Source organism: Mesorhizobium sp. ESP6-5, from assembly GCF_020164695.1.
Taxonomy (GTDB): domain Bacteria; phylum Pseudomonadota; class Alphaproteobacteria; order Rhizobiales; family Rhizobiaceae; genus Mesorhizobium; species Mesorhizobium australicum.
Genome location: NZ_JAIUGR010000015.1, coordinates 1 through 56,234 on the forward strand (window position 1 = coordinate 1; position 56,234 = coordinate 56,234).

Annotated in this window: 59 protein-coding genes and 4 pseudogenes (1 of these 63 running past the window's edge); 17 read left to right on the forward strand and 46 right to left on the reverse strand. The window is 60.5% G+C overall.

The annotated features are described in order from the left end of the window. Positions 1-233: 233 nt before the first annotated feature. Positions 234-611 carry an ArsR/SmtB family transcription factor gene (locus tag LB524_RS22885; protein ID WP_224530358.1) on the forward strand — a complete coding sequence of 126 codons (378 nt, stop codon included), beginning with the start codon at positions 234-236 and terminating at the stop codon, positions 609-611. Positions 612-693: 82 nt separating this feature from the next. After that, on the forward strand, positions 694-897 hold the full coding sequence (locus tag LB524_RS22890; RefSeq protein WP_411909932.1) for a MucR family transcriptional regulator: 204 nt from the start codon (positions 694-696) through the stop codon (positions 895-897). Positions 898-1,390: 493 nt separating this feature from the next. Here LB524_RS22890 and LB524_RS22900 read toward each other — a convergent pair whose 3' ends face one another. The 4 genes from LB524_RS22900 to LB524_RS22915 form a co-directional block, all read right to left on the reverse strand. Beyond that, a complete protein-coding gene (locus tag LB524_RS22900) occupies positions 1,391-1,816 on the reverse strand; it encodes a hypothetical protein (protein ID WP_224530361.1) in 426 nt (141 codons plus the stop codon). Further along, entirely contained in the window at positions 1,791-1,964 is a 174-nt protein-coding gene (locus LB524_RS22905; protein WP_411909933.1) for a hypothetical protein, read from the reverse strand. The genes LB524_RS22900 and LB524_RS22905 overlap by 26 nt, the downstream gene beginning before the upstream one ends. Positions 1,965-2,497: 533 nt before the next feature. Further along, on the reverse strand, positions 2,498-2,875 hold the full coding sequence (locus LB524_RS22910; RefSeq protein WP_224530363.1) for a hypothetical protein: 378 nt from the start codon (positions 2,873-2,875) through the stop codon (positions 2,498-2,500). Between the two features lie 547 nt (positions 2,876-3,422). Further along, positions 3,423-3,593 carry a hypothetical protein gene (locus LB524_RS22915; RefSeq protein WP_224530364.1) on the reverse strand — a complete coding sequence of 57 codons (171 nt, stop codon included), beginning with the start codon at positions 3,591-3,593 and terminating at the stop codon, positions 3,423-3,425. 451 nt (positions 3,594-4,044) lie between these two features. Here LB524_RS22915 and LB524_RS22920 point away from each other — a divergent pair, with 451 nt between their 5' ends. Next, a complete protein-coding gene (locus LB524_RS22920) occupies positions 4,045-4,272 on the forward strand; it encodes a hypothetical protein (RefSeq protein WP_224530365.1) in 228 nt (75 codons plus the stop codon). A 243-nt stretch (positions 4,273-4,515) separates the two neighbouring features. Further along, on the forward strand, positions 4,516-4,725 hold the full coding sequence (locus LB524_RS22925; protein ID WP_224530367.1) for a hypothetical protein: 210 nt from the start codon (positions 4,516-4,518) through the stop codon (positions 4,723-4,725). Positions 4,726-5,012: 287 nt separating this feature from the next. Here the strand turns inward: LB524_RS22925 and LB524_RS22930 are convergent. Both LB524_RS22930 and LB524_RS22935 read right to left on the reverse strand, forming a co-directional pair. Then, a pseudogene (locus tag LB524_RS22930) lies at positions 5,013-5,566 on the reverse strand (recombinase family protein). Positions 5,567-5,837: 271 nt separating this feature from the next. Beyond that, entirely contained in the window at positions 5,838-7,094 is a 1,257-nt protein-coding gene (locus LB524_RS22935) for an MFS transporter (RefSeq protein ID WP_224530369.1), read from the reverse strand. A 114-nt stretch (positions 7,095-7,208) separates the two neighbouring features. Here LB524_RS22935 and LB524_RS22940 point away from each other — a divergent pair, with 114 nt between their 5' ends. Further along, complete coding sequence (locus LB524_RS22940; protein ID WP_224530370.1) at positions 7,209-8,183, forward strand: LacI family DNA-binding transcriptional regulator; 975 nt, start codon at positions 7,209-7,211, stop codon at positions 8,181-8,183. A 199-nt stretch (positions 8,184-8,382) separates the two neighbouring features. On the opposite strand, the gene LB524_RS22945 is transcribed toward LB524_RS22940, so the two are convergent. The 4 genes and pseudogenes from LB524_RS22945 to LB524_RS22960 form a co-directional block, all read right to left on the reverse strand. Beyond that, on the reverse strand, positions 8,383-9,270 hold the full coding sequence (locus tag LB524_RS22945) for an NmrA family NAD(P)-binding protein (RefSeq protein WP_224530372.1): 888 nt from the start codon (positions 9,268-9,270) through the stop codon (positions 8,383-8,385). 39 nt (positions 9,271-9,309) lie between these two features. After that, positions 9,310-9,813 (reverse strand): annotated as a pseudogene (locus LB524_RS22950) (lipocalin-like domain-containing protein). A gap of 87 nt (positions 9,814-9,900) precedes the next feature. Further along, positions 9,901-10,428, reverse strand: a complete 528-nt coding sequence (locus tag LB524_RS22955; RefSeq protein WP_224530376.1) for an SRPBCC family protein — start codon at positions 10,426-10,428, stop codon at positions 9,901-9,903. Between the two features lie 64 nt (positions 10,429-10,492). Continuing rightward, complete coding sequence (locus tag LB524_RS22960; protein ID WP_224530379.1) at positions 10,493-11,776, reverse strand: serine hydrolase domain-containing protein; 1,284 nt, start codon at positions 11,774-11,776, stop codon at positions 10,493-10,495. A gap of 135 nt (positions 11,777-11,911) precedes the next feature. Between LB524_RS22960 and LB524_RS22965 the strand changes: the two genes are divergently transcribed. Beyond that, positions 11,912-12,826 carry a LysR family transcriptional regulator gene (locus LB524_RS22965; protein WP_224530382.1) on the forward strand — a complete coding sequence of 305 codons (915 nt, stop codon included), beginning with the start codon at positions 11,912-11,914 and terminating at the stop codon, positions 12,824-12,826. A 367-nt stretch (positions 12,827-13,193) separates the two neighbouring features. Then, positions 13,194-13,502: a hypothetical protein gene (locus LB524_RS22970; protein ID WP_224530388.1), complete on the forward strand. Its 309-nt coding sequence runs from the start codon at positions 13,194-13,196 to the stop codon at positions 13,500-13,502. A gap of 215 nt (positions 13,503-13,717) precedes the next feature. Here the strand turns inward: LB524_RS22970 and LB524_RS22975 are convergent, their stop codons facing one another. The 3 genes and pseudogenes from LB524_RS22975 to LB524_RS22985 all read right to left on the reverse strand — a co-directional run bounded on the left by LB524_RS22975 (position 13,718) and on the right by LB524_RS22985 (position 15,358). Next, positions 13,718-13,975 (reverse strand): hypothetical protein, encoded by a 258-nt coding sequence (locus LB524_RS22975; protein WP_224530392.1) that lies wholly within the window; start codon positions 13,973-13,975, stop codon positions 13,718-13,720. 126 nt (positions 13,976-14,101) lie between these two features. After that, positions 14,102-14,326: pseudogene (locus LB524_RS22980) on the reverse strand (IS5/IS1182 family transposase); the annotation flags it as partial. Between the two features lie 313 nt (positions 14,327-14,639). After that, positions 14,640-15,358, reverse strand: a pseudogene (locus LB524_RS22985) (SOS response-associated peptidase). A gap of 94 nt (positions 15,359-15,452) precedes the next feature. Between LB524_RS22985 and LB524_RS22990 the strand changes: the two are divergent. Continuing rightward, the gene (locus LB524_RS22990; protein WP_224530393.1) at positions 15,453-15,626 is read left to right on the forward strand and encodes a hypothetical protein; all 174 of its coding nucleotides are present in this window, start codon (positions 15,453-15,455) and stop codon (positions 15,624-15,626) included. A 363-nt stretch (positions 15,627-15,989) separates the two neighbouring features. Here LB524_RS22990 and LB524_RS22995 read toward each other — a convergent pair whose 3' ends face one another. Then, complete coding sequence (locus LB524_RS22995) at positions 15,990-16,238, reverse strand: hypothetical protein (protein WP_224530394.1); 249 nt, start codon at positions 16,236-16,238, stop codon at positions 15,990-15,992. On the opposite strand from LB524_RS22995, the gene LB524_RS23000 reads away from it, so the two are divergent. Then, complete coding sequence (locus tag LB524_RS23000) at positions 16,238-16,852, forward strand: response regulator (RefSeq protein WP_224530395.1); 615 nt, start codon at positions 16,238-16,240, stop codon at positions 16,850-16,852. The genes LB524_RS22995 and LB524_RS23000 overlap by 1 nt on opposite strands. A 751-nt stretch (positions 16,853-17,603) precedes the next feature. Here the strand turns inward: LB524_RS23000 and LB524_RS23010 are convergent. Next, complete coding sequence (locus LB524_RS23010; protein WP_224530678.1) at positions 17,604-18,467, reverse strand: RNA ligase family protein; 864 nt, start codon at positions 18,465-18,467, stop codon at positions 17,604-17,606. Between the two features lie 770 nt (positions 18,468-19,237). Here LB524_RS23010 and LB524_RS23015 point away from each other — a divergent pair. Beyond that, positions 19,238-19,429, forward strand: a complete 192-nt coding sequence (locus LB524_RS23015) for a hypothetical protein (protein ID WP_224530401.1) — start codon at positions 19,238-19,240, stop codon at positions 19,427-19,429. On the opposite strand, the gene LB524_RS23020 is transcribed toward LB524_RS23015, so the two are convergent. Both LB524_RS23020 and LB524_RS23025 read right to left on the reverse strand, forming a co-directional pair. Continuing rightward, positions 19,416-19,598 (reverse strand): hypothetical protein, encoded by a 183-nt coding sequence (locus LB524_RS23020; RefSeq protein WP_224530403.1) that lies wholly within the window; start codon positions 19,596-19,598, stop codon positions 19,416-19,418. The two genes, LB524_RS23015 and LB524_RS23020, sit on opposite strands and share 14 nt — an antisense overlap. Positions 19,599-20,032: 434 nt before the next feature. Then, on the reverse strand, positions 20,033-20,254 hold the full coding sequence (locus LB524_RS23025; protein WP_224530405.1) for a hypothetical protein: 222 nt from the start codon (positions 20,252-20,254) through the stop codon (positions 20,033-20,035). Between the two features lie 1,525 nt (positions 20,255-21,779). Here LB524_RS23025 and LB524_RS23030 point away from each other — a divergent pair. Then, positions 21,780-22,529 (forward strand): outer membrane protein, encoded by a 750-nt coding sequence (locus LB524_RS23030; protein ID WP_224530408.1) that lies wholly within the window; start codon positions 21,780-21,782, stop codon positions 22,527-22,529. Between the two features lie 343 nt (positions 22,530-22,872). On the opposite strand, the gene LB524_RS23035 is transcribed toward LB524_RS23030, so the two are convergent. Then, positions 22,873-23,106 (reverse strand): DUF680 domain-containing protein, encoded by a 234-nt coding sequence (locus LB524_RS23035; RefSeq protein WP_224530411.1) that lies wholly within the window; start codon positions 23,104-23,106, stop codon positions 22,873-22,875. Between the two features lie 2,107 nt (positions 23,107-25,213). Here LB524_RS23035 and LB524_RS23040 point away from each other — a divergent pair. After that, a complete protein-coding gene (locus tag LB524_RS23040) occupies positions 25,214-27,235 on the forward strand; it encodes an acyltransferase family protein (protein ID WP_224530414.1) in 2,022 nt (673 codons plus the stop codon). A gap of 353 nt (positions 27,236-27,588) precedes the next feature. On the opposite strand, the gene LB524_RS29130 is transcribed toward LB524_RS23040, so the two are convergent. From LB524_RS29130 to LB524_RS29140, 4 genes are read right to left on the reverse strand one after another with little or no spacing between them, the layout of a single operon-like run. Further along, positions 27,589-27,741, reverse strand: a complete 153-nt coding sequence (locus tag LB524_RS29130; protein WP_411909935.1) for an SHOCT domain-containing protein — start codon at positions 27,739-27,741, stop codon at positions 27,589-27,591. Further along, the gene (locus LB524_RS29135) at positions 27,689-28,162 is read right to left on the reverse strand and encodes a superinfection immunity protein (RefSeq protein WP_411909936.1); all 474 of its coding nucleotides are present in this window, start codon (positions 28,160-28,162) and stop codon (positions 27,689-27,691) included. Before LB524_RS29135 ends, LB524_RS29130 begins: the two co-directional genes overlap by 53 nt. Further along, a complete protein-coding gene (locus LB524_RS23055; RefSeq protein ID WP_224530728.1) occupies positions 28,099-28,434 on the reverse strand; it encodes a hypothetical protein in 336 nt (111 codons plus the stop codon). The genes LB524_RS29135 and LB524_RS23055 overlap by 64 nt, the downstream gene beginning before the upstream one ends. Beyond that, positions 28,367-28,738, reverse strand: a complete 372-nt coding sequence (locus LB524_RS29140; protein ID WP_224530417.1) for a DUF4339 domain-containing protein — start codon at positions 28,736-28,738, stop codon at positions 28,367-28,369. The genes LB524_RS23055 and LB524_RS29140 overlap by 68 nt, the downstream gene beginning before the upstream one ends. Before the next feature lie 88 nt (positions 28,739-28,826). Here LB524_RS29140 and LB524_RS23065 point away from each other — a divergent pair, with 88 nt between their 5' ends. Next, complete coding sequence (locus LB524_RS23065; protein ID WP_224530687.1) at positions 28,827-29,102, forward strand: helix-turn-helix domain-containing protein; 276 nt, start codon at positions 28,827-28,829, stop codon at positions 29,100-29,102. A gap of 393 nt (positions 29,103-29,495) precedes the next feature. Here LB524_RS23065 and LB524_RS29030 read toward each other — a convergent pair whose 3' ends face one another. The 17 genes from LB524_RS29030 to LB524_RS23150 form a co-directional block, all read right to left on the reverse strand. After that, positions 29,496-29,696 (reverse strand): DUF3768 domain-containing protein, encoded by a 201-nt coding sequence (locus LB524_RS29030; protein ID WP_224530420.1) that lies wholly within the window; start codon positions 29,694-29,696, stop codon positions 29,496-29,498. Then, complete coding sequence (locus tag LB524_RS23075; protein ID WP_318012235.1) at positions 29,630-29,875, reverse strand: SOS response-associated peptidase family protein; 246 nt, start codon at positions 29,873-29,875, stop codon at positions 29,630-29,632. The genes LB524_RS29030 and LB524_RS23075 overlap by 67 nt, the downstream gene beginning before the upstream one ends. Before the next feature lie 349 nt (positions 29,876-30,224). Next, a complete protein-coding gene (locus LB524_RS23080; protein WP_224530423.1) occupies positions 30,225-30,389 on the reverse strand; it encodes a hypothetical protein in 165 nt (54 codons plus the stop codon). A gap of 262 nt (positions 30,390-30,651) precedes the next feature. Continuing rightward, positions 30,652-31,512, reverse strand: coding sequence for an ATP-dependent DNA ligase (locus LB524_RS23085; RefSeq protein WP_140793677.1), 861 nt, complete (start codon positions 31,510-31,512; stop codon positions 30,652-30,654). Between the two features lie 392 nt (positions 31,513-31,904). Further along, positions 31,905-33,308, reverse strand: coding sequence for an FAD-binding oxidoreductase (locus LB524_RS23090; RefSeq protein ID WP_224530426.1), 1,404 nt, complete (start codon positions 33,306-33,308; stop codon positions 31,905-31,907). Positions 33,309-33,313: 5 nt separating this feature from the next. Further along, positions 33,314-34,132: an HpcH/HpaI aldolase family protein gene (locus LB524_RS23095; RefSeq protein WP_224530429.1), complete on the reverse strand. Its 819-nt coding sequence runs from the start codon at positions 34,130-34,132 to the stop codon at positions 33,314-33,316. A 17-nt stretch (positions 34,133-34,149) separates the two neighbouring features. Then, positions 34,150-35,100, reverse strand: coding sequence for an ABC transporter permease (locus LB524_RS23100; RefSeq protein ID WP_224530432.1), 951 nt, complete (start codon positions 35,098-35,100; stop codon positions 34,150-34,152). Continuing rightward, on the reverse strand, positions 35,097-36,080 hold the full coding sequence (locus LB524_RS23105; protein ID WP_224530435.1) for an ABC transporter permease: 984 nt from the start codon (positions 36,078-36,080) through the stop codon (positions 35,097-35,099). Before LB524_RS23105 ends, LB524_RS23100 begins: the two co-directional genes overlap by 4 nt. Then, positions 36,077-37,540 carry an ATP-binding cassette domain-containing protein gene (locus LB524_RS23110; RefSeq protein WP_224530438.1) on the reverse strand — a complete coding sequence of 488 codons (1,464 nt, stop codon included), beginning with the start codon at positions 37,538-37,540 and terminating at the stop codon, positions 36,077-36,079. Before LB524_RS23110 ends, LB524_RS23105 begins: the two co-directional genes overlap by 4 nt. Before the next feature lie 18 nt (positions 37,541-37,558). Next, a complete protein-coding gene (locus LB524_RS23115; RefSeq protein WP_224530441.1) occupies positions 37,559-38,587 on the reverse strand; it encodes an ABC transporter substrate-binding protein in 1,029 nt (342 codons plus the stop codon). 403 nt (positions 38,588-38,990) lie between these two features. After that, a complete protein-coding gene (locus LB524_RS23120) occupies positions 38,991-39,752 on the reverse strand; it encodes a GntR family transcriptional regulator (RefSeq protein WP_318012234.1) in 762 nt (253 codons plus the stop codon). Between the two features lie 1,795 nt (positions 39,753-41,547). Beyond that, on the reverse strand, positions 41,548-41,904 hold the full coding sequence (locus LB524_RS23125; RefSeq protein WP_224530693.1) for a chorismate mutase: 357 nt from the start codon (positions 41,902-41,904) through the stop codon (positions 41,548-41,550). 74 nt (positions 41,905-41,978) lie between these two features. Further along, complete coding sequence (locus LB524_RS23130; protein WP_140789289.1) at positions 41,979-43,049, reverse strand: 2-dehydropantoate 2-reductase; 1,071 nt, start codon at positions 43,047-43,049, stop codon at positions 41,979-41,981. Positions 43,050-43,245: 196 nt separating this feature from the next. Beyond that, complete coding sequence (locus LB524_RS23135) at positions 43,246-44,790, reverse strand: class I adenylate-forming enzyme family protein (RefSeq protein ID WP_224530444.1); 1,545 nt, start codon at positions 44,788-44,790, stop codon at positions 43,246-43,248. 37 nt (positions 44,791-44,827) lie between these two features. Further along, the gene (locus LB524_RS23140; protein ID WP_141907300.1) at positions 44,828-45,496 is read right to left on the reverse strand and encodes a CatB-related O-acetyltransferase; all 669 of its coding nucleotides are present in this window, start codon (positions 45,494-45,496) and stop codon (positions 44,828-44,830) included. Positions 45,497-45,672: 176 nt separating this feature from the next. Then, entirely contained in the window at positions 45,673-46,182 is a 510-nt protein-coding gene (locus LB524_RS23145) for a DUF3455 domain-containing protein (protein WP_224530446.1), read from the reverse strand. A gap of 114 nt (positions 46,183-46,296) precedes the next feature. Further along, on the reverse strand, positions 46,297-46,518 hold the full coding sequence (locus LB524_RS23150; protein ID WP_224530710.1) for a BA14K family protein: 222 nt from the start codon (positions 46,516-46,518) through the stop codon (positions 46,297-46,299). Here LB524_RS23150 and LB524_RS23155 point away from each other — a divergent pair. Beyond that, positions 46,477-46,689 carry a hypothetical protein gene (locus LB524_RS23155; RefSeq protein WP_224530730.1) on the forward strand — a complete coding sequence of 71 codons (213 nt, stop codon included), beginning with the start codon at positions 46,477-46,479 and terminating at the stop codon, positions 46,687-46,689. The genes LB524_RS23150 and LB524_RS23155 overlap by 42 nt on opposite strands. Before the next feature lie 444 nt (positions 46,690-47,133). On the opposite strand, the gene LB524_RS23160 is transcribed toward LB524_RS23155, so the two are convergent. The 4 genes from LB524_RS23160 to LB524_RS23175 form a co-directional block, all read right to left on the reverse strand. Beyond that, positions 47,134-47,394: a hypothetical protein gene (locus LB524_RS23160; RefSeq protein ID WP_141907297.1), complete on the reverse strand. Its 261-nt coding sequence runs from the start codon at positions 47,392-47,394 to the stop codon at positions 47,134-47,136. Positions 47,395-47,549: 155 nt separating this feature from the next. Beyond that, entirely contained in the window at positions 47,550-48,545 is a 996-nt protein-coding gene (locus tag LB524_RS23165) for a helix-turn-helix domain-containing protein (protein WP_141907296.1), read from the reverse strand. A 178-nt stretch (positions 48,546-48,723) separates the two neighbouring features. Continuing rightward, on the reverse strand, positions 48,724-49,227 hold the full coding sequence (locus LB524_RS23170; protein WP_224530714.1) for an isoprenylcysteine carboxyl methyltransferase family protein: 504 nt from the start codon (positions 49,225-49,227) through the stop codon (positions 48,724-48,726). Beyond that, positions 49,224-50,276, reverse strand: coding sequence for a type III polyketide synthase (locus tag LB524_RS23175; protein ID WP_224530452.1), 1,053 nt, complete (start codon positions 50,274-50,276; stop codon positions 49,224-49,226). Before LB524_RS23175 ends, LB524_RS23170 begins: the two co-directional genes overlap by 4 nt. A gap of 322 nt (positions 50,277-50,598) precedes the next feature. On the opposite strand from LB524_RS23175, the gene LB524_RS23180 reads away from it, so the two are divergent. Both LB524_RS23180 and LB524_RS23185 read left to right on the forward strand, forming a co-directional pair. Beyond that, positions 50,599-50,985 (forward strand): DUF1127 domain-containing protein, encoded by a 387-nt coding sequence (locus tag LB524_RS23180; protein WP_224530454.1) that lies wholly within the window; start codon positions 50,599-50,601, stop codon positions 50,983-50,985. Between the two features lie 116 nt (positions 50,986-51,101). Next, entirely contained in the window at positions 51,102-52,751 is a 1,650-nt protein-coding gene (locus LB524_RS23185) for a GMC family oxidoreductase (RefSeq protein ID WP_224530456.1), read from the forward strand. Between the two features lie 74 nt (positions 52,752-52,825). Here LB524_RS23185 and LB524_RS23190 read toward each other — a convergent pair whose 3' ends face one another. Both LB524_RS23190 and LB524_RS23195 read right to left on the reverse strand, forming a co-directional pair. After that, the gene (locus tag LB524_RS23190) at positions 52,826-53,788 is read right to left on the reverse strand and encodes a helix-turn-helix domain-containing protein (RefSeq protein WP_224530459.1); all 963 of its coding nucleotides are present in this window, start codon (positions 53,786-53,788) and stop codon (positions 52,826-52,828) included. Between the two features lie 211 nt (positions 53,789-53,999). Then, complete coding sequence (locus LB524_RS23195; protein ID WP_140789513.1) at positions 54,000-54,782, reverse strand: alpha/beta hydrolase; 783 nt, start codon at positions 54,780-54,782, stop codon at positions 54,000-54,002. Positions 54,783-55,176: 394 nt separating this feature from the next. Between LB524_RS23195 and LB524_RS23200 the strand changes: the two genes are divergently transcribed. Continuing rightward, positions 55,177-55,803: a hypothetical protein gene (locus LB524_RS23200; RefSeq protein ID WP_224530462.1), complete on the forward strand. Its 627-nt coding sequence runs from the start codon at positions 55,177-55,179 to the stop codon at positions 55,801-55,803. Positions 55,804-56,021: 218 nt separating this feature from the next. On the opposite strand, the gene LB524_RS23205 is transcribed toward LB524_RS23200, so the two are convergent. Next, positions 56,022-56,234 carry the final stretch of an aldo/keto reductase gene (locus LB524_RS23205; RefSeq protein ID WP_224530465.1) on the reverse strand. The gene runs 816 nt beyond the window's last position, so 213 of the gene's 1,029 nt are visible here — the last part of the coding sequence; its start codon lies off the right edge, out of view; the stop codon is at positions 56,022-56,024.

Consider the following 56,234-nt stretch of genomic DNA (forward strand, 5'->3'; position numbering starts at 1 on the left):
TGAGCATACCTCGGTCGTTGGGTGCAGCAAGCTCCTCAGCTAACTTTCAATACCTGCGGTGTTCGCCGGACGGGTACGAAGAGGCTGCGGAATCAGCCGTGAGGTTTTGGCCGCACTCTCCTGGCCTCCGGCCGGTCAGAAAGCCCGTCGTACAGGCGGGCTTTTTGCTGTGTGGAGTGTTGACACTTGTTTGATCACCAAGGCAAATCGGGCCCTTTGTTGGAGCTCCTCCTTTGGCCTCGTACGTCCGGCAACGCCTTGCGGAAATCAAAGCGGATCCCGCCCTTCGCACCCGCCCCGTTCAGGGAAAACCGTCGCGAGAGCAGCTGTCCGTTGCCTCGCGGCTATTCGCAGCCCTAGGCTTCAGCAAGCGATTGCTGATCGTCGTTCACCTGATGGATGGTGAGAAATCCGTGTCGGACCTACTTTCTCTGGTGGGCGGGACACAGTCCGCCCTTTCACAGCATTTGAGCGGGATGGCCAAACTCGGAATCGTCCGATCCCGTACCGAAGGTAAACGGCGCTTCTATTCCTGTACATCCGAACAGGCGAAGATGGTGGTTGGCTTTCTTAGCGATATCGCCGAAAGCGACCAACTTCCGCTGGGATAGGATCGAGAAAGGGGTCATCTTCTTGGCGCCCCGGCTATGCGAGTCTACCTCTTAGCCAAGCTCTGAAGAGTCGCATCGATCTATGAGACGCCACCTTGGTTTGCTGGGCATGACACCTGACCAGTACAGAACTAAATGGAGTCTCGCAAAAGACTATCCCATGGTGGCGCCGAGCTACGCGGCTCAGCGGTCCATTCTCGCGAAATCCATTGGCCTTGGCCTCAAGAGGATGCCCACCAAAACCGCGCCCAAAAAGGCACGGGCGAAGCGCAAAGCTAAGGCGTAAACACGGGCTGCGACCTGCTCTTCTAGACATCCGCCCCTGACGGACGCATTCTCCCTCGCGGGAGAGGGTTATGGGCAGAGCAGTTCATCCCAAATTGAAGGGACGGCGAATGACATGGTGGCGCTCGCTTCTTGCCGCTCGCCTTCCGCTGGTCCTAGTGCTGCTTGGATTTACCTCCGTCGCCTATGTTGCGACCAACGATCAGCACCAACTCCCGCGGGTTCATACAGGAGGAGGTTCATCAAGTAAGATGGCTTTTCGGAAGGCGGGCTGCGATATCAAGGGGAATATCAATGAGCGCGGCGAGCATATCTATCACATGCCCGGCCAAGCATATTATCTGGCGACGCGCGTGAACCCGGCCCGAGGCGAGCGCTGGTTCTGTTCCCAATGGGAAGCTTGGTGGGCCGGTTGGCGGAAGGCTAAGGTGTGACGGTGGCAACCCCGTTGGAATCTCTTCTTTGTCATTGGCTTGCCTATGCATCAGGAATGATCACGCCGCTTCAGCCATGCATGAGGTCGAAGAGACGCCGAGTACTGCCAGCGCGATTTCAGTTTCGGCGTCGTTGACATGCGCCGTCACCAAGACGATCCCCTCGACAGGATCCGCACCATCTTGCCTCAACGCGGCAGCTGCCATTGATCCGATCAGCCCGCCAGCAATGCTGGCGCAAGCGAGCCCCGCCAGTGCTGTCGGCGAGAACCATGCACCGTGAGGGTCGATCACAAAAGCCACAACCGCGCTTCCGCTGAATACCGTGGCAAGAATGGCAGCTGGAGCGGTCCCAAAGCCAGCGCACTCGTTGCGGTAGGGTCCGATAGCGGCGATTCGTACGCGGCCAATCCCTGCTGCCACGAGGTCGGCTGCGGCTTTGGCTGCTTCGGTCCGGGAGTCAAACAGTCTGCTGAGTGTCGGCATGGTCGGCGACGTTGTCCGGCGATAGATGGTTGACGAAGGTGGCAGCGATAAGATCGTCACCATCGATACGACCTAGTCCGTCCTCCATGATCGCAGCGACCTTCTGGAAGGTCATCAATTCGCGTTCGGTGATCTCGGCCGCCTGCATTCTGGCTCGAAGGCTGGCGACGCGCATCCCCAAGGCAGGGGATGTGACAGTTCCATTTAGTATCATTCGAAAATCCTGTGGATTGGCGGCGGTGTGGGGTGCCGAGGTTGTGATCTGGAATGCCGTAACTTGCGCGGGGATCACTCCGATGAAAACCAGGAATTAGCGCTGCTGGGCCTCAAGCACTGAATCCTGCTCATGCTTGGCGAAGAGTGTGAGCTTGTTGCTATAGGTGATCCGAAACTGGCGTTGACATCTCTCGCAGCGGTGCGAGGAAACGACCTGAAACCAACTGCCTGCCCTCTTCAAAGCGAAACCGAAATGGGGACATTCGAGCGTCATTTTGCACATTAGTAGTCGTCGGGAGAGTGCCATTCGACCACCATCACACGTGAGAAAGTTCCGAGCCGCAACCCAACTTCGCGCAAAGTCGGTGGTTCCGGGTGCTGGGCTTCAGTCGGAAGCAACCGAGACCTAGGTCCGATCACAAGGAGAAGGCATAAAGCCATAGGCCTTCCAACACATCCGATGGTTTAATCGGGAAGAACTTCGCATTTCGGGCCATCTGGACCCGTGCGCTCGGCTTCCCCTTTGCACAAATGATGACGGCTGCGGGCAAGCAGTTCCCGTGGACGCTGAACATTGCGCCGCCTCCCTTTGACGTGAGCACCACGAGCGCGCGTGGCAGGACGCTCCTCTTCGGACGCGTTGGCCGCGCACGTCCGACAGGTCTCAAGCAGGACTCTGATCATTGTCTCGTCTGCCTCGATGCCGGAAAAGGTTTTCGCGAGGTTGCGAGCTTGCTTGTCCCATTCGCATTCGGGGATGTCGCCCTCTGCGATTATGGCTTTCAGAGCGTTTTTCATGACGTCGAAATCAAAGGCTGAGATCACGGGGCGCTTGTGTCTCATATGCTTCTCTCCGTGTGTCCGACGAAGCTGCCGAAGAGCGGATCGGAAGCACCAACTACAAACTCTAATCCGTCACCAACTTGGCGCATTAAACTGCGTTAATGGCTACTCGTAAATTCTGCTCGTGACGAGGAGCAGCGAGGTCGAAACTTAGCTACAGTTCGACCTGCCCGAAGAGTAGGCGACCGACGCCGGGTTGGGGGCGGGTACACCCCGGTCGCCTTTAGGGATGGGGGACCATGGATTCAGCAAACTGCGTTGCGATGTTCCTTGGAAGAGGAAGGAGAGGCGTTTCGCGCAGGAATAGCAATTGCCCTGTCCGGTCTCAGATCTCTCACGGGTGTGCAGCCGTTGCGGTCTAATGGATGGTTTCGCTGGCGCTGCTACTGCTGGGTCGCCACGGCAGTCTGTGCAACGCAGGAACACATTGCACATCTGTCGATTGCCCGATGAAGCACTGGAGGGGAGATAGCTCGTCTCGGCTGACGCCGGGGCGGGCTTTTCCAGCATGGTCACGACGGTCATTCCGATCCAGCGCGCATATCGATCACTTGGGCTCTCTGTTCAGCGCATCGGACACTGTTTGACGCAATTGCCAGCCGTCGATGGACTTCTGCACGTCGAGCGAAATGGCTTGCGCGGTGATCGGCGCGGCCCATGAAACGAGGGCAACGCTGACCGAGAACGAGATCAGCAAAGCGAAGGCGGTCGCGAACAAGACGTGGTCCTCTTTGGAAGCACGAGCTTAACCGCCGCCTATCCGGTTCGTTCATTCACGATCCGCGAGCCTGTGTGTCGTGGTTAATCCATGCTTAACGAGGCCATTGGCAATTTGGCGCGCAGCCTTTTGCCAAACGCGCCAATGGGGCGTAGGCTCGCTCATCGGCCGCCAGATTCGTCGGATGCCGCCGACAGTGAGAGATACATGCTCTTGCCCGATAGGGAGAAGAGCCATGCCTCAATCCACGCTTCGCAACGACGTCTTGAATACCCTCACGCCTGAGGATTTTGGCTTTTGTGGCCATCGACACTGATGCCAGCATGCAGGACTACCGACCGCGAGTTGGAGGAGTTGCTGGCGACCGCATCCCTCGTTCACGGCGTACCAATGGCCTTCGACACAAACTCAGCCGATGGCTAGCCCCCCAGCTCCATCCATAGGTGGCCGGATGCTTGCGTCCGCCCAGAAGGCTGCTTCTTCAGACATTCGCCAAGCGATCATTCGCCAGCTGATCGGTGACATCGGGAGGCCGTGCATCTCGATAGCAGAGGTTATTCAAGCAACCAGACGAGCTTTTCCGGTTTGCGAACTGACGGATTGGGAACTCGGCAACTTCGTTGCGCGAAGCGCGATTGATGCGGGATTTGCAATTGAGTTCGACGCGGCCGTTCCTTGATCGCGAGCTCGGCCGCGCGATTCCCCGACGCATCTGCCAAGAAGCACTCGTACGCTTCGCTCCGTTCCGAAATCGTTCCGGGCGGCAGCGGCAAGTCCGCTGGGGCGGGCGGCCCGTGTACGTGTCTGCTTTCCAGCTTCTCCTAGGCATCAGTCAGGGGTGGCTCAAACGCCGATTCGTTTTTGCTTTGCGTCGAATCTCGAACTGAGATTAGTTTTGCGGCGGTGCAGTGAGGGAAGTTCCATGCCGATCTACCAAAAAGCAACAGAAGCTGGCGTGTTCGAGTCATCCGAAGTGGCCTTGATTGGCCGAGTGTTCGAGAAGTTGAAAACCGAGGGCCAGTCGCCAGAGCATCGTCGAGCGCTCGCTTCTCGTATCATAGCAAACTATCAGGCCGGGATTAGAGACGAGGAAGAACTGATGGCGGTGTCCAAACTACCGCTGGGACGGTGAGATCGGCCCCCGCTTCATGGCTGCGTCGATGCCTATTCTCCGGGCCCGGCATGAGCGAAGCCGAAACGAGCCGCCCAACTTTACGATCCCGACGACCGAAACAGACTCGGCGCCAGTTCTGCGATGGAACCCGACCTGCTCGTCAAGGTGACACGAGACTTCGCAGGCCGGGGGCCATACACCGGCTTGAGGGGACCGGGGCTAGTGGAGCATGCGCCTTCTAGAGCGACAGCGCAAATCGCATGAGCGGAAGCTCAAGCGAAGGCTGCGTCCGTTCCGACAGCAATTTAGCTGGGAACTGTCTTTCCGCATGGGAGGGTGCTCGTTTGGAGAATCCGGTAGACCTGCATCCTTGAGCAGCCGACCGCATTCGCGATCTCCGAGGGACGTTTTCCATCGGAGTGCATCTGCAAAACGCGGTTATAATCGAGCCGCTGTTTGCCGCCCTTGTGCACGCCTTCGCGCTTGGCCTGCTCGATGCCTTCACGCTGCCGGCGCTCCATTTGCGCGACCATGCCCAGCACGGTCAGAACGACATGGCCCATCTCACCCCGGGTCGAAACGTGCGGCTCGAGTACCGTAACGAAGGCGCCCTTCTGCTCGCACTCGTAAATTAAGTTGAGCACGTCACGGGTGTCGCGCCCGAGCCGGTCAAGGCGCGTCACGACCAGTTCGTCGCCCGGGCGAAGGAAATCCAAAATGGTTGCCAGCTCGGCGCGACCGTCGCGGCTGCCGCCCGCTCCGAGCGAATGACCTCGCATCCCTCGGCTTTTAGCTTTGCGAGCTGCGTCTCTAAGTCCTGGTCTACTGTGCTGACGCGAGCGTATCCAATGCGAGCCATTTGGTGTCACCTCAACGTTTTGAGGCTCGATGCTACCTTGCCGCAAATAGTTGAAGTCAAGCTGATCCGCACCACAGGTGAGGGCACAATGCGAATGGCAGTTTTGCGCCCATTCCGGTCGTTCAGACGCCGCGCGCCATGTCCTGAAAGCCGACTGTCCAGCCTTGTCTGGGGCAGAGTCCCGAATGGGGTAGTTGCGGACTGGCGGCTATCGGGCGCGCGCTGCAGAATCGGACGCTTATGCCGCTCATGGATGGGGCGGAGATCTCGATCAAACCCGGCCGATAGGTTCCGGCTGGGCGTTTGGAACTGACTTGTCTCGATCGAGCGAAATCGATTTTGCCATGACCAGCAATCCAACGACCGCGAGCGCCGAGAAGGCTGCTGGGAGCAGAAAAACATGGGGGAGCCCAATCACAGCGACGCCCAATCCGCCAGCCACGCCTCCCAGCGCACTGCTAAGGGCGGTGGAGCTCATGAAGATTGCAGATGCAGTCGCCACGGCCTGAGGCAGTAGCCGCTGGGCGACGATAATGCCCAAGGCGGCAAAAATACCCCAGACGACACCCATGAGAATCTGTCCAGCGAACATCCCGACGACATCCGGCCAGAGAGCGAAGCAAACGTTGGCCAGGACTGCACAGCCGGCGGCAACGGCCATGAGGCGCATGAAGGCGACCCGACGCCCAAGGAGGATGCTGAACGGCATTATGAGTAGTTCGACAAGAGGCTGAATGCCGATAACCGCGCCGCGTATCCCTGCCTCGATGTGAAGGCTCTCCTCCATATAGAGCAGCAGAAAACCGTATTTGATCGATTCCCCCGCATAGACCAGGATGAACAGACCCGTGAAGGCGAGGAGCGGCAGCATGGCTCGCCAATCCGCCGACGTGGCGGCCTGCTTGAGCGGGTCCACGGCGGCCTTGGGATTGGCAATAACCTTCATAGTTCCGAGTGGAAGGATCTGAAGCAAGAAGCAGGCCGCCGTCACCCAGAGCATAGTGCGCAGGCCATATTGTGCCGCGAGCCAGGCCCCCAATACAGGTCCGACTACCCAGCCCGCCGTCAGCGCCATTCGCACGATCGCCACCACGCTGTCGTCATTGCCGCCCGGATTGCGGCTGATGTCGTCATGAAGAGCCGCGAAGACCTGCGAGGCCGCGGCGCCCGAAAAGCCGAGGACGACGGCGCTGATCACGAAGGGCATCCATGCGTCGCTGGCCATGGCGATCGCCGCCCAGCCTGCGAAGCCTGCCAAGGCGCATATGCGGAATAGGCCCAGCCGATTGCCAGTCCGGTCCGAATAGCTGCCGACCAGGTAGCCAGCGATGGGGGCCATGAGGTTCGTAAGATAGAACAGGCCCGCTGCAGGCAACGACACTTGCAGTTCCTTGACGAGAAACAGCACGATCTGCGGGGCCGCAGCTGACGTTCCAAGGCCGGACAGGAACATTGCGATCGTCGCGCCAAGGCAGAGCGGTGAACGCATTACCCGTTCAATGGCAGTTTGAGAGGCTTTGGCTTGCACGACGGACGTCCATCAAGTAACCGGTTACTTAGCCTTATTTCGGCGCCATCGTGTCGTCAACAGTGGAGACCTCTCTTGGGCGGGACAGGGACTGGCGCGAGCAGCATACGAGATGTGGCCGCAGCGGCCGGGGTATCGGTGGCAACAGCTTCGCGGGTCTTATCCAAGTCGGGCTACAAGGTACTGGAAGACACTCGGCTCAAAGTGGAAGAGGCGGCCCGCATGCTCGGCTATGTTCCCAACGCACTGGCTCGTAGCCTTTCCAACGCAAGAAGCGACGTCATCGGCGTCGTGGCGCCAGTTCTGCGCAACCCCTACTATGCCGCAATGGTCGAAGGCATCGACGAGGCCGCCAAGCATCATGGCCTTCTGATGCAGCTTGGCTTGACCGATGGCGATGAGGCCACGCGTGAACGGGTTATCGATCGTCTTCTCGCCCAGCAAGTGGATGGCCTGATCGTCTGTGCTGGTGCGGATGACCATGTTGTCGGTCGAACGCCCGAGACGTCGCCAGTGCCAATAGTCCTCATCGGAACACAGGCCAATCCTGGCTTCCCGTTTATTTTCACAGACAACCGCGCCGCAGGCTGGGCCGCCGGAGAACATCTCTGGTCGTTCGGTCACCGCCACTTCGCTTATCTGACGGCGCATGACACCTGGCATGACTTCCGAGAACGTGGCCAGGGGCTGAAGGAATTCCTTGAGGGCACCAGCGAGCGTTTCGAATTCCAGGTGACTGAGGGATTGTTGGGCGAGGACGATGCCTATCATGCCACCCATGAGCTGGTAAAAGGGACGCGCCCGACCGCGCTGGTGGCCTCGACGGATCGACATGCACTCGGTGCAATGGCCGCACTGGCAGACGCTGGAATCGCGGTGCCGTCCGAGATGTCCGTCATCGGCTTCGACGACTACGTCACGAGCAGCTTTCTGCGGCCTGCCCTCACCACGATGCGGATGCCCGCGGCCGAGATGGGCCGCGAAGCCGTCGGTGTCCTGACCAAACTCCTCGGTGGCAAGCCGGTCGAACAATTGATAGCGATGAAGGCGACCCTGATTGTTCGTTCTTCGACTGGACCGAGGCTGTAAGCCAGACCCTGCCCGTCGGTGGGACTGGTGGCAGCTTCTGGCCTGAGTGAACCGAGCCGCGAATGTCCGATCCAGGATCGGTAGCACCCAGACCGCCTTGCGCCTGATGTCGGCCATTCATCGGTTCTCGGCGCAGTTCTGAAACCAGACATTCGTCAGGTGTCGATGCGCCACTGCCGGAGGCGGCGGTGCTGTTTGATCAGGCTTCCGGTGTCTCCACGCCCGGGGTCGCCCGCATGAGCGCGGTGACGACGTCTGCCGCGCTTGTCCTCCCCTTCAGCACATCGCGATCCTCTTCGGGAAAATCGATCCAGCCTTCGTTGAAGCCGTCGAGCATCCGGATGCGCGGCAGCGGATTGCGCATACCTTGCGCGCGGAATAGTGCGTCCCAGGTCTCGCGCGGCACCGGCGCAGCATGGACCGGCCGGCCCAGTGCGCTCGAGAAGGCGGCGGCGAGATCATTGGGCGAGACGCGGGCTGGCCCCTCCAGCCGGATCACGCGCGCACTGCTCCAGCGTTCGCGGATCAGCGCGGCCGCGGTACGGCCGACATCCTTCGCAGCCACCATCGCGAAACGCTTGTCGAGCGGCATCAGGAAGCTGCGGATGATGCCCTCGTCCCGCGCCGAGGCGAGGTCCCAGGCAGCGTTGTCTAGAAACCAACCCGGACGCAGGAAGGTGACGGGGATCGCCAGCGTGGCGAGCGAGTGCTCCATCAAGGTGCGCTGGGTGAGCAGATTGTCCTGCTCGGCATCGGCGCCGATCGTAGACAGGCAGACGATGCGGCCGGGCCGTGCCCTTTCAAGCGCCGTGCGCACGGCCTCGATGACGCGGCGGGCACCCGGATAGCCCGGTTCCGGGTCGAAGTCGGACGGCGGCAGGATGAACACACCCTCCGCGCCCTGGAAGGCGGCGGCAAGCGCGTTGGCATCTTCCATCTCGGCGATCGCAACCTCGCAACCCCGTTTTTTCCATTCCTTGCCCTTGGCCGCGTCCCGCACGACCGCGCGAACGGGCAGGCCGGCAACGAGCAGCGCCGTCGCCAGCGCGCCGCCGACCTTGCCCGTGATTCCGGTGATTGCATACATGATGATGTCCTCCTCTTGTTGTTCAAGGGTTCGGGTTGTTCAAAGGTTCGGGGCGGCGCGACGCCAGGTGATGCGCGCGGTCTTCATGCCGCCGGCGAACAGGGTCGGCCGATCAGTGGCGAGCACCAGCGTGTCGCCGTCGAGTTCGGGAATGCGCAGCTGGTGCTGGCCCTGCCAATTGGGGAATAGGCTCACGGCCATGCCGTGCTCGACCGTGCGGCTCGCCTCGTCGACCCAATAGGGCCCGGAATAGGCGAGATAAGAAGTGCCCGCCGCGACATAATCCTCGGGCGTGCCCCGATACATGTCGCCGCTGGCGAAATGGGCGCGGTCCGGGCTGCTGAGTTGCGCCGACATCTAGCCGTCCGGCGTATAGAGGATGAAGCCCATCGGATTTGGGCCCATCGGCAGGAAGACCTCGCCGGTCTCGACGTCGGTCTCGACACAGGAGACGAGCCGCCACGCTCCGACGAGCGCCTCGCGCAGCGAGCCGGCCAGGGCTGGGCTGCCCGCGGTGACGACGGTGCTGGAATCTTTGGTCATGATGACGAACTCCTGGGGTTCGGCGCCCGGAAAGGCCGGGCCATCGCTTGGATGCCAGCGCGGCCGAGCTGGAATGTCCGGGCGCGCTCAGCGGCCCTGGGACACCCATTCGAGCGTGGTGAGCCAGAGCGCGTGACCGCGATGCATGCGGCCCTCATCGGCCTTGCGGAAGGCGGCCGCACCGGAGCCGACACCGGCCTCGTCCATCACCACGTGACAGCCATCGCCGTCGGGCCTCAGCAGCCAGGTATGGTAGAAGGCCGGCGCCTCGCCGGGCGCGCTGCCGAACCAGCCCAGGCGGCGGCCGGGGACGAACTCATGCACCCGGCTCTCGATCGTCAAGCCGAAGGTCGTCCAGGTCCACCGGACATCGGGGCCGAGCAATGGCGCACCGTCGAGCAGGGTCACGTCCTGCGCGTTGGGATACCAGGTCGGCCATGCCCGTGCATCGACGATCTGCTGCCACACCGTGTTGCACGAAACCTTCAGCCGGGCCTCGTTGTGAGCGAACAGATCCGCGCGATCCGGCTCGAATCCCGCCGGCCAGTGGATATCCGGGTCACGGGTGGCGAGATCGCTGGTCATGCGGCCTTTCATGTCGATTGGCGTCTTCATTTTCATTCTCCTTTGTCAAGCTGGGTGGAGGAATTTGTCAGGCGGGGTGGAGGAAGCTGCCCGCTCAGGCGCGGCGCAGCCCCCGGTAGAGGCCGCGCTCGAAAGCGCCGTAGAGCGCCACGACGCGCTCGTCGTAAAAGGGCAGTATCTGGGTAAAGAGCGCACCGGTGACCCTGCTTGCCGGATCGAGCCAGAAATAGCAGTTGAGCAGCCCCGCCCAGCTGATACTCCCCGCCGCGCGGCCATTGATGCCAGGCTCGGTGTTGATGTCGAAGGAGAGGCCCCATTTGTGCGGCTGGCCCGGAAACTGGTCGAAGCTGTTCGAATAGGCCGGCTGCGCCGACCGCATCTGGCGCACGTTCAAGTCGCCGATCTGGTTGGTCATCATCTGCGCGACCGTTTCTGGCTTGAGCAGCCGGGCGCCGTTGAAGCTGCCGCCATTCAGCAGCATCTGCAGGAAATTGAGATAATCGCGCGGCGTGCTGAAGGCGCCGCCGCCGCCCGAAAAGAATTCCGGGCGTTGCGGCATTTCGAACGGTGCTGGCTTGAGATCACCGTCCGGCTGGCGATTGGCGAAGGTCGCGAGGCGCCGCTTCTGCGCGCTGCCGATCAGGAAGCCCGAATCCTTCATACCCAACGGCTCGAAGATATTCTCGCGGAAATAGACCTCGAGCGACTGGTCGGTTACTTGTTCGACGAGCTTGCCGACCCAGTCCATGGAGATCCCGTATTGCCAGCGCTCGCCGGGCTCGAACTCGAGCGGCGCGGTGAAGGCGGCGTTCTGGGACGTGGCGATGTCCGCCATGCCCGTCGCCTTCTCGTACCGGGTGAGCGCATCGCTCCAGACGGAATAAGTGTAGCCGGACGTATGGGTGAGCAGGTGGCGCACCGTGATCGGCCGTTTTGCCGGGCGCAGGATTGGTTGGCCGGCACCATCGAAGCCAGTGAGGACCTTCGGCGCAGCCAGTTCGGGCAGGATCTCGGCGGCGGGCTGGTCGAGCCGTATCCGGCCCTGCTCGACCAGCTGCATCGCCGCGGTCGCGGTGAAGGCCTTGGTCATCGACAGCAGCCAGAAGACCGTATCGTTGCGCATCGGCGCGCCGGTCGCAACATTGGCATCGCCGAATGCGCCATCATAGACGATCCCATCGGGTGTCGCGGCCATGGCGGCAACGCCCAGCACGTTGCGGTTCGCCACGGCCTCGCCCAGCGCCGCATCGATGGCGCCAAACCTGCCAGTGTCCCGCGCGTGTGCCGCTACGGGCCGCAAGGCTGTGGTGCCAAGCGCCGCGCCGGCGGCAATCAAGCCCCCACGGGCCAGGAACACACGACGATCCATGTTCTGCATCGGAATTCTCCATTTGGTTGGTCACGACGGGCCTTCCCGGCTCGCTGCCGTTCCCATTTAGCCCATGGCCAACGATGAGTGGAGCGCATAAAGATCAGTGCTATAGTGCCTCAAAATCATCATGGAGGCATGGCGTTGAGCTTCGACGCGCGTATCCTGACAGGTGTTGGGGTCCTGGTCGCGGTGGCCGAGGCCGGCAATTTCGCGCGGGCCGCCGAGGCGTTGGGCCTGACGCCCTCCGGCGTCAGCCGGGCCGTTGCGCGGCTGGAGGCGCGCGTGGGCGTGCGGTTGTTCGACCGCACGCCACGTTCCGTGACGCTTACGCAGGAGGGCCGGCATTTCCATGCCCAGGTGCTGCCGCTTCTCGCCGGGATAGAGGAAGCGGCGGGTGAAGCCGCCGGCGCTGCCGCGACTGTGAGCGGCAAGCTCAGGGTCAATGTCGACCCTTGGTTCGCGCGCACGGTACTGGCGCCCAACCTGCAGCTCTTTCTCGGCCGGTATCCATTGCTCTCGCTCGACCTGATCGTCAGCAATCATCGCGAGGAGATGATGACGGGGGTGGACGTGGCGGTGCGTTTCGGTCCCGCAGACGGCGCCTCACTGGTCGCGCGCAAGATATTGGAGACGCGGGTGCTCACATGCGCGGCGCCGGCCTATCTCGATCGGCACGGAGTGCCCGCGACACCGCACGAGTTGGTCGATCATGAAACGATCCTGTTTCGCGATCCCCGGACCGGCCTGCCCTTTCCGTGGGGTTTCGATCGGAGCGGCGGCCAGTTCGAGGTCGATGTCCGGGGACGGGTGGCGACCGACGACCCATCCACGGCTGTCGAGGCCTGCCTTACCGGACAGGGTATCTTTCAGAGTCTCGAGCTTGGCCTGGGCCGCTGGCTAGAGAGCGGCGAACTCGTCTCGATCCTCACCGACTGGTCGGAGGAGCGCTATCCGCTCTATGCCTATCACCCCTCGCGCCACCTGCCGCCCGCGAAGGTCCGAGCGTTCCTGGATTTCGTTCAGGAGGTCTGTCGCTCCGGGACGGGGCACGGATGACCGCCGCTTTATCCCGAACCGGGCTGATAGCGGTAGAAGCCGGCCTATGGCGGTGTTGCCGCGTCGAGCTAAGGAGTCCATGCGCTCGCTTCAGCGCCGCTGCCATGACGTGATGGAGAGCCGCCACTCGCATGCTTCCAAGATCTGCGCGTTGAATGTGCGCAGACCCTCTTCACGGCAGTGGCATGGATGTCGATGCGATCCCGCCCAGGTGAGCTATGTGAAGGGGGCAGCTCCTGACACTTCTGCCGGGGCGCCTGAAGCGGTGTGCGCGAACTCCGGGCCTACCTCTTAATAGCGGGCCTAAGTCATGCAGGAACCTCCTGGCATGCATCGAGTTGAATGACGTAGCCAAACGGAGCAACTGATGAACGTCGCCAACCTGCAACTCGAGGGGCTGATGATGGCAGTAGCGGCCGTCAACAACGCGCTCGTCCACAATGGGGTGTTGTCGATAGATGCCATCGACGATGCGTTGCGCAAGGCTGAAGCTTCAGTTACAGGCGAAGAGCGGGTCTACGAGGACATGTCGCCGGCCAACAGGGATGCGATCTGCTTCCCGTTGAGGCTGCTGCAGCTCGCCAATCTCTCGCAGGACGAGACCGGGGTGCCGCCCTTCTCGGAGCTGGCGCGGCAGGTCGGGCAGACCAAGGAACCGTACAACGACCAGAGGTAGTTTGTAGGGCCGGCCAACCAAAGCATTGCGCCGCAACAGTGCTTTGTGGGCTGTGTGGTGTCTGTGTAGTTACGTTGGGGCAACCACGTCTTAGGCAGCCACCTTAGCGGGCCGCGACGGGTTGTGAGGCTTGCCACAGGTAACGGCCTAGGCCCGCCAGGTAGGTTGCAGAGGTACCCGGCGGGCATCTTTGCAACGCTCCGAGAAAGAACCGCTCATCCCCTGAACCTTTCGGTGTACCAGGTGATCTTGCCGTCCACCTTCATCGGCTTGTGGATCATCAGACGCTTCGGAAGGTGCTCCGGATGGACTTCAAGGAGCGTGATCTTGATCGATGGCTTGCACCGGTTGCAGTCGAATTTCAGCTTCAAAGGATCAACACCGCCGCCATAGTTGCCGCAGCTGCATTCCACCTTCACAAGCATATTGTGCCGGGTCGCCTTCCCCAGCGTGTCGATCGGATCGTGCGCCATGAGAACAGAAAAGGAACAAATTCCTTGCCCGTCAAGTGGTCTTATGGAATCTTTCCGCGGATGAGCGACGAACCGATCAGGCTTCCCTACGGCATAACGCCCGCGCCGCGCGAGCGCGCCAGAGTGCTAGGACGTAGACTCATTATCGCGTAGCCAGATGCGGACTGAGACGAGCTTGAGGGCAGCGAGGTAGTTTTCCGCCAGTTTGTCGTATCGGGTTGCGATCCGGCGGAACTGCTTGGCCTTGTTGAAGAAGCGCTCGACGAGGTTGCGTGCCTTGTAGAGGAAGGCGCTGAAGCAGATCGGGTCCTTGCGGTTGGCCTTGGGAGGGATGTTGGCCCAAGCCCTTCGCTCGGTGACGGCATTGCTCAGCAAGATCGAGACGCACCTCACGAACGGCAAAATCTCGGACGTGGATTAGCCGGTGAAACTATTTTATGCCCCTGACGTTTTTGCCGTCTCAGGTAGGTGGGCAGGTGGTACTTGGCAGAGTTTAGGAAGTTCGGGTGTCGGCAATGTCTCGGCGCCGGCAAGGTTTTTCAATGCGCAAAGTGGCTGAGCTCAAACAGCACTTGTTGCCCGAAGGGGGTGCACCGAGCCGAGTGCAAAGGAGCGACGATCCGATGCCCCATGTGTCGTGGCAGCGGACTGCAAAACCCAGAACCTAGACGTCAAACAGATCAGTAGGCCCGCGACCGATCTCATCGATGATGTCGGGCGTGTTGTTGCGCGGCAAACCGACCTTGCTGTCGATCGGCCACATCTTCATCAGATCGGACGGAAAGGGCTTCATGAGGTCGCGAGGATCCGGCTCCGGGCCAAGCCAGCGCATGTAGTCGGCCGGCGCCAGGATCACCGGCATGCGGTCGTGGATCGTCGCCATCAGATCGTTCGGCTCGCAAGTGGCGATAGCAAAGGTCCGCACGAGCTCGCCGGTTATCTTGTCGGCATACTCTTCCCAGATGCCCGCCATGGCGAAAGGCTCATCAGATTTCATGGCGACGGCGTAAGGCTGTTTCTTCTTCCCCGAGGCGTCGAGCTTCTGCCATTCGAAATAGCCGTCGACGGGGACCAGGCAGCGGCGCGAATTGTAAGCCTTGCGGAACAAGCCATTGCTGGCGATGGTCTCACACCGGGGGTTGACAGGTGGCGGGCGGCCGCCGCCGTCCCGAGCCCAACCGGGGACCAAGCCCCAGCGCGCCGACACGAAGCCGGCCATGCTGGTCGAGAGCTATTCGCGGATGATGATCGGATAGGTCAGGCTTGGCGCGCCGTTCCAGAGAGGAAAGCTGTTGCCAAGCCGCTCGACCTCGCCAGGGTGGGCGAACTCGACCGACGAACCATGTCGGGGATTGTGGTCTTGACGAAAACGCGTCCGCACATTTTGGAGCCGGCAATTACCTAAGGGAAGACCAAAATGGGAACGCATTGTGAACGAGTCAAGCTGACATAGTCACTCCGGCAGGCCGGGATCGAAGTGCATAATCGCGTCGATGATGGTGCGATAGAGGCTGTTAACCTCCTCGTCGATTTCGCCCCGCTTGATGCCAACCGCCTTGGCATCGGCGAGATGGTCAAGGGCGGCGCTGGCGTGAGGCTGAAAGCGGGTGCCTCGGGAGAGACAGTGGCGAAACCCGCTGCCTACCGGTGAGCGGGCAGCGGGCCTTTAGTTTTGGCGGGTGGAGGCCCACCGAGCTGCAAAGGTGCCGTTCACAGCCGGCCCCGATGGTTAGTCGCCTTTGCATGGATCAACGACTTACTGATTCGTAAGGAACATCCCGACGTCAGCGTAGTTTGCGCGGATGGCTCTTGTTACCGGGTTCGCATCCGCAGTGGTGGTTCTGTTTGTCGTCCTGCTATTCACGCACGCAGCCCGTGACCTTCATAGCTCGCCAATCTATCACAGGATATGTCGCCGACTGCGCCGAGCCCGTTAGCGCTTCTTCGGCTTAGGGGTGATCTCCTAGGTTGCCGGCCCCAAGCCAAGCACCCCCCGGCAACTGGGCCGCCCACATCAGTTGCTTGAGGAAGGCGCAGGCCGCACCGGCCCCGTGGTATTCCACTGGATGAACTCGACTTCCTTCCCCGTCACTTCCCGCACAGACTTCAACAGCGCCTCATGCAGGATCCGCGTGGCACGGTAGTGCTCGCAGTGTGGCGATATAAACGGCTTCACGATGCTTTTGTGCAGCGCTTCCGCCGCCACTAGAAAGCGCTCGATTTCAGCCTGCGAAAGCTGTTTTGATGGTTTGGACCGGGCCATTGGCGATCTCCGTTTCGTTGAAGGGTCGCCGCAACAGAAAGGATTATATTCCTCGTCCCGACACGGTTGGCAAGTCCTTTTCGTCAATCGGCCAAGCTGCCATCGCGGTGCTGCATCGCCTTCGCGATCACTTCGAAGACGCTGCCGACTCATATAGCGATTCTGCCATCCGTGGCTGGAACATACCCGTCCGTTCATTGTTGGAAAGGATTCGCGCGCCAACGCTCAACGGACGGTCCACGATGCATGGCTGCAAAGTCCTGGTTGCCGAAGACGAGCCGGTCATATTGCTTGACCTTGAATTCGCACTCGCCTCAGCCGGCTTCGAAGTGTTCCTCGCCAGCAATGCCGAAATTGCAATGATGGTTTTCGACGGCCAACCATCGCAAATCAGCGCTCTCGTCACCGATATTCATCTCGGGCCAGGAAAACAGCGGGGCTGGGAAGTTGCCCGATACGCTCGGCTGGGAAATCCCACGATTGCAGTCGTCTACGTCACCGCCGACCCCGCTGCTTCACGTGGGGGAGTGTCGAATAGCATCATGATCCACAAACCCTTTTTCATGGCTCAGGTGGTCACAGCGCTGACGACGTTACTCAAGGCCCCTGTGTGACATGAGCAAGGCAAGGAACGGGTGGCGCGTAGTAACGCCGACGTCAGACTCCCGGACAGATTTTAAGGGAGAATTCGCCAATCTTTGGACTGTGGGAGTTCCATAAGATTTCGGCGACACGAGGTGACGGCTTACGTCCAGAGTTCCTCAGACTGTTTCCGGGACAGCCCGTGAGCGAAGGGCTGACATGCATCCAAGGTGGGATAGCCGACACTAAGCGGCTGTCGCCTGCTGCTGATGCGAACCGCGAGCGGTCGGCTTCATGTCGCCGATCCAATCCGAATTCCAACTGACCTGCCGATGTGAGCGGGCCATCAGTCGGCCAACCCGGCATTGTGGTGGACGATCGCATCAAGGACCGTCTCATAGACGCTGCCGGTGTCTTCCTCAATCTCAGTGCTGCTGATGCCGAGCGTTCTGGCGTCGGCGAAAAGCTTTTGTATCAGCTCGGCGACTGAGATGACGTCCGCACCGAGTCGTCGGAACGTTGGACCGGATCCACTGGTCGAGGAAGTTCGTGCCGCGCGTACTCATGCAGCGATAAAGCTCACACTGACGTTAGGTTCCGCTAATTGACAGTCCGCGAGGCCGTACCAGTTCAGCCAAGGACCATTCCAGCGAATACCACAGTGAGGAGCAGTGACACTGGCACGGCTAGAAGACAGCACATCTCGATGGTTCTCGTATCTTGCCGCTTGTCCTAGTCGGACGGCTATTCGATCGCGTCGCCCTCGCCGACAGCCTCCGCCTTCTATTGCCTATCCCGGAAATCGAGCAGCTTGGCGTGACGCAGTTTCTCCTCGCCCTTCAGGAACCTCACGCGGCCGACCAGGCCGGGCTTCAGCCATTCTGCCTTTGCCTTGGCCAAGCCTATCGGAACAGGTCCGCCGACCTTTCCTTGCACGCGGTCCCATAGCGCTTGCCGATTGTGAGCCTTAAACGTGACGAAGGCTCCACCGGCATAGCGGCCCTTGTCCGCCATCAGCACCATCGCGGGTTTGCCCACCTCACGCTGCACGCCAATGATGTCCATTTCCTTTTCGGCATAGCACTTGATCTTGCGCCAGTTCATCGTCGGGCCGCTGCGATAGGTGCTGTCCTTGCGCTTTGAAACCATGCCCTCCAGGCCGGCCTGGTCGACAAGGTGATAGACGGCATCGCCGGTTCCCGGCATTGCTTCGCTGAACTGGATGCGGCCACCGGTCGGGATCAGTGCCTGAAGGATGTCGCGGCGGTCTTCCACCGGCATGTCGCGTAAATCGTGGCCGTTGAGGTGCAGGAGATCGAACGCCACCAGATGCAGGTCGCGCGACGGATTGCGGCTGGTGACGGCTGATTGCAGTGCATGGAAGTCAGACAGGCCAGCTTCATTGATGGTGATCGCCTCACCGTCGATGATGAAGTCTTTCGCTTCGATCGCCGCGGCTTCGCCGGCGAGTTGGATGTAGCGCCCGGTCCAGTCATAGCCGTTCTTGGTGATCAACCGAATCCCGTCGTCATCCTTGATGACCTGGGTCCTGTACCCATCGAACTTGATCTCGTGGATCCACTCATCGCCTTGGGGCGGGGTGTCGACCAGTTCGGGCTCCATCGGCTTAATGAACTTCAGACGCATAAACTCACTCACGACACCGTCCGATTCAATAAGCTTTAGCTAAAATAGTTCCGAAACCGCAAACTGGATGCGCGATGCAACAAAGCTAGGACAGCCACGTTGCCCCGTCGGAATGAGGCGACGATGACGAAGTATCAGAAGAGATCGAAGGCGACACGGTAGTGTCATCGGGCGTCGTTGTTGAGAACGATCCCATGAAGGCCGCCGAAGTGACCGCGGGTCAAAGAAGGGTCTCACCGAGGGTACGGAAGGACCACTTTTCCGAGTGGTCGACGAAGAGCAGGCCGCCGTTTACGAGTACAGCTTGGCCGGGCCTGATGATCGACCAGACACCGCAGAATGGACGAAGCTGTCGGACCTTGGCCAGCCCATACCAGGCAAGGTGCGCGGACCTGATCTCCCCAATGAGGGTGATCGTTTCTACGACTGCCCCGCGTGTGGGCAACGAGTCGACTTGCGCGATTTGCACCAGGTCATGTGGCATGAGGTGCCTGGTCACGAGCAGCTAAAGCCGGAGCCCGAGGCGGAGGTGATCGAATTCCCAAAGCGGAAATAACCAATTTTTCGCGAGCGCATGGCCGGCTCACAAACGGATGGGCAGCTGACGAACACGCAGCACTTCCGCCTACCCGGCATTGAGCGTCACTCTGGAAAACCAGCGTCGTGATGCACTATGGCCATCGGACTGCAATTACGAATCCCACTTGATCAGACGATTTCGGTGGTCTTATAAAAGTCGACGTTACCCTTGCTCTCTGGGGAGGCATACGATGGATAACGTGGTCCCGCTCCGCAGTGCTGTGGCCTGTGTCGAGTTGGCGGAAGCTTGTGGCGAATGTGTCGTCCGCATCACCGAACAAGACCAAGAACTTACCCGAGCATTTGAGCTGGAAAAATATGCCCTGTCCTATGCGGAGGGCCAGCGGATACGGCTAGGATTGCCTACGATCACCCGGGTGTGAGCCCTTCACTGGGCCACTTCGGGCCGTTGGCTGCTTCGATGATCCGCAAGGCTTCTTCCGGGGTAATTCCGCACAGGCGAGCATAGTAGGCGGCTTCCGTTTGCACCTCGTCATCCAACGGTAGTGCAATAATCGCCTGCTTTGCTTTGTGCTTCGCCTTCTTGCCCATGTCACGAATCATACCACAAGAGAGGTGTGACGTAGCTTGTCCTCGTCCTTCAGGAACCGCACGCGACCGACCAGACCGGGGCCACTTGTCCAAAAAGTTGACGGCCGCGAGTGGTCTCCGCCGCCCTCATCCGACAAACGTAAGCGAAGGTTCGCTTTCGGCCCGTTATTTGGGTGACACGCAGCCAGTTTTCTTCTTGGTGCCTCAATGTGACCGGCCGGCCGACGTGTGCCTCTGCCGCTTTGAATGGCGCCTGGGCCATGACCACCCGCGAAGACACAACAGACCCGCCGGCCATCATCTCAACTCGATACTCAAACATTTACGCCCTCGCGATTGTTACCAACCGCCATTTAATTAGTTCGAGCTAAAATAGTTCCGGACCTTTGACCGTTGCCAGGACGTGCGTATGAAAACGACATATGGAAGACCAATCAGTCGGCCAACCCGGCATCGTGGTGGACGATCGCATCAAGGACCGTCTCATAGACGCTGCCGGTCTCCTCCTCAATTTCGGTGCTGCTGATCCCGATCGCCTTGGCGTCGTAGAAAAGCTTCTGAATGGCCTCGGCGACTGAAATCACGTCTGAACTTGCTAGACCTGACACATTGCTGCTTAGCCACTTGTCGAGGAAGTTGATGCCGCGAGTGCTCATCGGGCATAAGCCGCTGAGGGATATTAGGTTCCGCTGATACTTCAAGCCGTGAAGAGGAAGAAAGCTTCAACAGCCCAGGTTTCGGGCTATGGCCCGCTACCGGGGCGGCTCAGTAGTTTGACGGCGCAAGACTGCCAAAGCACCGAGCCTAACTGGCAACCGCGCCAGCTTGGGTAAGCTAGCATTGTTGCCTTTGACCAGCCTCGTTCAAACGCAGGAGCAAAAGCAGACAATAAGGGCCGGCCAAGAGACATTTACCTGCTCCAATAGCTGAGCGGGCTAATGGCGCGGCATCTCACTTGAGGGCTTTTAGGAGCGACTTCGGCGCTCTGGCCGTTGCTCGGCGCGAACAGTCTCGCCTGTACGGTTGTTGAGCTCCTCGCCTGTGCACCGTCTCTCGATAGCCGCCTGCAACTTTGCAGCGGCAGGAGAATGCTGTCCGGTATCGGTTCGGGAGGCTGCGCCTTTTCCATAGGCCGTATAACAAATGTGAATCCGGATTGTTCCGGCTGTGGACGGGATGGGCCGCGGTATGGTTACCTCGCGGTCAACTAATGTTCCGGGGATGAAAAAGCCCGCTGACCGCAGCCAGCGGGCAAGCCACTTGGGAAGGCCGCGGGAGTGGTGCGGCCGGTTCCCGAACCTTCGCCGCTGACACATGTTCCACAGCCCTTGAAAGAGCCCGCCACCAGGGAGGCAGCGCCGGATCGTGAGGATAGACCCTTTTCAGTTAGCCGGCAGGCCCTGTGACCGTGATCGACGAAAAGGTTGCGGCCGTAACAGCGGACGCACGTTCACGCTTGGTCAAAACGGGCTTTTCATAAATCGCGCAGCTCACGTCGCGACCGGACCGGATACGATGATCACCTGGGCTGCGATGCTGCCCAGGCGCTCGCGCTTCTTCAGTTCTGGCTTTTCGTATGTCTTCTTCATAATGGTGCTCCCCGGTTATACTCGGCAGAGAAAATGCCTTGCGTCTGTGCTGTCTGTCAACCGCAAGCATGCCCTGTTCGGGGCCAGCGGTTCTATTCTTTTAGCACTGGCACGGAAGGGCCGGGGCCGACCGCTGTGACCGCCGAGAGACGTTCACGCCTGGCTAGAACAGGCTTTTGATGTTCTTCATGTGGGCGTTCCCTCGCCTTACCCTCGACGGGGAAATTGCGAAAGCGAGTGTTGTCAACCGGAAGCCCGCCCCTCGGCAGAAAAGCTGCCGAACAAGTTTGCCCTTTGCCAGCAGCGCGAAGGAACGTCGGCAGCGGGCAGCCTTACAGGGACCGCACCGAACGGGCACTGTGGCTGTGCGATTCCCTCGGCCTGAAATTGCTCGAATGCGTCATCCCCGCTAAGAGCCCGGCAAATCTTACCTGTATTTGCCATGCGCAAGCGTTAGGCAAGTGTAGGCCCAGTCATCGACCGAAGATTGGTCCAAGGCAAAATAAAAGTAGTTGCAAAAACATCACACACTTTTAACGCGGTCCCGGCTATTATCATACGCGGGGGATTATTCTGGGTCGGGAGAAAATACGTGAATAAATTCTTAGCAGTTCTGGCTGTTGCCGCCTTGTCGGCAAGTACCGCCTCAGCAGCCGACATGGTGGCGCCGATCGCCGGGTCGACCTATGACTGGAGCGGTTTCTATGTCGGCGGCCATGTCGGCTTCGCCAATGGCGACATCACGGCAACGGATGTGACTGAGCCCCTCGGCGGCTTTTTCACGGATTCGGTTCCTGCAGGCACCGAGGGCTTCGACTTCAATAAGGGCGGCCTGGCCGGCGGTGTCCATGCCGGGGCGCAATGGCAATGGGGTCAATGGGTTCTGGGCGGCGAGGCCACCTGGACGGCGACGGGTATCCGCAAGACCATCACCAGCCCGTACTTCCCGGATAGCGACACCGAGACCGCCAAAATCTCAAACTATGCCACGGTCGTTGGTCGCGTCGGCTATGCCTTCGATCGCGTGCTGATCTACGCCAAGGCGGGTTATGCCGGCGGCAAGGTGGATTTCCGCGCTCGAGACAATGACTCCCTCGTGACCTACGAGAAGAATGATTGGCAGAGCGGCTATGCGCTTGGCGCCGGCATCGACTATGCCCTCACAAACAACATCTCGCTTGGCGTGGACTACACCCACGTCGACCTCGGTCATAAGACGAGCACGGGCAACAATGTGTTCGATGATGGTACCGTCGGTGCTAATCCTGAGACCTATCGCACCAAGGCAAAGGTCGATGCCGTGATGGCCAGGCTGACCTACAAGTTCGGAATGGGCCAGTAGTCGACCTCGGATCTCCGGCGTCAGGAGAGAGCATCGCTCCCCTGACGCTGTTCGTGTCTCAGATTGAGGTACGGCGGCTTGGTCAGCCGCCCCGCAGTACGCACCAGATGTCTGCCAGTAGGCGGTGACCAGGGAGGGCACGGCGGGCGCATCCCTGTCACGCCCGCGCCAAGCAACTGCCTTGCGACCACTCGGTTTGTCAACCGCCCGAAATCGCAAACGCGTTCAGTCGTATAGACAAAACCCCACCTGAAATAGACGGGGTTTGTCAGCGGTCTGAAGATTGCGGGCCAAGCCCACCGCTCTTTGTGGTCGAGGACTGCTGTGGCGTTTAAGCGTTGGCTTAGTTGCCCCAATTGCCCTGGCCGGACTCCGGCTTGTTTGAATCGGGCGTCAGCTTGAAACCGTGGTGCTCGACCGGCTTGCGGATCGAAGCCGTATAGCTGTGGTCGATATTGCCCGCCGGAGCGGTGATAGCCGGCTGGTTGATGTTGTCCGAACCATAATGGTCGCTGCTGGCGAACGCGCTGCTCGTGGCAACGAGGATGGCGGCGGCGGTAAGTGCGATCTTGGTCATTTTCTCTATTCCCGTATTCCAAAATTATGTCCGTCAAGTGGCGTGCCCTTGGGAGGAATTTCGCGTCGCTCGGACAGGCTGGATTTGGGTTTTTCGTTCGTCGACTTCCAATCACGAAGATGTGCCATCACGCACCGGATCCACATCTTGAACTTCGGCCAAGGATCAATCGTAAAGAACTTTATTGGTTAATATCAAATGGTTATAAAAAACGTTCTAACGCATGGTGCGGCGATTCACTGAGCGGGCGTCGACCATCCGTTCACGGTTCGTCAACATAACTTGAACCGAGTCGGTTCGATTTTGGAGCAGCACTCGCGCGTGCATGAAAACAAGAGCGGGGCGCCTGCGCGCTTTTCTCTGTCGTCCTTCCCTCAGTATCTCCATTTCCTGTAGTCCTCCCGGCCAGTACAACAGTTCGGCGGCCAGCCAAAAGCCGCTCGTCATAAACAGCGGCACCACGATTGCGAATAGAATGTCCGCATGCGAAGGCCCGGCTGAAAGAGCCCGCCGGCCGGAGCCAGCGGGCGACGTCAGATGGAAGGCCGCTGGAGTGGTGCGGCCAGCTCCCGAACCTTGGCCACTGACACATGTTTCGCAGCCCTTGAAAGAGCCCGCCGAGTAGCCATCAAGCTGATTGAATCACAAGCTCGGCCGTGAGCCAAAAGCCGGCCGCCATAAACACCAAGATCACTGCCGCGAAAATAAATATGCGCATGCCCGCCCCGCTTCAGGCGGCCCTTTACCACACAACAAAAAAGCCCGCCACCTTCGGCAGCGGGCAAGTGCAGGAATGCGCTGGGATCAACCAGCGCAGGTGAAAGGGTGGCGGCGAAATTGGTTGTGGGGATCGACCCAACGTAGACCGATACTAGACAATGCTTGCTTGCACTCCTGTCTTGATTACGCGATGGTCAGTTAGGGCAATATTGGGGCGGGGCTGCGTGATACCGACGCGTCGGGTTCATCGCGCACGGCGACGGCATGATCACAGACTTATTTCTCACAGCGCTCGCTGCGTTTTCTATTCTGATTCCACTCTACTTCATCCTCAAATGACGGGGCATCGGCTCCAGTTCCGCCCTGAACAAACCGGGGATTCACATTCGCCCGATTCGATCTAGATTCTCGACATGAAATACGCTTTCGATGATATCGCCAGCACCTTGAACGCCCCTCACAACAGCCAGGGGAGCCGCTACAGCTCGCTGCCCGGAAGATGGCAGCGAGCTTGCTCCTGGGCTTCGCAATCGGCTTGGGAAGCGCGATTGACCACGCTGTAGCGGGCTGGATATGCACGTATTTGCGACAATGCTAATATTAAGCCATCATCCTTTCTGCCGGGAGGATCACCGGCATGGCCCGGTTGCCGGCCCCCAAACCTAAGCACACCCCCGGCAGCCCGGCCGCCCCTCACCCGCAGAGAATAACCCCTTATATTCGGGCGCTTCTTAAAGCAGAGGCTAAAAGCTCCACTCTGCCTGAATTTAACGACAGTAGTTGTCGCCGCTATCTTAGGGATCGAGCCGCCGTCCGTGTACATGAGGCCCGGCTGGATCGTCGCGCCGGGAGCGGCCGGGCCAGCCCGATGGAAAATCAAAGGATCCCGTGGATCCGGCACGAACAGGAAATTGCCGTCACCGGAACTGTTGCCTTCACCGACCCACATGACGAACAAGCTTCCAGACAAATCGCCCGTCGCGAGCTTCCGATAGTCGACCGAAGTGCATCCAGCGATGAGAATGGCTATAGAAATACCGATTGCGAATGCCCATCCCTTTGGTTCTGCTCAATGCGAACTTCAAAAGGGTTCGGCCCCAGTCGTGGATCATGTAGGCTGGTGCATATCCCCAAGGCGAAAGTCCCTTAAACACCTGGGCTCTCAAGGCTCCGTCCGGTAGCCTCGTATTTGATCTCATGAAGCCGGTCGCCATCGTCAGGAGCCTTTTTCGACCAGCGTCGGTGACCGAGGACTCGATGAAGGCGAGGTGATCGTCGGTTTAAATGTATTCGAGGCCGCTCTCGACTATGGTGCGACGCACAATTTCGTGTTGCGGATGCGAAGGGTCTGATCTAGAATTGCTTATATGCAGGGCTGGAGCTCAACATGACCAATCGCGAGGTTTGGCTCGATGCTGCGAAAGGTGTGGGCATACTCCTTGTCGTGTCCGCCCACATTGCAGGGGCTGGCAGCAGTCGGTGGGACGGCATTTTTGCGAACGCGGTATTGCTTTTTCATATGCCGCTGTTCTTTGTAATATCTGGCTACGTTTACAAGCCTGCAGACCGCAGTCAGCTCTTCTGGAAGAAAGTCGCTAGTCTTCTCGTCCCGTACGTGGCTTTTTTGTCGTTTTTGACGCTAGCAGTGATCGCTCGTAGAATGTTGCTACACGATGCTCCTGCGCCTTGGGAACTGCGAGAAATGGTAGTCAACGACATCCTAGGCGGTATGCGCCTATGGCAGGACTTCGGCGTATTCTGGTTCGTGACCTGTTTGTTTCTCACCCAGATCATCTACAATGAAGCTGCGACTTGGGCAAAGGGCCCAGGCACTTTGCGGATGGTCGGGTTTATCGTTGTCTGCGTCGTGCTTGGTTATGCAATTCAGATCCACTGGCCGATGAACCGTTCACCCTGGGCTGTCGCAGCGGTGCCCATCGCGTTGTGCTGCTACTGGTTTGGTCATCTGCTACGAACGGATCAATTCCGTCGTCGCACCGTGTCCCTTTTCGTGGCGACGGTTGGCGTTGTCGCGCTCGCCGCAGCAGCCAATGGCGCCGACATCCAGTTCAACATGAAGTATTCGATTTTCGGCCCTCCTGTCCTGGGTCTCCTGATCGCGCTGGCCCTATCGCTTGCGGTACTCATGTTGGTGCGGAGAGCAGCCGGCATAACCGCAATTTCAGCGCCTATGGCCAAGCTCGGAGAGGCGTCGTTGGTCATCATGTTCTTGCATCAATTTTTCCAATTCTCGCTCCGCAGCGTGGGAGTGGGCAACGAGGCCGTTATCCTGCTCGCGGCGGTATCTGGCCCTTATCTGATATACCTGCTGTTGAGACGGTCTGCATGGCTCTCACCATGGTTCCTCGGGACCGGTACCGGTGCCCCGGGCCGTGTGATTGCGTGGACCCGCAATGGGCTCGGCTGGAGGCTCGAGCGATATCGCGCCGACGCGGTCCGTTCATTCAAGCCAGAAGTCGCCAAAGCTTTGATCGCCCTAAGATGGCCGCTCAGGCGAAAAGGCAGGCCCCACGGTCTGTCTGCGGAGTTGATCGTCTCCCTGACGTCCTACCCGAAGCGCTTTTCGACGTTGCATTTGACGTTGCGCTGTCTTCTCGCCCAGACCGTTGCACCAGATCGCATCATTCTCTGGCTTACTGCTGAGGATGCCGCCCAGTTGCCCGCGTCAGTGACAGACCTGAAATCTCATGGGCTCGAAATCCGATTTTGCAAGGACATCCGATCGTACAAAAAGGTCGTTCCAGCGCTGCTGGCTTTCCCGATGGCCTACATCGTCACGGCAGATGACGATGTCTATTATTCCGCAAGGTGGCTCGAGGAACTCGTCAAGCGCGCGGACGAAAGATCTGTAGTGTTCCACCGAGGCCATGCAGTGGCCTTCGACGACGACGGGCAAATTGCAGCCTACAACAAGTGGACATATGACGTTGCAGAGACGGCTGGAATGCTTTTCCCCACCGGGGTGGGGGGAGTGCTCTACGGGCCAAAATCGCTATCGCCAGAAGCAGTGGACGAGGAGATGTTCACCAAGCTCTGTCCCCAAGGTGACGATATCTGGCTGTTCTGGATGGGCCGTCGCGTAGGGAGCACTTACGTCAAAACGCCGGGGCGGTGGATTGAATTTCCGTGGAAGGGGTCGCAGGACTCGGCTCTGCACTTGAGCAATGTCGGCGCTGGCAGAAATGACCATCAGATCAGCGAACTCGCCAGCCACTTTGGTGTCCCACATATCAATGGACTTTCTCGGGAGGAGCTTGCGCGGTCGCCCGTCAGCTTGGAGCAAATGCTCGCGACCATCCAAAAGGCTGTTGAGAAAAAAGGCGTACTCACCCCAGAAGAAAGCAGGCAGTTGTGGACCACAGGCAGCTTGGATGCCCCTGAAGCTTAGCTAATGCTGCGGTCTTTGACACGGCTCGACTCTGCATATGCGCTCGATAATCCACCTCGGCTTAACAAATTGGACTCTTCGGGACTCCATCGGTGAGCCATCGGCTCGAGAGCCAATAAATCAACTGGCCTGCCTGAGGCTGCAATTTCGATGATTTTCGATCGGCATTGGCGAGGGGTGGCCCGACGAGTGCGTCGGCTCGACCGACCAAGCAGCCCCGCAGGCGATTTCGCGCGCTGGCGCCCCCTGTATGGCCTGAAAAACACCTATTGAGGCGCCAAGGCTGGGGTGATTTTTCGCGTTTCAACGCCTGCAACCTTCACGTGCTTTAATGTCCACCACAACCTAGTTCGTCAGCCCCCCGCGATCAGGTCGCGCATGCGCCGAAACTGGGCGTCGTCAATGACGCCATCATCGAGGAGCTTTTTCAAGCGCTCCAGTTTGTCGACTGGATCAAGGTGCGCTGGCTGAACAATTGACCGTTGGATGCCTGAAGGGTTCTCGATCCGAACCCGTTGAACATGGTTGGCGACAAGATTGAGTCCAGACTCGCCGCCATTGGACCCCGCCGGGGTCTTTGCTGATGTGGACGGCCATAAACGCCCAGATGAGGCAACCCAGCCAGACAATGCCGGTGCCACCCAGTGCAGTGCACAGGACTAGGATCAGCCACCTGTTTGGGTGACCTCTGAGGAACGCGATGATCGCCGGTAGCTCGTAGATGATTGCGACCACCAGCAGGAAGATGCCGAAAGCCACGGTCCCGGCGTCGAGGTTGTCATCCAGGGCAGCCCGCGCTTGGCCCGGCATTAGCATGGTCGCGGCCGATATGACGCCAGTGGCGAAGAGTAATCGGTTCGCCTTCATTGCGCGGTGAGCGCTCCAGCGCCCAGCACGTAAACGACGAAACCCACCAGCCAAATCCATAACGGCGTCAGCGGAGCGGCGGCGACGTACCGACGGCGAATGAAATATCCTATCGGGGTCAGCACAATGAAGATTAGCAACCAACGGCGTAGCGGATTGCGGCCTGCGTTGTTGATCGCTTTCGCATCCTTGTATGCCAGCCAAAACGTAGCAATGCCTGTCCAGATCGAAATTCCACGGGCTTGGGCGTTATGGCCATAAGGGTCAAAGCCAGCGGCTACGAACGCGGTCTCGACGGCCAGCAAGATTAGTGGAACGAAGGCCAGCCACATTTGCCCACTTTTCGGTTACTGCTCCAGGTTGAGCAAGCACCGCCTGACCAGTGGCGACTGGTGCAGGCCCGGCTGATGGTGAAGCTTGCGCCATAGGGTTGATGGGAGGCGGTAACGGCGGCGGCGTTGTTGGCCGCGGCATCTGCAGCTCTGTTTCGTGAGCATGCTTCCACTGCTGGCCAAAGCTCGACGTCCAAACTCTCGTGCCTGCATCTATCAACCGGTTGGCAAGCAGCACATTGAGGTCGGCCTCGCTCACCGGCCCAACATGAGTGCCGTCCTGCTCATAGTACCATTCGTTCATTTATTACCCCCAACGATACGAAGTACGCATGAAATCAGGGACTGACAGTCCGTCGATTGTCAAGCCGCAATCATTGTCAATGGCGGGCATGAATGCCCGCAGCGCTATCGGATGGAATCTGCGAAAGTTTCGACTAGCGCGCGGCCTCTCACAGGAGAGGCTTGCGCTTGAGGCGGGTATCGACCGGGCATATCTCGGTCGAATTGAGCGCGGCTCTGAAAATGTCACCGTCAGCACACTCGAGTTGGTAGCAAAGGCTTTAGAGATCCCAGTTGGCATGCTGTTCGAGGAGCCTGAGCCCGGGTCAACTCGGCCAGGACCACTTCGTTCAGGCAGGAAGGCTCGGAGGGATCGAGCACAGTGACACCACTCGATGGTTTGAGTTGTTGGCATCGATGCTCCGCGGGTTCAGATTCCGGCTTGAGAAAGGCTGAAAGGTATGTTGCCATGTCATCGCGCTCGGCCGCGTTACGGGCAGGAAAAGAGATGAGGGCGAGCAAAAGCATTCGCTCCGCGTGTATGGCGTCGCAGATTGCTTGAGGGCTCGCCGAAATAGGTTCACGGGCTAATCGCATGCACTTCGCGTATGCGACGCAGTGGGAGCAAATAGCTCTCATCAACACAGGCGACACATCTTCGTCCAACGTGCCGCCAGCGCTTTCGGGCAGGTTGCCTGACCAACGGGATGCCAATGGGGCAATCAGCACGGCCGGGAGTGCGCCCAGGAGAGCCCGGCGAGCAAGGTTGCGCCGGAGCATCAGTACTCCTCCCCGAGCATAATGGTCAGTACGCGTGTGGTAAGCGCGGGGTTGGCTGGGTCATCCGACCCATACGTCATCGACTTGTCGTAGCAGTCGATCTTCCAGATCACGGTCTTGCCGCCAACTTCGATCACAGCGCAATCGTGCTCGCCGTGAGGGTCGTTGTCTCCATTGAATCGGTCGGGTCCGGAGGACACCTCACGACGGTGGCGATGGCAAAGGTCCGCACAAGTTCGCCGGTCACCTTCTCGGCATATTCCTCCCAGATGCCGGCCATGGCGAAGGGCTCGTCAGATTTCATCGCGATGGCGTAGGGTTGCTTTTTCTTCCCCGACGCGTCGAGCTTCTGCCAGTCGAAATAGCCGTCGACGGGCACCAAGCAGCGGCGCGCGTTGTCAGCCTTGCGGACAAGCCATTGCTGGCGATGGTCTCGCAACGGGCGTTGACCGGTGGCGGGCGGCCGCCACCATCCCGAGCCCAACCGGACACGAGCCCCAGCGAGCGGAGACAAAGCCGGCCATGTTTCTCGATAGTTCTTCGCGGATGATGATCGGATGGGTCAGGCTCGGCGCGCCGTTCCAGAGAGGAAAGCTGCTGCCAAGCCGTTCGACGTCGCCAGCATGGGTGAATTCGAACGGACGAACCATGCTGGGGATCTTTACGAAAACTCGTCCGCACCTGCACCAGAGAGAGGGCCCGAAAAGCAGGGGTCTACTTCGGGACGGCTATTCGATCGCGCCACCCTCCTGACTGCCGACCAGCATCCGCATGACGGCGAAGACGCTGTCGGCGATGGGATCGGCAAGATCAGGATCAGGCCCGGATTGACGGAGGTATGTTCGGGTATATTTTCCCTCATCCCACCGATAGAGAAAATCCGCACCGCGCATGCTCATTCGGCGATAAGGTGATCGGCGCTTTAAGTTCCCGGCTTGGCGACGGCGGCCCCGTCAAGCTCCGCCTCTGCTAATGGGGCGCTGCACCCCGCCCCCTTCCAAAAGCCGTCCGTCGAAGCCCTGTAGCCATGCGTCGGCATGCTCGTGCCAATACCCGGGCACGGCGCGTTCCCTGCCATCCTTACGCGCCTGCTGGCCATACATCCAAGCATAGGCATAGATGATGAGCTCCTGATCCTGCTTGGCGACAACCACCTTACTCTTCCTCGCGAAAGTCCTGCAACGAAGCGTGCCGCAAATCCTCCTCGCCGCGCAAATGCTTCACACGGCCGATGATACCGGGCTTCACCCATTGGGTAGCCGGCCGCGTCAAGCCCTCGGGCGCCGGCCCGGCATGCTCCTGGACACGTTTCCACAGCCGTTCGCGGATTGCCCGGCTGGAATTGATGAAGGCAGAACCGACATACTGCCCGGTCTTCCGATCGGCCATCAAAGCGAAAGCCGGCTTGCCGGGCTCGCGTTCGACGCCAAGTAAGTCGTATTCAGCGACCGTGTGGCATTTCGCCTTCAACCAGTTCGTCGATGGGCCGCTCCGGTATATGCTGTCATTGCGCTTCGACACCATGCCCTCTAGGCCAGCCTGCTCGACAAGGTGGAAAATGCTGGCAGCATCGCCCGGCAAAGGCTGAGAGAATTGAATCCTGATGTCCGGCGGGATTAAGTCGGCGAGGATGTCGCGACGTTCTTCCAGCGCCATATCCCGAAGATCATGGCCGTTGAGGTGCAGCAGATCGAAGGCAATGAAATAGAGGTCATGCTGCCGGCTGGTGATGGCATTGCGCAGCGGGCGGAAGTCAGAGATCCCAGCCTCGTTCAGCACGATGATCTCGCCGTCTAAGATGGCGTTTTCGACATTGAGGTCGCCGGCTACCTTGGCGAGGTCTCGGTACCTGGCCGTCCAGTCGAGCCCACGCCGCGTGAAAATCCGCACGCCGCCCTCATCCTTGATGATCTGTGATCGATAGCCGTCGAACTTGACTTCGTGAATCCATTCTTCGCCCTCGGGAGGCTTTTCAACCAGGGTCGGCATCAGCGGCTTAATGAACTTCAAACGCATGCACAGCACTCACGACCCGCACCTCAATCAGTTTTGGCTAAAATAGTTCCGAAACTGCCAACGGCACGCGCGATGCAACAAAGCGCGGGAACCACGTTGCCCATCCGTAGCGCTTCTCCCGCAGCCGCACACTTTCATCGCAGGAACCTTCGTAAAGGAGAGCGAGCCCTTGCCGGCGGGGAGCTTAACTTGGCATGACGCGCGTAATGTCCAGGCTAGTCACGCCATTGCGGCGGCAGCCCAATTGCAGCCACGCATTGTGGCGGTCGCATACGGTTCAAACTTGCCGCCAGGATTTCGACATGCCGCGCCTCTGTGGCTGCCCATCAACGACGCCGTTCGTGATCACGACGTCATAGATGTCGGTCGCGTTCCCGGCACAACTGCAGGGGTCAATCCATATCGAAAACCTTACCCGGATTGAGCAGACCCGCAGGGTCAAGAGCGTGCTTGATCAAGCGCATCACGGCGAGTTCTTCGGCGCTCCGCGTGAGCCCGAGATAGGCCTTCTTGGTCAGCCCGATGCCGTGCTCGGCGGAAATCGTTCCGCCATGTTTCTTGACGAGGTCATAGATCACCTTGTTGATCTGGTCGGCTGGCTGTTGAACCGGAGCCGGAACATTGGCGATGATATGCATGTTTCCATCGGCTATGTGCCCGTAATAGTAGGACCGGCAGCCATCGACATCGCGAAGCAGGGCCGCCCGGCATTCGAGGGCAAAGCGATCCATTGCGGCGACCGGCAAGCCGATGTCGAAGGAGAGATGAGGCCCCAGCACCTGCTTGAATTCCGCGGCCGCATCGCGCGTCTGCCAGAAGTCCTTTACGTCCGAAAGTGATCGGGCGATGGTGGCGTCAGTGATAAAGCCGGACTCGACGGCCATTTTGAGCGTGTCGTAGAACCGGGAGGGATCCCCTTCCGCATCGTTGCCCTGCGCTTCGACAAGAACAGTGAAAGGATGATCGCCTGGCACCGGATTGCGCACGCCCGGTACTTGTCCGGTCGCCACATCCCAATAGTCCCTCCACATGACCTCGAAGGCTGAAAGCAGCGGACCGAGATTGCCCCTGACACTCGCCAGCAAACTCAGGACATGTTCGTAGCTGTCCAGAGCCACCATCGCGGCCATGGTGCTCTTCGGTTTCGGGTGCAGGCGCAACACGATGCGGGTGACGATGCCCAGCGTGCCTTCGCTGCCAATGAAGAGCTGTTTCAGGTCGTAGCCGGCATTGTTCTTGAGCATCTTGTTGAGGCTGGTGACCAGCGTTCCATCCGGCAGCACCACTTCAAGTCCCAGCACCAGTTCGCGCATCATGCCATAGCGCAGGACGCGGTTGCCTCCCGCATTTGTCCCGAGGTTGCCGCCGATCGTGCAGGACCCACGCGATCCAAGGTCGAGCGCGAAGAAGAAACCGGCATCGTCCGCCGCCTGCTGCACAACTTCCAGCGGCGTCCCGGCACGAACGGTTATCGTCGAGGAATCGTCATCGATCTCTTCGATACCGGTGAACCGCTCCATCGAGATGGCCACGGCATCTTCGATCGGCCTGGCACCACCCGCCAGACCTGTCAGCCCGCCTTGGGGCACCACTGCCACGCGATGTGCGTGGCACAGCCGCATAGCAGCCGCCACGGCTTCTGGCGTCGTCGGACGAACCACCGCGAGCGGCCGAACGGACGAAAGCGCGCTCCAGTCCTGCTCGTTGCGGATCGGGATCTCTTCACCGGCCAGAACGGCCGAGCCGAGTGTGCTCTTGAGCGCATGAAGAAACGCTTCGTGCGTTGCGATATTCATTGTGCCTAGTATCCGCTTCGAACCTTTGATTTCGTGGGCGCGGACAGATGGCCGACGTGCCTGCCGCGCTGTGTGCGCACGAGATCGGCGGCCGCGTCGCGCAACAGGGTCACGTCACTGGCCATGGGCAAGAGATTGTAGCCGGTGGCAAACAGCTCATCCGATGTGGCGCCGGCGCTCGGAACGGTGCCCAGCCAACGGCCGGATGCACGGATTTGGGCCTCGGCCTGGGCAACCAGCGCGCGCACCTCCGGTTGATCGAGCTGCTCCAGCCTGCCGATCGATCCGGCGAGATCGTTGACGCCGACAAACACCATGTCGATGCCGTCGACGGCAGCGATTTCTTCCGCCCTTGCCGCGGCCGACGCACTCTCGATCTGTACGATCAAGAGAAGATTCTCATTGGCGATATGGATGTAGTCCTTGACCAGGCCATAGTTCGAAGCCCGCACCAGCGGCGCGGCATAACCACGCGCGCCATGCGGCGGATAGTGGCAGGCGCGCACTGCCGCAGTGGCCTCGGCCGCGGTTTCGACCATCGGCACCATGATGCTGTCGACACCGACGTCGAGCACGCGTTTGAGCGTCACCGGATCATTCCACGGCACTCGAACGATGCAGCGCGTGCCGGTGTTCTCGGCGGCGCGCAACATATGGACGAGGTCGTTGAGTTCGCCCTGGCCATGCTCGAGGTCGATGAGCAGAAAGTCGAAACCGGCATTGCCCATGACCTCGACGATGGTGGCGTTACCGGATGCAATCCATGCCCCGAACAATTGCTCACCGGCGGCGAGCCGCCTCTTCAATTCATTTGGCTTGAACACGAGATTTCCTTCCTGGCTCAGCGTTCGGCCGCGTGGCCGCCCGCTGCCGTGATGACGGCGATGATGACGAAACCCGTGGTGACCAGGCGGACGCTGGCATCGGCCCCGAACGTATTGAGCATGACCTGGAGCAGCACGAGGAACAGGGCTGCGCCCCACAGGCCGGGCAGATTGGCGCGGCCGCCGGCGACCGAGGTGCCGCCGATGACGACAACGGCAATCGACATCAGCAGATACTCGTTGCCGATATCGGTGGAGGAACCCCGGAAATAAGCAGCCAGCAGAGCTCCACTCAGGCCGCCGAGCGCACCGCACAACGTGTAGGTGAGGGCGCGAATGCGCTCGACCTTGATACCGGCAAGCCAGGCAGCCCGCATATTTTGACCGATCGCCAGGACCGAGCGTCCGAAGATGGTCCGGCCGAGCACGATCGCCGCTATGATCGAAGCGACAATGATGACCAGCACGAATACCGGCAAGCCAAGCAAGCGAAGATCGGTGAAGCGGGCAAATCCGGGCGGAGGCTTTACCTGAAGGCCGCGGCCATAGCTGATGTCGATGGACTGCACGATGAAGCTCGTCGACAGAGTGGCGATAATCGGTGGAATACGCAGCGTGCGGATCAGCCCGTAATTTGCCAGGCCGATCAGTATGCCGCTGGCCAGCGCCGCGATGATGCCTGCCGCGATCATGCTGTCCGACCCGTTCATCACCTTCATGGCAATGGCGCTGGCAAGGCCTATATTGGCCGGCAGCGACAGGTCGACATTGCCGGGGCCGAGCGACATGACAAACATCTGCCCCATGCCGACCACGACCGCGAACGACGCCAGCGAAAAGGCCGCCACGATGATGCCGTCCGCGCCGGCGCCACCGGTAGAACAGAGCGATGCCAGAAAGACGATTGCCGCGCCGATGAAGGACCATATCCATGGCCTGGCCGGCAGCGTCCTGACGAAGCCGTTCATGCCGGCCGCCTGTCGATCATGGCGCGCAGCGCCAGCACGACGATCAGAATCAAGCCATTGGCGCCGGTCTGCCAGTCGGTCGGAATGTGCATGAAGGACAAAAGCGACGCGGACGCCAGCGTCAGTGTCAGGGCGCCGGCCACCGCTCCCACTGCGGACACCCGCCCGCCCATGAACTCACCGCCACCCAGAATGACGCCTGCGATGGCGAGCAGCGTGTAGCCGGCGCCGATGTTCGGGTCGCCGGCGGTCGAAAGGCCAACCAGCGCAAGCGCCGACAAAACCCCAAACACGCCAGCGAGCGTGAAGGCGAGCACTTTGGCATGCAGGATCGACCAGCCGGCCCGGGCCACGGCCGCTTGGTTGCCGCCGATGCCGCGCAGAACGGCGCCGTAACTCGTTTTCATCAACGCAAGGTGGACCACCAGGGCAATGACGACGGCCGCGACAATGGGGAACGGAACAAAGGGAATATGAACGGCCATCAATGATTGCAGCCAGGCCGGCGCCCTGCCGCCAGGCTGCGGGAGGACCATCAGAGCCAGCCCCTGCCAGACGAAAGCCATCCCGAGCGTGACGACGATGGACGGCAGGTTGCGCAGGTGGATCAGCGCGCCGACCGCGGCGTAGACAAGGACGGCTCCGGCGATGACGGCGATACCGAGAAGCGGCGTATCGTTCAGCATCGTGACCGAAACCGATGTGATGAACGAGATGAACAAGCCCGCCGACAGATCCAGTTCGTTGACCGTGATGACGAACATCTGTGCGATCGTCGCCAGCGCAACCGGGATCGCCAGGCTGAGCATGAGGTTGAACCCCATGTAGCTGATGGCGCGCGGATTGAGCCAGCCGATGGCGACCAGCATCAGCGCCAGCGACACGAACGGCAGGGCCGTGCGCAGCAGCGTGGGGGACAGGTCGAACCACCGGGCCCGATTGGTTGGAGAGGCCGTTCGAGCCGAGGCGGTAGCAGTCATGCGGCCTCTCCGAACGAGGACCGGATTACATTCTGCTCATTGACCTCATCGTGGTCCAGCGCGGCTACAATCTCGCCGTTGCGCAGCACATAGACACGATCGCAGTTCTCGAGCTCCTCGAACTCGGTCGTGTACCAGATGAAGGTCCGGCCCTTGGCGGCTTCCTCCTGGATTAGTGCGTAGACTTCAAGTTTGGTGGCGATGTCGACACCACGCATGGGATCGTCCATCAGGATGATCTGGGCATCCGACGCGAGTGCGCGCGCAAAAAGCGCCTTCTGCTGGTTGCCGCCGGACAGCGACTGGATCGAGTTGCCAAGGTCGGGCGTGCGTATGCCAAGGCGCTGCCGCCAGGTCTCGCCCATGGCCTGCTGCTTCCTCCGGGAGATGAGCGCGTTGGAACTCAGCGCCGACAGCGAACGGACAGTGATGTTTTCAAGCACCGACCACAGCGGAAACACACCATCGGTCTGCCGGTCGCCCGCCACCACGGCCACGGTCGCGGTGACATCCACCGCGGGATCCCGCCTGCTCGCCGCCTGGAAAATCCGCACCAGCAGATTGCTTTGTCCGTGCGCCGCGAGACCGGAGAGGCCGATGATTTCACCCGCCCTGGCGTCGAGATCGGTGCCGGGGGCGCCATGCTTTTTATGAACTGCCACACGCAATGGAGCATCGTCCCGCCGCAGCTTGGCCCCTGAATTCCGACGGGCGCTGACGATGCCGACCATTGCCGCAACGAGTTTCTCGCGATCGAAATCGATGGTTGCCCCGGCAACGCCAACCTTGCCGTCGCGCATCACGACGATGCGGTCCGTCGAAGCCAGGATCTCGTTGAGAAGGTGCGAGATGAAGATGCAACTGATGCCGGTCGCTACCACGCGGCGGACATAGGCCAGAAGCTGCGCTGAAGCATGGCTGTCGAGCGACGAGGTCGGCTCGTCGAGGATGACCAGCCTGATCGGATCGACGCTTTGCGTAAACACGCGTGCGACCTCCACCATCTGACGACGGCCGATGGAGAGGTCGCCGACGATCTGGTCGCCCCGGACACCGTGTCCGGGAAAAATATCGTCGAGGCTGGCGACAATCATCTCGTCGGCGCGGCGCAGCGATCCCCAGCCGGTCAACGAAGGATGGCTTATGCGCGTGTTTTCCGCGACGGTCAGATTGGGACAAAGAGAGAGTTCCTGGAAGACGCAGCGCACCCCAAGCTGGTGGGCGAGCGCAACTGAATACTCGGGCACATTCTGGCCGGCGATGGCCCGATGGCCTGCGTCCGTCCGTATCGTGCCGGCAATTGCGTTCACCAAAGTGGACTTGCCGGCGCCATTGTGGCCGACCAGGCCGACGCACTCGCCGGCGTCGACGATGAAATCCACGCCGTTGAGCGCCTTGACGTTGCCATAGGCTTTGGCGACCGCCGAAAAAGCGACGATAGACGTTTTGCCGGCGATCATCCCCACGACTCCTGCGGCCTATTTCTTGGTCTTGGCCGCAGCGATAGCCTTGACCACGTCACCCTGCGAATATTCGACATTGGCGACACCGCCGTCGGGCGTCGCCGCGATCTGGGCGTCCAGCGTCGACTTGTCGACGAACAGGATGTCCATTGGCACTTCCTTGGGAACATCCTTGCCGTCGAGGACCTGTTGCGCCACCCAGAAGGCGAATGTCACCATGCCCGGAGCCTCCGAAGCCGACCATGTGTCGTAGTTGCCGTTGGTCTTGATCTGCTCCTTCCACCAGACCAGCTCGTCCTTACGGTTGCCTAGCATGATGATGGGAAGCGGCCGGCCGGCCGAACGGAACGCCTCGGCCGTGCCGTAGCCGTCGCCACCCTGGTCGATGATGCCGGCGATGTCAGGTAGGGAAGGCAATACGCCGGTCACCGCCTTCTGGGCGGTCGTCTGATCCCAGTCGCCGTGAACCGTGCTGACGATCTTGAGATTGGGGTGCTTTTCGATCTCGCGCAGCACGCCCTTGGTGATGTCGTCGTCGATACTGGTGCCGGCCACACCACGGATGTAGAGGATGTTACCGCCGTTCGGCAGGCGCTTGGCCATCTGCCTAACCTGCTCGGCGCCGTAGGTCTCGGCGAGGTCGACCGTCACCTTGTAGGCACAAGGCTCGGTCACGAGCCCGTCGAAGGCGACGACGATGATGCCGGCATCGCAAGCCTGCTTGACGGAGCCGTTGAGAGCGTCGGGCGACAGGGCGTCCAGCACGATGGCGTCGTAGCCCTGCAAGATCAGGTTCTGAATCTGTGCTGCCTGTTGCGGCGCTTCCTTGGCGGCCGTCGTGAAGGCGTCGGCGGCGCCGATGATCTTGTCGGCGACAGCCTTGTCGCCAATCTTCTTCCAGCTTTCCAGCATGCTCTGACGCCAGGAATTGCCGGCGTAGCCATTGGAAAGCGCGATTTTCTTGCCGGACGTGTCGGCAAGCGCCGGACCGACCAAGCATGAAGAAAGCACCGCTGCCGAAAGCAGCGCTGTAAGACGGTTCATTGAATTCCTCCCAAAAAACCAGATTGAACGATTCACCCCGGCCTGCATCGCCCGTCCCCCGGCGGGGCTAGGCTTGTATCTGAGGTACAGTATGTCAGTGGCATTGACAAGGGGACTGCTTTCGCGGCATTCGCATTCCAACGCGCGGTTTGCTGGGCCGCGAGACTGTCTTCGAAAATACTGCATGCCCACTTTGCCCGGCTGTTCGTTAGAACCGCCAGGCTCGATGTGCTGTTCAGTGGCTGTCGACGGGCGCGGGCGGCCTATTTTTCCGGCCGGCCGCGACCTTTGGTCGAACGTCCCGACCGATCGCAGCAACGCCATGACGACTGCAGCGGCGAGGTTAACGGCGTACGATTGCCGATCACCGGCGCAAAGACATTTTAGGGCAAGCCGACGCGCGCTAACTGCTGAAGCGGCCAAGACCGGCAGGCGGTCGGGCCGCGACGGCCGGCGGCTTGATCAGCCCTTCCTGCATTGCCTCGATGTAGGATTTGCGCGTCGACAGAATGTGATCCGTCAGGACAGCATCAATCGCCAGGATGTCGCCCTTCCTGAACGCTTCCACGATCTCTGTGTGGTGGATGTAGGAGCGATCCTGAGCGCCTGCAATCGGCACCGAGAGGTGCGTTCTCAGCGTCGCGATCTGGCCGGCGACCTGTTCGAAGCCTTCCTGAAGGTAGCGGTTGCGGCAGTTGCGAATGAACGCCTCGTGAAACACGGTGTCAGCCCGCGAATACGCGACCGGATCGCCGTCCGCCCGCGCCCTGTCCATCATGTCCAGGGCGAGTTCGAGCTGCGTTGTAGTTTCGTCACGGTGCCTCGCCATCGCGAAGGATAGGGCACGGCTTTCCAGCACGATCCGGTATTCACACAGGTCGATGATGTCCTGTTCGGTCGGAAAGAAGACGTAGGTTCCCCGCTGCGGAATGATGTTGACCATTCCCTGCTGCTGCAGGATCGTTAGCGCCTCTCGTATCGGCGTTCGGCTCACACCGAGCATCGAGGCGAGCCCTGCCTCGGACAACTCGCTTCCGAGCGCAAGTTCTGCATCGATGATCGCTTGCCGCAAGCGCTCAACGACGGTAGCCACCAGCGACCTTGGACGATCGATCGTTATCCCAAGAGACAAATCATTAAACCTTGTTTGTCTCAAAGGTACCACGATTCATACCGTTCCCTCAATTCATCGGTCACGGAGAAGCGCTCTCTCAGCGTTAGTCCGTATTGACGGGAAAGGCCCATCTGACCAGGCGGCGGCTCGGTGGTTTGATCTCGCAGGGCAAAACCACCGAGCCTAACTGGCAAAACCGTAGCCAGCTTACGTGAAATTAGCATCGTGGCCATTGACCCGGGTCATTCAAACGGACGAACAAAGAAGACAACGCGACGTCAGGTTCCAGTGTCGCGCGCAGCGGCACCCAACCTGAAAATTTCAAGCTTCTCGCTGTACGAGAGCCGTACCCTTTCGCCGCATCGCTTGCAGGTGAACGTCGTTACGGACTTGACCCAGGAGCCTTTCCTGACCAGTGGGGTTTTGCAGCTCGGACATTGAAAGGTCAGGTTTTTGTCGAGCAGCTGATTGGATAGAGCCATTTTCATCTTCTCCCAAGATGAAATGGCCGTGCAAGGCTGGTGCCAGGACATGCGTATTAGAACGACACATTGGCAGCGGATGGGGGTTCTTGGTCAGTGTCAATGCGACGTTGGACGCTCTCGCCCATCGAAGCTGACCGCCATGGCCCTACCAGTTGCGAATTTCACGATAGCAGCCGTAAGGGCCTCGTCGGTGTCGGCGCAACCAGGCGCGCGTGCGCGAAGCTCCTGGATGGTTTCCCCGATAGAGATCACATCCCCTTGGCGACAGTCGGGACGTACAGCTCGTATAAGCTCTTGAGGGGTGAATCCAGGCGGAAGTATGCGCTTCAAACTGCCCATCGGGGACCCCTCGCTGACAAACAGAAGAAGGCGGGATAATACCCCGAATGTTGGCTGTAGCGAGTCCGACTGAAGTCCCAGCAATGAGTTGACGGCGTGACCATCATTCTGTCTTGTCAGCGCGCGGCGGACCTGTAGGTCGCCTGGCCGACGCGGTAGCTCTCAGGCACTGCGTCGGCCGACTTCACTCCCCTTGCTACCGGCGCCGGACCGTCTTTGAAGAGCCGCCTGCAACCTCAGTCGGCGCTTGTCAACCGGGAATGATGATCAGCGCAGGACGGCTAACCACCCAGTCCGCCGCCAGCCAGAAGCCGCCCGCCATAAAGACAAGCTCCACGATTGCAACCACGAGGATTCGCATGCGACGCCTCCGTCCAGTTGTGGATCACAATAGCACTTCGACGTGTTTTGCCCAAATTGCCCGCCGCCCCATTCACGGCAGCGGCGGGCGTCCCTGGGGATGAGTAAAAGGGACTGCCTGGGCGTTGGTGTCGCGGCCAAATAAGCGTAAGCGACAGGCTTTGAAGCGGCTACACCCCTGAAGAAGGATCGACCACTCTGCCGCCAAACGTGGCGCCAGCGCAACCGTTCCGTAAAATTGGCCAAGAGTGGCGTTGAGTAGGTCGGGCCGGCGTCTGCTATTCCGCCATTGGGTCTGTCAAACATGCAATTCTGCGGCTGCGCGATCGCATCACTCGCATGGCGTTTGGCGCTTCGCAACCGGTCCAGGGACGGGTGATACATCGTTGTGAGCACCATGGCGCAGCGATCCACTGGTGGGCCGGTCTTTCCATCCTCGAGAGCGCTCGTTCGAGGCTGTTCTGCACGAGAACGTCGGCGGCATCGCGGTCTCGCAACAGTGCGCGCATAGCGGCGCAGGCGTGGAAGCTCCTCGACGTTGCCCGGCGGCGATCGCTCCATTCCTGATTTCGGCGATCGAGTTGCGGCTTCAAAGTCTGTGGCTTTGTGCACGTCGTCCATCGCCGGACCACTGTGCCCCTTTGGATGACAGGCTCTGGCCCTCAGGCGGTTTTCGTCAAGCCACTCGATCGGGCATCTTTTGTCGCGCCGCCGTTCGACACGGCAATCTTCTCGTGGTGGCCGATGACTTCGCGGATCACGAAGTTCAAGAATTTTTCCGCGAAATCGGGATCGAGGTTGGCGTCCTTCGCCAGCTGACGCAGCCGGGCGACCTGCTGTTGTTCACGCTCCGGATCGGCCGGCGGCAAACCATGCGTCGCCTTCAGCACGCCAACCGCTGTCGTGCAGCGGAAGCGCTCGGCCAGGATGTAGATGAGCGCCGCGTCGATGTTGTCGATCGAGGCGCGGCAGTCGGCTAGAACGAGGCGCGCGTCGTCCTTATCGCCTTTTTTGATCATAGCTTGCTCACTTCGTAATCTGTCGATGTGTTGGTTGAGGCATCGAGCGGTCAACCCGATACATTGAGGCGGCATCAGACGACACGCGTCTGTGTGCGGCCTTGAGTCGGACCGCGTTGTGCCGAAGGCAGCAAATCAGCGACCGTTGCGGAATCGCTGGCGAACAAGCCTAGAGTGCTTGCCCGCAGGCGGGCGAGACCAAGCACGCTGTCGATGAAGGGCGTCGGCACCCCGACGACCACTCCAATGTCGTGAGTAACCGTCAGCAGCGCGTCGATCTCGACAGGTTTGCCATGTTCGACATCCTGCAACATCGACATCTTGAACGCACCGAGCGTCCGGATCTTTTCGATCATCATTGTGACGGGCGGGTTGTCCGATACGCCGATCGCAGTGCCTATTTGTGCCGCCTCTTCCATCATCGAAATACAAAGCCGATGAAGCAGCGGGTCGCCGATGATGCGATCGGATGTCGCTGTGGTCAGCAAGCTGATGGGATTCATGCTGAGGTTCGCCCAAAGCTTGAGCCAGATCTCACGCCGGATATCGAGGCTCTCCCGGCAATCGAAGCCGGCCGCGCAGAGCCAGTCGGCAAGGCGTCTCAATCGAGGTGTCAGCCTGTTGTCCGGCTCACCGACAAAGAGCTGGCGACCGCTCTGATGACGGACAATGCCGGGCTCGTCGACTGAGGCAGCAACGTGCACCACGCAGCCGATCACGCTGCTTGCGGGGATGGCCCGGGCGATTGTACCGTCCGCATCGAGCGCCTTGAATTGGTGTTCGGCAAGCGCACCCTTGGTGTTGCGGAAGAACCACCAGGGCAGACCGTTCATCGCAGTGACTACGGCCGTTTCAGGTCCGAGCAATGGCGTGATGCGCCGCGCAATATCCGGCATTGAAGGCGCCTTCGCCGCAACGATCACGTAGTCCTGCACACCAAGCTCCGCCGGATCATCGCTGACCCGGACGGGCGTTCGCAGCACCTCGCCGTCGATCTTGAGCTCAAGCCCGTTGCTTGCGAGAGCCGCAAGGGTCGGCCCCCTCGCAACCATGCTCACCGTTGCGCCACAGCGTGCCAGAAGAGCGGCGATCGTGCCGCCGATGGCACCGGCGCCGAAAATGCAGATTTTGGACGAAGCGGGCATAAATCTTCTCTTCTACCGTGACTGGTGTTTGTGCGAGATTGGGTTGGCGATCGATAAGCTTCGTGAGCCCCGCAACGCACTAAAGCGAACCAGGCGAGGTAGGAGCCTGCTCGGTTCAATTGTCGTAGCGGAAGGTAGGTCGCTGAAGATCGATGGTCGTGAGCGGGCTGCGCACAATCGCCGGTACTGACACGCACTATTCCGCCGCCAACGCGCCGCCCTGCCCTGCGCCTGCGTCAATCGCCAGGGCCAGCAATGCCCGCCTATCGGTCTTGCCAAGGCCGTTTCTGGGAATAGACGAGACAACCTGTAGACGCTCCGGCATTTTATAGTCGGCGAGCTGTGTCCTCGCGGCGTCGAGTATGTCGTTCTCAATTCCCGAGCGGGCATCGCAACCCAATTGCACGAAGCCGACCACGCGTTGTCCGAATGTATCGTCCGGAATTCCGACGATTGCCGCGTCCTGCACTTCGGGATGAGTGGTCAGGACTGCCTCGACCTCGACTGGTGAAATGTTTGATCCACCCCGGATGATGATGTCTTTTTTTCGACCCATGAACCACAGATTGCCTTTGTCATCCTGACGCATGAGATCGCCGGTCTGGTACCAGCCATCCTTTGGCCCACTTTCGATCGCGCCCGGACCGTTCCAATACCCGACGCTGACGTTGGCGCCACGCAGCAGTAGCTCACCAACTTCGCCCCGAGAAACGGTTGCCCCGGCATTATCGACCAGCCGCACGTGCGCGCCCTGAGCAACGCGGCTGATCGGCCCCGGCGGCAGCCCGAAGGTAAGGCAGCCAACCGCCTCACTCGCTCCCCAAATCGAATAAAGCGGCAGGCCGAACTCGACATCGAACTCCAGCTGCAACTGCGGCCGACAAACGTCGCCGGCGGATGCGCAGAAACGCAAGGTTTCGACATTCCGCCTGCGCAGCCGCTGAGCTTCTAGCATAACTGTCCACATGAACGTCAGGCCGAGCATCCAACCGCATCCGTGCTGCTCGATGGCATCCAACACCGCGTCAGCATCAAAACGCTCGAACAACACCATTTGAGCGCCGTGATGCATGCATCCGATGAAGGAGAAAAGGCCGCCGGCATGCACCATGGGACAGGCAATGATTGCAGCAAGGCTGCCGTCGACCCCGACATACTTGGTATCCTCGGCAGTTGCTGCGAGCGTCGAGAGGGTATGGATGACGAATTTGGGGATGCCAGTCGTCCCTGAAGTCGCGAGCAGCAAAGTGGGCGCATCAATGTCGGACGACACTGGAATTGAAAACGGAATGTCCCAGAACAGATCCATCTGCAGCTCTGCCCATCGACGCTCTTCGCCATCGTCACCTTGGCAGCAGGTGATAAAACACCGCTGCGGCGGAATTATTGATGAACTCAGAGCGCGAACCTCGCGATAGAGCTCCGCGTGCCCGACATAGAGCGTCGGCTCTAAGCGCTGTAGCATGGCCTTGAGTTCGGCACCCTTGTACCTGTTGTTCAGGGGGACGGCGATCGCTCCAAGATGAAAGCACGCATAAACCGTGACAGCCAATTCGGGACAATTCGGTAGATGGAGGGCGATGCGGTCACCCTTCTGAACGCCGCGTGCAGCTAACCCGCGTGCCACACGACGCACTTCTCGCGAAAACCGTTCATAGGTCCATTTGTCACCAGCGGCGATGAAGGCCGTGTCGTTTTGATTTCTTGCAGCTCGATCATACAATGTCTGGATCGGTGTCATGAACATCTCCTGTGATACGCAAAGGCGTAATTCTGCCTCAACGCTGGGCGACGAGGCCGGCGCGCTCGGCCACCTGTTCGAGCTCGACCGGCGTGCCGGCCCAGATCGCGCGGACGTGCTCGGTGATCAGCTCGATCGGCCAATGCCACCACGCGATGCGCAGCAGCCGCTCGATGTCGTCGTCAGAATAGCGATGGCGGATCAGCCGTGCCGGATTGCCTGCAAAGGTCGCGTATGGCGGTACGTCGGAGGCGACAACCGCCCCGGCGCCGATGATCGCGCCGTCACCGATGGCCACGCCGGGCATGATCACCGCGTCGCGCCCGATCCAGACGTCGTTGCCGATCACCGTGTCACCGCGGCTCGCGATCCTGGGCAGCAGGTCGGCGGTGAGCTCGAGCCAATCGCCGCCGAAGACGAAGAACGGGTATGCGGTCGAACCGAGGATTGGGTGGTTGGCGGCCGACAGCAGGAAGCGGGCGCCGCTCGCGATCGCACAGAAGCGTCCGATGATCAGCCGCTCGGGCCCCGCCGTGTAGAGCACGTTGCGGGTCTCGAATGCGGTCGCATCGTCGGCGTGGTTATAGTAGGTGTAGTCGCCGACCTCGATGTTCAGCGAGGTGACGAGGGGCTTCAGGAACACCGTGTTGCGCTCTTGGCCGTCGATCATGCCGGGGATGACGATGTGGGTGGGATCAGGCGGCATTTTGTTGCTCCTTTTGTTGAGGGTGATCGAGTGCTGTAGCATCGCCGCAAGTGCGCGAGCTTCGCCGCCATCAGGTTGGACGTCGTGAGCCGGTGGCGCACTTTCGTCGGTATTGACGCGCAGCGCTCGAACGCCACTAGGATCAAAGTCTGTTAGACCGACGCTTGGGCGCTGGGTCACTTGTAAAAAATATAGTCGGCTGTGTAATCGACCTGCCGCTCCGTTCCGACAGTCGAACACGCGCCGGTCGGCGCGGCTCCGCCGGAGGTGTTGACCCGTTGGACAAAACGCACCCCGGTCAATGCCCCCGAGGTAGCCGCGGATTGCGTCGACAACAGCAGCCAGGGAATTGCGTCCGCCTTCGGAGCGGGTTCACTTGCCAATACTTTGCCGACGATCTTCGAGCCGTCGTTGGCTTCCCAGGTCGGGCCGGCATAGTGTTTGGCGAACGGCGTGCCCTGTGCATCGACAAGCCGTGCCTCAGGCATTTTGAAGGTCCATTCGCTGGCAGATCCATTGGCGCTGCAGACGTATATCTGAACGCCCTTGGCCGTATATCTGCCGAGGAGCGTGCTCCCCTGTGGGGGCACGAGCTTGGGCGCAATGCCCTGAGCGACCGCTGGAACAGTAAGCAGCGCAAGAGCCGCGACAGTGCGGGACACGACGGACGCGACTAGCGTTGACATTGGGACAGCCTGCTTTCTTGAAGGTATTTTCTCGCCTCGGAATTGACCGCGGTGGTGCACCAATCCGGCCTCTGCGCCTTGCTGAGTCCGGATTGTAGAGATTGGGCAAGCGCATCACGAGCAGGCGTGACGAAGCCCGTGCCGACCAAGATATGTACCGGTGGCGGGGTCATATGAGCGGTACAGTCTCTCGCAATAGGCGGAGGAACTGTCATCATAGGCCTGGTAGCTGCCGGGTCCCCAGAAAGGACCAAACCCAAAAAACGCGTCCGAGCCGTGATGTCCGCGGAAACCATGAAAGTGGTTCCCGCGGCCGGAGCCATGATGGCCGGCCATGCCCCTGCCGTGATCGGCGCCACTGCTCGTGACGATCGGATCGTTGCCGCCGGCGCGACCAGCGCCATGACCGCCATGGCCGCCACCCATGCCACCGCGAGCCATCGACACCGTGGCCGAGCCGATCACCAATGCAGCGCCCAGCGCGATTGCCGTAAAGATTACACCTGAGTCTCTCATAACGTACTCCTTCGAGTTAGGGCCTCCCGACCGATCTCCTCCCCGTCTGGCGCGCCTCCTCGGACGGCAGTCTGCCCTCCCGGCGCTGGATCACACGAGTGAGGAATTTAGCTTTGGGCAGGCTCCGCGTCGTGAGCTGACGGCGCACTTTCATCGGTCCGAACGCGCACTCTCTTGAAAAGATGTTTCTCTTTGTCGATGTGGCAGCGGATACTTGGCTTGGGCAGAACAAAGAGCGACCGCCACCCGGCCACGCGACGCCTGCCAGCCCTTCGCGCTCCAATCCGGTCTCTACGCTTGCAAAGACCGGATTGAAGATTAGCCCATCGAACAGGAGCAGCGGTGGCAGGCCAAGGCCGATCAAGATATGTGCCACTGCCAGAGGTCATGGCAACGATACCACCCGGCGCCGGATCACGGCGTCCCGGGCGTCGGTCAATATTGGCCGAACCGCCAGAATGGACCAGACCCATCCGAGTGGCTGTGATGTCCGCGGCCGGTGTCCCGATCGCCAGCCATGCCCATGCTATCATCAGCGCCGTTGCTCGTGACGATCGAATGGCCGCTGCCGCCATGACCATGACCCGTGCCGCCATGGCCTCCCATGCCGCCACGCGCCATCGACGCCGTTGCCGAGCCGATCGCCAGCACGGTGCCCAGCGCGATTGTAGTGAAAATCGCTGTCGAGTTTTTCATAACTTACTCCTTCGAGGTTAGGCCTCCCAACCGGCCTCCTCCCGGTCCTCGGCGCGCCTCCTCAGACGGACAGCCCGTCCTCCCCGCGCTGGATCACACGAATGAAGGGAATCTAGTCCGCTGGGGGTTGGACGTCGTGAGCCCACAACGCACTTTTACGCGTCCGAAAACGCACTGCTCAATTGTCCGGCGCCATGACATTTTTCCGAATGGGCGCCTGGCGGGTGGCCGAAGCGATGCCGAAACTTTCGGGCGAAATGCGTGTAGTCGCGAAAGCCACAGCCGAAGGCGATGTCGGCGAGAGGTTGGTTCGTTCCTAATGATGCACGGCGCTGCACAAGGCGCGCGGCTTGATCCAAGCGAAACGAAAATATGCAGTCACTACAGGTCGAGCCGCGCTCCGTGAAAAGCTTCTGGAGATAGCGCAGCGAGATCCTCGCTTCCGCCGCCACCTCGTTGGGACCGAAATCCGGATCAGCGAAGCCATCCTTGATGATACCGTGGATACGCCGGAAGAGCGTGTCCGATTGACGTGAGCCGAGCCATGGGTCGGACGGGGTAAACAGCGCACCGACAAGATCATACACCGCCAGCCGCATGTAGGAATCGGCCGGCGACGAAGACGATCCTTCGGCCTGATCGGCTTCTCGAATGAGATTGAAGAGCAGACGCCCGGCAGACGTACCTCCGGGCCGGTACATTCCGCCCTGTGGTTCGAATCCAAGGTGGGATATAAGCGACTGGCGTGGCAAACTGAGAGCGACAGTATTCCATGGGTCGCCGTTGTCGGCGGTGTATGTCACAGGCCGGGACGCATCAACGAGCGCAACATCGCCAGCAGCGAGCCGTACGGCTTGATCGTTGTGGACCATTGCCAACTGGCCACTGGGAGCAAAGAGCGCGAAGTAGTGGTCCGCGCTATCGAGCCGAACATCTCGATTGGTCCGCTCCACGCGTGGCGCATTGGAACCAATGTCCAACACGGTGAGACCGCGGACGCTGACGGGGCGCACCCAACCGGAGAAATGATTGGGTTTGATACCTTCCGAGTAGTATCGCCCGCATGCGGTGCGAAGCGTATCTCTCCACTCCTCGAAATCCGATTGCAGCGTTCCGGAAATATCATCAGTTTGAAACATGATCGGCTCCATCAGGCGGCCCCCGCTTCGAAACGCCTTAAGTAAGGTGTTTCTGCCATCGGAGCCGGCCTTATGTCGCAGACGTGATGAGTTGTGACCCAGACTCGATGACCTCTGGCCTCGTAAATTACGCCAGACGAGGAACGCGATTCCCAGCGATATCGAGAGCGTCGAGGATAGGCACTTCCGTTTAAGGAGCGACGCGGCAGGTGGCCAACGCCATGTTCTCAGCCTTCAGGCGTACGCCCGAGACGATCATGTTCAGCAACGAAAAGCCAATTGCATAGGCAGGCAGGCCGAAGCCGAGCGGCAACGCCGCGATCTCGATGGCGACGATGACGTAATTCGGGTGACGCAGATAGCGGTAGGGGCCGGTAGCGATGAGCGGAGCATCTGGCAGAACGATAATGCGTGTTGTCCACCGCGTTTTCAGCGTTGCCAGCACCCACAGCCGCGCGATCTGCGCCATGGCAAAGACAGCGAACCAGACCGCCTCTATCGGCCGCGCCGGCGCAAGCAGCCACAGACCTGCCAGCCACGTCGCATGCAGCGCCACTATGTAGATGTAATGCCCCGGCGCAACCTCGTGCCCGCCGCGGGCCAGAAGGCGCGCCGTATTGCGTCGGGCATGAAAGAGTTCGGCCAGACGCTGCAGCGTGACGAAGCCGAGGAGCGCGATAGAGGTCCACATCAGGCCGCCCTCCTCAAGGTGATGCAGCTTACCGAGAAACCCGGTCCCATGGCGATCATCGCCGAGCGTTCGGGAAGACCGGCTCGTATGGCGCGTTCGAGCACGAAAAGCACGGTCGGCGAGGACATGTTGCCGTATTCGGCAAGCACCTGGCGTTCGTCGTTGAGCGTGCCTTGGCCCAGCGACAGTGCGCCTTCGAGGGCATCGAGCACCTTGGCACCGCCAGGGTGGCAGACGAAGCGGTCGATTTCGGTCACGTCCAGCCCGTTGCCCGAGAGCATTTCTGCGATGACCGGTCCGATCCGAGAGCTGACGAAATGCGGCAACGACTGCGCCAGCACGATTCCCAATCCTGGGTCGTCCACCGTCCATCCCATGATGTCGAGCGTATCGGGAAAGAGATGTTCGCCGGTCGATTCCACGCTCGCGATACCACCCTCGCCGACAGTGAGGACGCAGGCGGCGGCGCCGTCGCCGAAAAGGGCCGACGCCACGACATTGACGTTGGTCGGCTCATCGAGCCGGAAGGCAAGCGAGCAGAGTTCAATCGCCACCAGAAGCACCCTGGCGCCGGGGCGGCTTGCCGCAAGACGCGAGGCGATGGAGAAGCCGGAAACGCCGCCGGCACAGCCGAGACCGAAGACCGGGACGCGCTCTATGTCCGGACGGAAATCCATTTCGCCGGCGACGCGGGCTTCGATGCTGGGGACGGAGAAGCCGGTCGACGAAACGGTGACGACGCAATCGACGTCCTGCGCTGTGAGCCCCGCCTGCCGGAGCGCCCGCGTCGCGGCCTCCACGAAAAGCCGGCTTGCGCCCTCGACATAGGCCTGCATGCGCTCCGCCCAGCCATGCGGCTCGATGAACCATGACAGGGGCTGGACCGTGTGCCGCCTGCGGATGCCGGAATTGCTGAAAATGGGGGCGAGGTGCCGGAAGCCCTTCATCCTGCCGGAGAACAGGCTTTCGGCCAAGGCGGCGGCGTCGGCCTGCCGGATTATGTGGTCCGGGACCGCTAGCCCGAGGCCTGAAAGATTGACTGTCCTGTGCAAGGCCGATCTCCGATCGCTGTTGGAGGCTGGAGAACCGACACGCTGGCCGCGATGGCAAGGCCACTCTCGATGGATCTCCATCGGGACGTTATGCGCCGACGGGTCAGCCGTCGTGTGCTTGTGACGCCCTTTCAAGCGTATTGGAACGCACTGTTCCACGGCACCAGGGGGCGGCTGGTCACGCTCTGATCGCCTATTCCAGGCACAGGTCGCAGACAGTACGCGCCCGTACCGACTTCAGTGCGCCATCGGCTCAAGACACCCGGTCTGCGTCACCGTAAGCCTCGCTGCCAATTCAGCGCGTTCGAAAGGAAACCACAGGATGGATGACAAAGTACTCGATGCCAAAGTTCCGGACTTTTCGATACCAGCCGGCTGGCACGGCTGGCACATTGCCGCGCTCCCGGTCAGGGACGGTGGACGTCGAATGTTCGACGCAAGCGTTTCGGTGGAGACACGTCACCCCCGCATTGGTTCAACAGGGCCGGATCCCAGCATCTCCTCCCGGGGTGCGGGTCTGCTGAAACCAGTCAGACAATTTGCGGCTTGGTTCAGGCATCGGCGTCAGATCCGGCGCGACATCATGAAACTGCTGCAATTGGACGACCGCCTGCTTGCGGACATCGGCCTAAGTCGCGGAGAGATCCTTTACGCGGCTGTTCAACACGGCCGCCTGCCGGAGCAGCAGCCAGCGCGCCTGGCAAAATAGTGCAGCGTCGGAACGCCGATCTCGATCATTCGCAATCTCGGCCCGACCTGGACCACGGCAAAGCGCCGCCACTCTCAAAAATATCCGCCAACACCGCCCACACAGGGAGATCCAGCATGACGTCGGGAAGAACCACCGCAACATCCGAGCTCGATGCTCGCATCCACGCCAATCAGCGCCAACTCGCGGCCGATATCCGACCGTCCTACGATTTCATCGTCTGCGGATCAGGATCATCGGGATCGGTGGTGGCGCGCCGTCTCGCGGAGACCGGCGACGCCTCGGTGCTGTTGCTCGAGGCCGGCGGGACCGATGACGTGCAAAGCGTCTGGGACCCGGCACAATGGCCGGCCAATTTCGGCACGAGACGTGATTGGGGTTTTGAAGCCTTGCCCAATCCGTTGCTCAACGGCCGTCGGCTGCCGCTCTCCATGGGCAAGGTGCTGGGCGGCGGCTCGAGCGTCAACGTCACCAATTGGGCGCGCGGGCACCGGAACGACTGGGACTATTTCGCCAAAGAAGCCGGCGATCCGGGTTGGGGCTACGATGCCGTTCTCGGCATCTTTCGCGGCATCGAGGACTGGCAAGGGGCGCCGGACCCCTTGCGGCGGGGCAAGGGCGGTCTCGTCCATGTCGAGCCGGCGCGTGATCCGCATCCTGTGGCGCCGGCGGTAGTGGACGCCGCCAGAACCGTCGGCATTCCGACCTTCGACGACCACAACGGCCAGATGATGGAAGGCAACGGCGGTGCCGCCCTGTTCAATCTTCGCATCCGCGACGGCCGCCGCCAGTCGATCTTTCGCACCTATAGCTATCCCTATATGGACCGGCCGAACCTCACCGTGCTCACCGGCGCCTTGGTGACGCGCGTCCTCCTGGAGGGTAAAAGCGCCGTCGGGGTGGCGTTTGTCCACAAGCGCGTTATCCATCGGATCATGGCACGCTGCGAGACAGTTCTTTCGCTCGGTGCCATCAACACGCCCAAGGTGCTGATGCAATCGGGTATCGGCGATGAGCGCGACCTGACCGCGGCCGGCATCGAGGTGGTGCAGCATCTCCCGGGCGTTGGGCGCAATTTTCAGGACCACATCGCGGTTCCCTGTGTCTTTGAATATCGGACGCCGCTGCCGCTTCGCAACAGCGGCGGAGAAGCGACCTTCTTCTGGAAGAGCGATCCGTCGCTCGCCACCCCGGATTTGCAGGGGCTCGTGGGAGAGTTTCCGTTTTCGACTCCGGAAGTCGCCCATTTCGCGCCGCCTCCTGGCTCGTGGACGCTGCTGGCCAGCCTTGCACGCCCTGCCAGCCGCGGGAGATTGCGGATCACGGGGCCAAAGCCGTCAGACCCTATCGAGATCGTGGCCGGTACCTTTTCCGATCCCGCCGACATGAAGGCGCTGCTCCGTGGGGTCGAGCTCTGCCGCGAGATCGGCAATTCGTCGGCCATGAGGCCGTTCGTCAAGCGTGAGGTGATGCCCGGCAATCTGACGGGATGGGCACTCGAGAACTTCGCTCGCGATGCCGCCTCGTCAATCCATCACCAGACCTGCACGGCGAAGATGGGCCGCGATGAGATGTCCGTCGTCGACGATCGGCTCAAGGTCTACGGCATCGACAATCTGCGCATCGCAGATGGCTCGATCCTGCCGCAAGTGACCACCGGCAACACCATGGCGCCCTGCGTGATCGTCGGAGAGAAGGCCGCGGCGTTCATCAGAAAAGCAGCAACGCTCGCTGAAGAAAACGGGGCACGCCACATCCCGACTTAACTATCAGTCCACCAAAGCGCCGGAGATCAGGCGTCGTGAGCCCCGACGCCTGATCTCGCCTTGGGGCGCACGGCTCAGTTCCCGGTGCGATCGAGTTCTTCTGATTGAGCGCCTGGCGGATGACCGAAGCGATGGCGAAATTTTCGGGCGAAATGCGTGTAGTCGCGAAAGCCGCAGTCATAGGCGATTTCGGCCAAAGGCTGGTTTGTTCCCGATGATGTCCGGCACTGCACAAGGCGCGCGGCTTGATCCAGACGAAACGAAAAAATGCACTCGCTGCACGTCGAGCCGCGCTCCGTGAACAGCTTCTGAAGATAGCGCAGCGATATCCCCGCTTGAGCCGCGACCTCGTTGGGACCGAAATCCGGGTCGGCGGCGCCCTCCATGATGATGCCGCGGATGCGGCGGAACAACGTGTCGGAATGACGCGAGCCCTGCCACGGGTCGGACGGGCCAAACAGCGCGCCGACCAGATCGTAAACTGCCAGCTGCATGTAGGACTCGGCCGGCGACGAGGCCGATCCATCGGCCCGACCGGCATCACGAATAAGATCGAAGAGCAGACGTCCGGCAGACGTTCCTCCGGGCCGGCACATCCCGCCCTGTGGCTCGAATCCAAGATGGGATAGAAGCGACTGGCGTGGCAAATTGAGGGTGACAGTGTTCCAGGCCTCGCTGCCATTGTTGGCGAAGTAGGTCGCCGGCCGAGCCGAATCCACGAATGCGACATCGCCCGGGGCAAGTTCGACGGCTTGATCGTTGTGGCTCATCGCAGAGTGGCCAGCGACCTGAAAGACGGCGAAGTAGTGGTCTACGCTGTCCAGACGAGCGTCCCGATAGGTCCGCTCGATCCGCTCAGCGTTGCAACCCATGTTCAGCGCCATGAATCCACAGACATTAACGGGGGAGACCCAACCGGCAAAGGCGTCGGGTCCGGAGCCTTCCGGATTGTAGCGCCCGCACATCGTTCGGAGCGTATCTCTCCACGCCTCGAAATCCAATTGTGGCGCTGCGATACCAGCGTCGCTTTGAAACATCATTGGCTCCATTTTTGTGGCTTCTCTGGCAACAAACGACTGGCCGTCGGTCTTTCTGCGGTTTGAACCGGCCAATCGCAGGGACGTGATGAATCGTGAGCGATGCTCAGCGACGTCTCGGCCTTAGCGAACAGCTCCCGCCAGTTCGCTTGACTGACAGGGACGCACCGCGGAAGCGGCGGCTTGCGCGCCGCCTTTATCCGAAGCCGCGTCAGGCGCTTTGCCGCCCCGCAGCTTCCAGGATGAGCTGGGCAATCTCGTGCGGATGAGAAATCAGCGACAAGTGACTTGCCTTCACTTCGATGGTCTTTGCGTTCATGCGCTTGGCCATGAAGCGCTCGAGATCCGGGTTGATCGTACGATCCTCGGCCGAGACAGCGTACCAGCTCGGCTTCGAGCGCCAGGCCGCATTTGTCGTCTTTCCGGTGAAAAGCTTAGCTGAAATCGGTGCCTGGGCGGCATAAAGGATGCGCGCCTTCTCACGAGGAATACCGCCGGCGAAATCCCGCAGGAAAGCCTCCTCGGTGAGCTTGCCATAGCCTCCGGACCAGACGAGGCCGGCAGAGGCCGGCGGCGCCGCAAAAGTCTTGGCGAGTGCGGTATAGTCTTCGCCGGCGTCGGGTGCGCGCGCCGCGACGTAGACGAGTGAAGCGATCTTCGGATCCACCCCTGCCTCGGTGACGATCATGCCGGCAAAGGAATGTGCGACAAGCACGGTTGGTCCGTCCTGAAGCGCGATCGCGCGCCGCGTTGCCTCGACACCGGCCTGCAGAGTGGTCAGCGGATGTTGGACGGCGGTTGTGTTGAGGCCGGCCTTCTGAAGAATGCCAATTACCTCCGACCAGCACGAGCCATCGGCATACGCGCCATGCACCAGGACGACATTGCCAATTTTGGAGCCTGTCTGCGCTCGGGCCTTGTCGGCGCCGGCCAGCAGGGTTGTTGCCATTCCAGCGGCGAGCGCGGTCGAGAAAGTACGCCTATTGATCATGATTGTAGTTCCTTGGGAGGATAGCTGAGTTGAAATCAACTCGCATCGAAACTTCGAGCGAGACGAGCGGCAAATACATACCGCCCTACACAAGCTTCGCAGCCGGCCGAGCCTTCGTTACAGCCGTCACCGCTTCGTGATCGCTGCCACGTCTTTGATGGGAGGAGGTCCAGGATCTCTCAGCCCTAGGGCGGAGTCGCGCGCTTGCGAAACATCAATGCATACGGTCTTTTGTCTGCAACACCGCTTGGCTGCAACCAAAACAGGGATCAGCACCATTGGCTGCCGCGTTCGCCCTTCGCGTCACACGAAAGTGTGCTTGTCTGCGTTTGGATCTGTCGAATCGCATTGGGGGTCGAAGCTCTATCGGGATAGGTCCATCAAGAGCAATTTCGCGTTGATTTTGCGCGCCCTGCCCGACGTTTACACCTTCATGCCGCAGGGTGCCGCCAAGGGCCTGCCGCTGCTCGACCAAGCGCTAGCCATCGAGCCAGATTACGCGCTGGCGCACGGCTTCGCCGCCTGGGCGCACCAGACGCTGTTCATCCGCGGCGACATTCAAAGCGAGTACCGCGACAAGGCGGCCCGCCATGCGCATGCGGCGATCGAGCATGGGGGCGGCGACGCGATGGCGCTGGCGCTGGCGCTGGCCGGCTTCACCATAGGCCTAGTCGAGCATGATCGCAGGCTCGCAGACGAGGCGTTCTCGCAGGCCCTCGCCCTCAGCGCCTCGTGCGCCTTCGTCTATCATTTCGGCTGCATGCCAGTGGCCTATGGCGGCCAGGCGGCGCGCGCCATCGACTGGTGCGAGCAGGCGATGCGGCTCTCCCCGCTGGACGCCATGAGCTGCGTGCCGACAGGCATTGTCGGCTTCGGCAATTTTCTCTCCGGCCGGCACGAGCAAGCGGTCGCGGCCGGCCGCCGGGCTGTAGAGATGAATCCCGGCTTCAGCATCCTGCATGGCTGGCTGGCGGCGCCGCTGGCACGGCTTGGCCGCATCGAGGAGGGGCGGGCACGCGGCTGACGGCGCTCGACCCGCATTTCACGGTCGGGGTTGGTCGGCCGCGGTCGGGATAGCGCCCAGCATTCTGGGTGAAGTTACCGAAGCTATGCAGTTGGCAGGTCTGCCGGACTAGAGCAATTCCAGAAAAAGTGTGAAACGGTTTTCCGTCCGGAATTGCTCACAACAGAGAGTTAGCCGCTCCAACCGCGGCATATCTTTCGGTGCAAGATCAATGATGTTCAGGGGGACGGCGCGCCGGGTTCGATCAACCCTTCGCGTTTCAGATCGGTCCACAGCGCTGGCGGAATATCCTCGCGCAGATAGGCCAAATTCTGTTTCAGCTCCTCGGCCGAGCGGGCGCCCGGGATGACACTCGACACCAGGGGATGGCCGAGTGGGAACTGGAGCGCCGCCGCCGGCAGCGAAACCTTGTGGCTGGCGCACACCGCCTC

Bases quoted from the DNA above. Each gene is read 5' to 3' on its own strand.
- LB524_RS23160 (WP_141907297.1), bottom strand. From the start codon at position 47,394: ATGAAAAACTCGACAGCGATTTTCACTACAATCGCGCTGGGCACCGTG.
- LB524_RS23110 (WP_224530438.1), bottom strand. From the start codon at position 37,540: ATGATCGCCGGCAAAACGTCTATCGTCGCTTTTTCGGCGGTCGCCAAA.
- LB524_RS23145 (WP_224530446.1), bottom strand. From the start codon at position 46,182: ATGTCAACGCTAGTCGCGTCCGTCGTGTCCCGCACTGTCGCGGCTCTT.
- LB524_RS22890 (WP_411909932.1), top strand. From the start codon at position 694: ATGAGACGCCACCTTGGTTTGCTGGGCATGACACCTGACCAGTACAGA.
- LB524_RS23085 (WP_140793677.1), bottom strand. From the start codon at position 31,512: ATGCGTTTGAAGTTCATTAAGCCGCTGATGCCGACCCTGGTTGAAAAG.
- LB524_RS22905 (WP_411909933.1), bottom strand. From the start codon at position 1,964: ATGCAGGCGGCCGAGATCACCGAACGCGAATTGATGACCTTCCAGAAG.
- LB524_RS23140 (WP_141907300.1), bottom strand. From the start codon at position 45,496: ATGCCGCCTGATCCCACCCACATCGTCATCCCCGGCATGATCGACGGC.
- LB524_RS23165 (WP_141907296.1), bottom strand. From the start codon at position 48,545: ATGGAGCCGATCATGTTTCAAACTGATGATATTTCCGGAACGCTGCAA.
- LB524_RS23180 (WP_224530454.1), top strand. From the start codon at position 50,599: ATGGATGACAAAGTACTCGATGCCAAAGTTCCGGACTTTTCGATACCA.
- LB524_RS23130 (WP_140789289.1), bottom strand. From the start codon at position 43,049: ATGCCCGCTTCGTCCAAAATCTGCATTTTCGGCGCCGGTGCCATCGGC.
- LB524_RS23155 (WP_224530730.1), top strand. From the start codon at position 46,477: ATGAAAGTGGTTCCCGCGGCCGGAGCCATGATGGCCGGCCATGCCCCT.
- LB524_RS23090 (WP_224530426.1), bottom strand. From the start codon at position 33,308: ATGAATATCGCAACGCACGAAGCGTTTCTTCATGCGCTCAAGAGCACA.
- LB524_RS23025 (WP_224530405.1), bottom strand. From the start codon at position 20,254: ATGAGCACTCGCGGCATCAACTTCCTCGACAAGTGGCTAAGCAGCAAT.
- LB524_RS22955 (WP_224530376.1), bottom strand. From the start codon at position 10,428: ATGAAGACGCCAATCGACATGAAAGGCCGCATGACCAGCGATCTCGCC.
- LB524_RS23035 (WP_224530411.1), bottom strand. From the start codon at position 23,106: ATGACCAAGATCGCACTTACCGCCGCCGCCATCCTCGTTGCCACGAGC.
- LB524_RS22995 (WP_224530394.1), bottom strand. From the start codon at position 16,238: ATGGCCCGGTCCAAACCATCAAAACAGCTTTCGCAGGCTGAAATCGAG.
- LB524_RS23065 (WP_224530687.1), top strand. From the start codon at position 28,827: ATGAATGCCCGCAGCGCTATCGGATGGAATCTGCGAAAGTTTCGACTA.
- LB524_RS23150 (WP_224530710.1), bottom strand. From the start codon at position 46,518: ATGGCCGGCCATCATGGCTCCGGCCGCGGGAACCACTTTCATGGTTTC.
- LB524_RS23185 (WP_224530456.1), top strand. From the start codon at position 51,102: ATGACGTCGGGAAGAACCACCGCAACATCCGAGCTCGATGCTCGCATC.
- LB524_RS22945 (WP_224530372.1), bottom strand. From the start codon at position 9,270: ATGTATGCAATCACCGGAATCACGGGCAAGGTCGGCGGCGCGCTGGCG.
- LB524_RS23015 (WP_224530401.1), top strand. From the start codon at position 19,238: ATGGATAACGTGGTCCCGCTCCGCAGTGCTGTGGCCTGTGTCGAGTTG.
- LB524_RS23135 (WP_224530444.1), bottom strand. From the start codon at position 44,790: ATGACACCGATCCAGACATTGTATGATCGAGCTGCAAGAAATCAAAAC.
- LB524_RS29135 (WP_411909936.1), bottom strand. From the start codon at position 28,162: ATGGATTTGGCTGGTGGGTTTCGTCGTTTACGTGCTGGGCGCTGGAGC.
- LB524_RS22920 (WP_224530365.1), top strand. From the start codon at position 4,045: ATGCTTGCGTCCGCCCAGAAGGCTGCTTCTTCAGACATTCGCCAAGCG.
- LB524_RS23115 (WP_224530441.1), bottom strand. From the start codon at position 38,587: ATGAACCGTCTTACAGCGCTGCTTTCGGCAGCGGTGCTTTCTTCATGC.
- LB524_RS22975 (WP_224530392.1), bottom strand. From the start codon at position 13,975: ATGGCGCACGATCCGATCGACACGCTGGGGAAGGCGACCCGGCACAAT.
- LB524_RS23105 (WP_224530435.1), bottom strand. From the start codon at position 36,080: ATGACTGCTACCGCCTCGGCTCGAACGGCCTCTCCAACCAATCGGGCC.
- LB524_RS23055 (WP_224530728.1), bottom strand. From the start codon at position 28,434: ATGTGGCTGGCCTTCGTTCCACTAATCTTGCTGGCCGTCGAGACCGCG.
- LB524_RS22970 (WP_224530388.1), top strand. From the start codon at position 13,194: ATGAACGTCGCCAACCTGCAACTCGAGGGGCTGATGATGGCAGTAGCG.
- LB524_RS23080 (WP_224530423.1), bottom strand. From the start codon at position 30,389: ATGCGCGGTGCGGATTTTCTCTATCGGTGGGATGAGGGAAAATATACC.
- LB524_RS22925 (WP_224530367.1), top strand. From the start codon at position 4,516: ATGCCGATCTACCAAAAAGCAACAGAAGCTGGCGTGTTCGAGTCATCC.
- LB524_RS22960 (WP_224530379.1), bottom strand. From the start codon at position 11,776: ATGCAGAACATGGATCGTCGTGTGTTCCTGGCCCGTGGGGGCTTGATT.
- LB524_RS23190 (WP_224530459.1), bottom strand. From the start codon at position 53,788: ATGTTTCAAAGCGACGCTGGTATCGCAGCGCCACAATTGGATTTCGAG.
- LB524_RS23100 (WP_224530432.1), bottom strand. From the start codon at position 35,100: ATGAACGGCTTCGTCAGGACGCTGCCGGCCAGGCCATGGATATGGTCC.
- LB524_RS22900 (WP_224530361.1), bottom strand. From the start codon at position 1,816: ATGCCGACACTCAGCAGACTGTTTGACTCCCGGACCGAAGCAGCCAAA.
- LB524_RS23125 (WP_224530693.1), bottom strand. From the start codon at position 41,904: ATGATCAAAAAAGGCGATAAGGACGACGCGCGCCTCGTTCTAGCCGAC.
- LB524_RS23010 (WP_224530678.1), bottom strand. From the start codon at position 18,467: ATGCGTCTGAAGTTCATTAAGCCGATGGAGCCCGAACTGGTCGACACC.
- LB524_RS29140 (WP_224530417.1), bottom strand. From the start codon at position 28,738: ATGAACGAATGGTACTATGAGCAGGACGGCACTCATGTTGGGCCGGTG.
- LB524_RS23040 (WP_224530414.1), top strand. From the start codon at position 25,214: ATGACCAATCGCGAGGTTTGGCTCGATGCTGCGAAAGGTGTGGGCATA.
- LB524_RS23020 (WP_224530403.1), bottom strand. From the start codon at position 19,598: ATGGGCAAGAAGGCGAAGCACAAAGCAAAGCAGGCGATTATTGCACTA.
- LB524_RS22910 (WP_224530363.1), bottom strand. From the start codon at position 2,875: ATGAGACACAAGCGCCCCGTGATCTCAGCCTTTGATTTCGACGTCATG.